The following is a 57,671-nucleotide window of genomic DNA, read 5'->3' as shown; positions in this document are numbered from 1 at the left end:
CGCGGATCAGCTTGTTGATCGTCTCGACCATATGTACCGGAATCCGGATCGTTCTGGCCTGGTCGGCGATGGCACGCGTAATCGCTTGACGAATCCACCATGTTGCATACGTACTGAACTTATATCCTTTGGAATAGTCGAACTTCTCGACCGCTTTAATCAAACCGAGGTTGCCTTCCTGAATCAAATCGAGAAACAGCATCCCGCGCCCGACGTAGCGTCTCGCTATGCTGACGACAAGCCGCAAGTTCGCTTCGGCCAGCTGTCGCTTCGCCTCCTCGTCGCCCTGCTCGATCCGCTTGGCCAATTCGACCTCCGCTTCTCCCGATAGAAGTTGAACGCGTCCGATTTCCTTCAAGTACATCCGAACCGGGTCGTTAATGCCGATACCCGGCGGCAGCGACAAGTCGTCGTGCGCCGAGAACTCGTTCCGTTCTTGATCGTCCTTGTCTAATGAAAGCTTTGTCTCAGATACCGAGCGTTGATCGTTCGCCATAAAACGGCTCCATCCTCCCTGGAAAGTAGAACAAAAGTTTGTATACTGCTTCGTTGGTTGCTCCATCGGTTCTTATATTGACAAAACCTCAAGAATATGGTAGTGTAAAATTTGAATGAACTGAAATTCGTAAATGCTATCCGGCATTATATCATGATTTTTAACAAATTTCAACATGTTATTGCGGTGTCCTCTTCTATTGTGCAAGAGGGCCCTTTCATTTATTCGGACAAGCCCAAATAATGTCCCAATCGACCAAAACGGCAACAACACGGAACTATTTTCGCTCCGGTTGTTGCCGTTTTGGTTGTTCGGATGCCTGTCCCTAGAAATGCTGATTCGGCTGACCGGGATATGCATACCCCGGATAGGCAGCCATTGGTTGTATGACATTCGGTGCCTAAGGTTCGTGATCGGCATGAAATAACATTCCCACTTGACCGGATACCCGGCAAGCCTCCAATTGCATTTTCCGGATGGCGGGCGCATATAGTGAATCATACTTTTTATCATAAAGGAGACTTTTCCATATGCCATCCATCATTTTGGCTCCGATCAATATTACCGGCGCAGACGGCAACGTCACCTTCGGAGATGTCGTTCAAATCTCTCCCAACAGCTCGTCGAAATCGTATTCGGGCTCCGGAGGCGGTAATGTAGGCATTTTCGCCCAGGCGATTTCGCTGCTCAGCTTCACGATTACGTCCGATCCCGATGTCATCGATTCGATCTCGGCCTTAAAAGGCTGACGAACCGCCGGAACGTCAAAAGGGCAGAACCATACGCCGCTAAGCGCGTACTGTTCGGCCCTCTTTTTTTACCGAGCGATCATCAATCATAAAATCGGACATTCACCTCATGCATGCGTTCGCTGATTTTGGCTTTCCTTAATTGCATTTGCAGCACTCCTTTTCTGTAAACGGCTTTACAGCTCTCCGGCAAAATATGCGTAGGCAGCTTGACGGTCTGTTTTATATCGTCCGGCAGTCCTTCCAGCTTGATCCGGTTGACTCCGACATACGTTTTCAGATTTTGAGCCTGCGTTTTGTCCGGAATGTGGATTTTGACGATGACATTATTATGAGTTTCGAAAATTTCCGTACGGAGCTGCTTATTCATCATCTTCAGATCTACCGATTTCGGGAACGCTTTCTTCATGACGTCCTTCACGATATGCTCGACCCATGCCGGATCGTTCATCCCGTCTATCGGCGCAGACGGAAATTTGCCGCCGAAAAATTGTTCCAAGCCTTTCCAATCGAAATTGTTCAAAAACTGGCTTTTCGGATCATCCATCCCTACCCTCTCCTTATATGCTCCATTATATGAGCGGTTTTCCTTCCTCATGATTGCCGTGTCGAAGTATCATACCGCCCCTTTCGTACACATACAATGAAATAACGACATTTGATAAGGGTGTGACTGGATGCCGGCCATTGTCGGGAATATTACCATATTGAGCGTAGGCCCCAGTTCCATCGTACATATCGGAGACGCCATCCAGCTGGCGCCGCAAAGCACGTCCAAAACGTTCGCGGGAGCGGGCTCGTTTAATACAGGCGATGCCGTACAAACGTACAATGCCGTTAGCAGCACCAATACGTACGATGCCGATATTGCCGATACGAACGCCGTTTCGGCCAACGGGGCAGGTGTATTGTAGACTATGAATCTTATCGTTCATCAAAGCATCGTCATTCATCAGTTGCGAGTCGATTCGGTAGCCAATTCCTCCGTCCTTCAAATCGGCAGCGCGGGGATGATCAAAGGCCTTTCCAATCTGTACAATACCGGCGGATTTACCGCAGCCGCGCCTCCTGCTTCCCCTGCGGGCGCGGAAACGCTCGTTCCGCTCCCCTCCCCAAGGTGACGCCGGACCGAAACCGCCGACTTCAATGAGCGCCGGAAAGGGGGAAACCGATTGAATACGCTGCCGCCTCAAGCCTATTTCCAACAGTTGAACGCTTACTTGCAATGGCAGACGCAGAAGCTTCAGGAGCTCGAAGCCAAAGTCGGGCAGCTGCAGCAGGAAATCGACGAACTCAAAAAGCAGCGTACGGTCAATGTGGAAAAAATCGAGTACAAGTTCGACCAATTGAAAATAGAAAAGCTCGATGGCACGCTTCATATCGGTATCTCCCCGGAAATCGGCAAATCGATTGACGATTTCACGGTGAATGGCAGCGATGTCCAGACGACAATGGTACAAACTGACGCACGGTCGAGTATTCGAAGAGAAATCGACCGTTTTTTGGAAGAAGACGGGCGGGCTTCGATCAAGGAGTGGGAACAAAATCACCGGATCGCGCTTGGAGAAGGGTATGCGGACTTTATGATCGAGGACATCAAAGGGCAGATGGACAAGCGCATCGACCATTACTTACGGACAGTCCAGGATGATCCGAGCTCCGGGAGGCTGAAGGCGGACATTATTGTAGACAAAATCAAAACCGATATTATAACCGCGATCGAACAGCATATGGGTCAAAAGAAAAGCAAAGGAGATGGAAGCGCATGAACTTTCATGTTGAAAACAAACAGTTGTCCGTTGGCGCAATCCGAATTATCGGGGTAGCCAGCTCCTCGGTCGTATTGATAGGCGATACGAAAGAAATCGTTCTGTCCTCGATTTTCGACACGCCTCCGGAATCGCTTATTATCGGACCGTTGGTTCCTCTCGCGGCGGAAAGGTGACGGTGCGTCAATGGCCAGAATATCGGCGGTAAAGAACATTTCCATAAATGAAGTAGGACTCGGCTCTATCTTTATAGCAGGAGATTGCGTCGTTGTCACACCCAGAAGCATAGCTTTGGCGATTCAACGCCAAACTTCCAGATATAACGGAAACGAGGGCTCCTTTCAAGCATACCCGATTTACTCCAGACCGATCCCGCTTCCCTCTCCATCCGATGAAGTGCATATTACCGAGACGAATCTCAGCGGATTTATCCACGTAGGAGCGGTAGATATCATTTCCATATCTTCATCCTCCATACTGCAGACGGGCTCCAACGCGATGATCGAAACGGAAAGCCGTACTAAGCATATTCGCCAAATTCAGCGCAGACCCCGGCCGCAATAAGGAACGGAGAAACAAAAAAAGCTTGATCGCTCAAGCTTTTTTTGTCTTTCAAAACGTATTATAAATATTTTCGCACTCTTCTCCTGTCGGCTGATAGAAGCAGTGCAGCTTCCATCGTCCTACCAACGGCTGATTGTACCACGTCGGCGGGCAGTCCCCCTCCGGCCTGAAATACCACAGGCTGAATTTCCCCGGCCAATTCCGTTCTCCGTTAACCGCCCTTCTTGCCAAACGCTTATCCCGCTCTCTCACTTTTTGATAAAAGTAACCGTGCTGGACCGCTTCGAACGCATGCTCCTGGTACACCATTTGCGGGATCGTCCGGATATTTTTGAAATCGGAGCAATTCGCCCTGATCCGGTTAATGCCCACATTTCCGACCAGCATCATCCCTTTCTCGCCTTCTCCCTCCGCTTCGGCCCTCAGCAGCCTTGCCAGCAAATCGATATCGCTCTCCCTGGCTTTGACAACAGCCATAGTGTCACCTCTGGTTGTTCAGATACCTCCAGAATATTACGGTCCGCCCCGATGGGTGACTGCGGATTTCCCATATTTGCCGTCATATAACCAGATCAATCCGAACATCCAGCAGCCGCTGGCCAAATATCCGCCCAGGACGTCGCTCGGGTAATGTACGCCCAAATAAATCCGGCTAATGCCGATCGTCAAAATAAACAGCGAGCTGATCGCGATCAGTACGATTCGCCCCGCTCTGCGAGGAATATGTCTCCACAGCAAATACGCAAGGATGCCGTACAAGCTGAAGGCTACCATCGAATGCCCGCTCGGAAAGCTGTAGCCGTTCGCCTCCGCGATCCGGTATATTTCGGGACGTGCCCGTTTGAACACCAGCTTAAGCAAATAATTGAGCAGCCCCGTACCGCCCACTACCGCTACCAGCAATAAAAGCTCCATGCGATGCTTCAATGCCGCATACAGAAACAGTGCGGCCGATGCCGTAATGATGGCTACGGGAAGTCCGGTCCCGATCCAAGTGAAGAATGACAAAATATACGTAAGCCGATCGTTTTCCATTCCTTGAATCGAGGCGATAACCGACGAATCGAACACGGCAATCCGGTTGGCTCCGATCAATAGAGCTACGCCGGCGAACCCGATCGCGCACAATAAACTTATGGCCATGGCGCGCGTGACCGGATTCGAAAATAGGTTGTACAACACTGAGCGAGCTTCCTCCGATGATCCGAAAATGGTTGTCAAGTTAAAATAAACGCGAAATTCTAATGAAATTCTCATTTTGGCCACGAATTGCCGACGAGATAAGGAGTTGCTCCGAACGGGCCAAATTATGTCTGTTTTTAATATGATAAGGTAGTAGCAAGCCATTAAGCAATCCCGCGACTTAAAACTATACATCAAGCCTAAGGAGGAAACCATGAAAACTACCGCAAATAAACGTATCGGACAAGCCATCCTTACTGTCGGCCTAAGCTTTACCGTCTTTATTGCCGGAAGCGCGTTTCTGGCCTCTCCTTCCGCCCATGCGGCACCGGGGCGGGATAATGGCTGGAATTTCGGATGGAATCAGGATTGGAACAACGATTGGAACTACGATTGGAACGCGGACAAAGGCTCGTCATCGGGCTCGGACAACGAATCAGGAGCGGGCTCGAACGCGGGCTCCGAATCCGGCTCTTCGATCTCTAACGATATTATTTCCAAAGGCAAGCAATATATCGGCGTACCATACAAGTTCGGCGCGAAAACGGGAAACACCAAATCATTCGACTGCTCGTCCTTCACTCAATATTTATACGGGTTAAACGACATTTCGATTCCGCGCGAATCCATTGAACAATCCCGCGCAGGCACCTACGTGCCGCGCAGCCAGTTGAAGCCGGGCGATCTCGTCTTCTTCTACTCCCCGGTCCACCATGTTGCCATTTATATCGGCAACGGCAAAATTTTGCACACGTACGGCGATCCGGGCGTCACGATTACCGATCTCGAATCCGGCTGGTGGGATGAGCATTATACGACTGCACGCCGCGTAATCCAATAGGCTCCTTACGAACCCCGAATCGCTTGATTCGGGGTTCTTTTTTTCCATCGTTTCAGAATGTGATGATTCCATAAAGCGGACTGCAAAATGATGAACCAAGGATAACTACCGCCGAATCGCGGTCGCTCATCCATGAAGTACGTCGATTGACGTTTTTCCTATTTTCCCAAATAATGCGTCCCGTACTTTGTTATACTGGTAGTATTACCTAATGACTTATGATGGAAGGGGCTGACCTCAGCGTGAATTCATTTCAGTACCAGAATCCGACCCGAATCGTATTCGGCCGCGGCTCCGTAGATAAGCTCGGCGAATTGGCCAAACCGTTCGGTACAACTATCCTGCTCGTGTACGGCTCGGGAAGCATCAAGCAAACCGGGCTGTATGACAAAGTGATGGGCCAGCTGAACGAAATCGGTGCCAACGTTCTGGAGCTCCCGGCGGTCGAACCGAACCCCCGGCTCTCGACCGTCAAGAAAGGCATCGAAATCGCAAGAGCCGGTCAAGCCGACCTGATATTGGCGGTAGGCGGAGGAAGCGTGATCGATGCTGCAAAAGCGGTAGCCGTCGGAGTTCCCTATGACGGCGACGTATGGGATTTTTGCATCCGCAAAGCGGTCATACGGGACGCGTTGCCGCTTGCAACCGTGCTGACCTTGTCCGCAACAGGCTCCGAGATGAACGGAAACTCGGTTATTTCCAATTGGGAGGAGCGGCAGAAGCGTTCGTTCGGCAGCCCGTTTGCCTACCCGAAATTTTCCATCCTGGATCCGGCACTTACGTATTCGGTGCCCCGCAACCATACGGTATACGGCTCTATCGACATTATGTCCCACGTATTCGAGCAGTACTTCAGCCTGACCGAGCACACCCCGCTGCAGGAACGGTTTTGCGAATCGATTTTGCATACCGTTATCGAGAATGTCGGAGGCGCTCTGACCGATCCGGGCAATTACGAAGCAAGAGCCAATTTGATGTGGGCCGGCACGATGCAGCAGGATTGGGCGTCTCACGGAATCGAGCATGAAATTAGCGCCATTTACGATATCCCCCATGGCGCAGGATTATCGATCGTGTTCCCGAACTGGATGGAATATGTACATACGGAACGGTTGGACCGATTTGTTCAATATGCGGTCCGGGTATGGGGGATCGATCCTGCCGGCAAGTCGGATCAAGAAACGGCGCTAGCAGGCATCGAAGCGACACGGAATTTCTTTACGCGTATCGGCGCGCAAGCGCGGTTGGCCGATTTCGGCATCGGGGCCGAGCATTTGGACCGTATGGCGGACGAAGCGGTTCGTTTCGGTCCGATCGGCTCGTTCAAGAGACTTGACCGCCAAGACGTCAGGAACATTTTGGAATCGTGTTTGTAAGCAAGCCGACCATGACGGCATGGAGAGCGTTCGTTTGAGGGAATGCTAGTGGATAGAAAATGTACCTGTATGGGAGGTTTATTGGTAAATGGAGTCCGGCAGCAGCTCGTCTTTGGCCAGCATGCTCAAGAAAGGCAACGCTTCGTCGGGTGCGGCCGCGCTCGGCAACTTTTGTATCGCGATCATCAAAGGCATTGCGGCCTATGTGACGGGAAGCGGAACGATGTTCGCATCCACGATGCACTCGATCGCCGACGCGGTCAATCAGGCTTTCGTATACGGAGGCAGCATCCTGTCGGAGCGCAAGCCGACGAAACGGTTTCCGACCGGCTTCGGCCGCCTCATCAACATTTTTTGTATGATTGCGGTCATCGTCGTATCGATTATGGCGTACGAAACGATCAAGGAAGGGTTTCACCTGATCCGGCATCCTGCGGTTTCGCACGGATTTTGGCTCAATTTCGCCGTACTGCTCGTGTCGCTTATCGTTGACGGAGCTATTTTGTTTAAAGCGATGAAAGAGATTTTGCATGAAACCCGCGCGGAAGGCAAAGGAGTCGGCATCGTAAAAACCGCCTTCCAGAACGTAAAACGAGCCGCGCCTCCGACCCGACTCGTCTTCTACGAAGATTTGGTCGCTACGACCGGGGCGCTGCTGGCCATTATTGCGATCGTCGCGACGGCTGTAGCCGACGTAAGCATTTTGGACGGAGTCAGCGCGATTCTGATCGGTATGCTGATGGTAGGGGTCGCATTCCGCGTAGGCTATGACAATATGGTCGGGCTGATCGGAGTGGCCGCCCCGCTCGCCGTGGAGGAGAAAATTGCCGCCATTATTTTGGGAGACCCGGATGTAACCGATATTAATAAAATGCGGATTATTCAAGAAGGACGCTTCTATCACGTGGATGCCTACATCGAGCTTCGGGCGGGCTTGACATTGGCCGTTGCCGATGACATCAAGTTCCGGGTACGCGACAAGCTGCTGGTAGACTCGGATATTGCCGATGTAACGCTGGGCATTATCGAGGACAACGGTATCCGGGACTGGAATCCGACGCCGGAAAAGGAATAGGGCAACTGAATAACCTGCAGACTTTGCCCGACCAAAGCCGCTCCATGGAATGAAATCGGAAAGGTGCTGCAGGTTTTTCTACTGCCTTATCATTTGAAGATGGACCCGTTTTTGCTGTATCGCTTCTGTATTATCGCCTGAAAGCATGGCCGTTTCCTCCCCGATCGTTGCTGCTTGCCCCTAATTTCCCTAGCCTAACCATTCGCATCTGCATTTCCGTATTCCTCTTTTTTCGCGAGAATACATGGCCTTCGACCGGACATCTTGATCATGGCCGTTGAAGCGGCCTCCCCTTCGGATTTCGGATCGAAGTTTGATATGATATGAAACATACCGATAACTATTCGGATCAGAAAAAGGTGCGTGCAAATTGAGAATTCATATGCTCGTTGCGGATGACGACCCTCATATTCGGGAACTGCTCCGTTTTATTTTCAATAAGGAAGGCTATGTCGTATATGAAGCGGAGGACGGCGAGCAAGCTTCGCGCATTATGGAGACCGAGCAGGTTCATTTGGCGGTCGTGGACGTGATGATGCCCGCGAAGGACGGCTTGGAGCTTTGCCGGGAAATCAGAGGCCATTACGACATCCCCGTCATAATGCTGACAGCCAAAGGAGAGCTCGAGGATAAGGAAAAAGGATTCGTTTCCGGAACCGACGATTATTTGGTCAAACCTTTCGAGCCGAAAGAGCTGCTGTTCAGGGTCCGGGCATTGCTGCGAAGGTATCGGCTTGTGTCCTCCGAAGCGATAAAGCTGAACAACACCGTGATCGACCGGAGAAGTTATGAGGTGAACATCCGCGGCGAATCGATCGTTATTCCGCTGAAGGAATTCGAGTTGCTGGCTCAATTAGCCGCCAATCCGGGGCGAATATTCACAAGGGAACAGCTCATTCAGCTTATTTGGGGTGCCGATTACGAAGGGGGCAGCCGTACGATCGACGTTCACATTAAACGTCTTCGGGAGCGGTTCGTCGACAGCGCCGACGATTTCGTCATAACGACCATACGCGGTCTCGGGTACAAGCTCGAGGTGAACGGGTTATGAAAACGCTCTATATACGCATCGTCGTTACATTCATAGCGATCGCATTGGTCAGCAGCCTCTTGGCGCTATTGCTGTCGAACGTTTATTATTCGAACAAATTCCGGGACTATAATGATCGAAAAATAATGAACATCGGCTTGGAAATCCGCAATCTCCAGCAACAAATGCCGACTGTCGATCTAAGCCGATACTTGACCTCGATCGGAAACATGGGCTTTCAGATTTATGCCGTCAACGAACGCCTTGAAGGCACCTATTACGGAGCTCCCTTTAAGCATCGGGATATCGATCCGGAACAGGTGCGCAGCGTTTTGCGGGGAGAAACTTACAACGGGATTTTGGAACAGCGCCACTTTTTGACGGTAATCGGTTTTTTCGAGAACAGCATTCGGAACAGCGTCGGACTTCCGCTTAAAGTGCAGGAACAGCCATACGCGTTGTTCATCCGCCCGAATCTGGAGCAGCAAATCGGAGAAGTGCGTATGTTATTGGCGCTCCTGCTCGGGTTCACCTTCTTGTTCAGCATCGTGCTGATCGTCGTTTTGACCCGTTATATCGTAAAACCCGTCGAGCAGTTGACGGTTGCGACCAACAAAATTGTCGAAGGACAATACGATATCGAAATGGACGTATCGAGACAGGACGAGATCGGAAATTTGGCCAGACACTTTGCACAGATGGCGCGATCGCTCAAGCGGTTGGACGAGATGAGACAAGAGTTCGTCGCCAATGTCTCGCATGAAATCCAATCCCCTCTGACCTCGATTCAAGGATTCGCCCAGTCCATTCTCGATAAAGAAGCTACAGTCGAAGAGCAAGAGCGGTATCTTCGCATAATAGCGGAGGAGAGCGGCCGATTATCGTCGTTGAGCAAGCAGCTCCTGACGCTGGCGGCGCTGGATAAAGAGGCTGCCGCTTTGAAACGGACCAATTATCGATTGGACGAACAGCTCCGGAACTGCTTGATCGTTACGGAATGGCAATGGTCGGAGAAAGGGCTGTCGATCGAGCCGGACTTGCCCGAGATCGTAATCGGCGCCGACCCGCAGCTGTTGACTCAAGTATGGCTCAATGTGATTGCAAACAGCATCAAGTTTTCCCGTCCCGGAGGCACTATTTCGATCCGGGTCGACATCGGAAGCGATATCGCGGTAACGATCGCGGACACGGGCATCGGGATACCCGACTCTGAGCTTCCGCATATATTCGACCGGTTCTACAAAGCGGATAAAGCAAGAAACCGCACCCAGGCCGGAAGCGGACTCGGCTTGTCTATCGCCAAAAAAATCGTCGAGCTTCACGGCGGATCGATTTCCGCGCATAGCGAGCTTGGGAAAGGGACGGCCATTACGGTCCGGTTGCCTTCTTGATTGACAGCCAAAACGGACAGCAAGCGATAATCTGTAATGTTCCGTTCATCGTCCATTCATAATCCTGTCCTACAATCGCATGAGAAACAGGACAGGAGGTAACAAACCGTCATGAGTAGTCCCTTCAGCAAATTGGCCCGAATCATCGCCACTCCAAGGGGAGCCAAGCTGACGTTGATCGTGTGGCTGCTTGTCATCGTCGCTCTAAGCGTCGCTGCGCCTGGCGCCAAAAAGTATGCCGTGAGCAGCGGAGAAGGCAGCATAAAGGACGACACCCCTTCTGCCGTTGCACGGCATATTGCGCAAGAACAGTTCCCTTCCGACGAAGGACTCCCCGTACTGCTCGTTTTTCATGCGCCTACCCCAATCACCGAAGAGGAACGGGCCGGGGTCGAGGAGATCAGCAAGTGGCTCTCATCCGACAGGAAGCCGGAGCATGTGGCCAGCGCCATTCCTTATCATCAGCTTCCACAGTCGGTTCGACAAAAAATGGCGTCGGACGATCAAACGACACTCATCCTGAATGCCGCTCTGGAGAAGGATTTGGCGTCCGATCAAATTTACGATACGCTGCGGCAAATCCGTGCCTACGCGGAGCAAACCGGTTCGAGCCGTTTGCGGCTCGAGATGACCGGGCCGGCCGCGATCGCGGCCGATACGATAGCCTTGTTCAAAAATGCGGATCTCGTATTGATGTTAGCTACGATCGCACTCATTCTAATCATTCTCGTTGTCATTTACCGTTCCCCGCTTCTTGCCGTCATACCGTTAGTCATTTCGGGGGCCGTCTATCAGGTCGTGGACCGCTTGTTGGGATTGTCCGGCAAAAACGGCTGGTTTCTCGTTGACAAGCAAGCTCTCTCGATCATGATGATCCTTCTATTTGCCGTGCTGACCGATTATTGCCTTTTCCTATTGGCGCGCTACAAGGAAGAGCTGGGAAGCAACGCTTCCTCTTATGATGCGATGAAATCGGCGCTTACCCATGTGGCGGAGCCGATCCTATTCAGCGGCGGTACGGTTCTGGCGGCAATGCTGACGTTATTCGCCGCCGCGTTCAAACCATACCATCACTTCGCGCCGGTATTTTCCGTGGCAATGGCCGTTATTGTGCTCGCAGGGCTGACATTGATTCCTGCCCTATTCGCCATACTGGGGAGGAACGTATTCTGGCCTTATGTGCCGAAGCGGCGGGATCGTTCCGTGCAGCCAACCGGATTTTGGAGCGGTGCGGGAACGTTCGTAACGAAGAAGCCCGCTATAACGGCGGGAGTGCTGCTCCTCTTGCTTGCAGCGGGTTCTTTAAACATCGGGTCGATAAAGTACTCTTTCAATTTGTTGAATTCATTTCCGGACAACGTATCGTCCCGGACAGGGTTCGAATTGTTGAAGCAGCGCTTTCCTCCCGGCCAATTGGCTCCCGTATCGGTCATTTTGAAGACAGAATCCGAAATCGTGCTCGATTCTGCCTTTTCCGGAAAATTGACCGCCTTGACCGAGTCTATCCAAAAGCATGGGGGCGTTCATTCGGTCACGCCAGAAATAACGCCTCAGTTGACGGCGGCAAATGCGGCTTTGCCGAGAAATTTTTTGTCAGACCGGAAGCATGCCGTGATGCTTCAAGCGACATTGTCGGATGATCCTTACGCACCGGCATCCTTGAGCTTGATCGGCAAATGGCGGGAAGCAAGCACGTCCATGCTGCAGGAAAGCGGCTTCGATCCTTCGAACGCCTCCCTGCACTTCGCCGGACAGACGGCGGAGCAGTATGATGTGAAAGCGATAAACCGGCGGGACACGATCGTAATCTTCTCGTTGATTGCCATTCTGATCACGATTATGCTCGCTTTCCAAGCCAGGTCGGTCGTGATGGCGATTACGATGATGGCCACGATGCTGCTATCTTATACGGCGACGCTGGGCTTCGGGTGGATGTTGTTTCACGACGGGCTCGGCTTCGATTCCATCAGCTACCGCCTGCCCGTATACACTTTCGTATTCTTGATCGCCTTGGGCGTCGACTACAATATTATGCTGGTATCGCGAATCCGGGAAGAAGCAAGCAAGTATGCGTGGAAGGAAGCGGTCAGCAGGGGCGTCTCGTTAACGGGCGGCGTTATCTCCTCTGCCGGCCTCATACTCGCGGCCACCTTCTGCGTGCTCATCACACAGCCGCTTCAAGAGCTGTATTTGTTCGGTTCCATGATGGCTATCGGGATTATATTGGATACGTTTCTCGTAAGAGGCATGCTGCTCCCGGCGTTAATGGCACTGATCGGCAATCGTTTCGCTAGCGATACACCCAGAGGAGGATGATGATTTTGTTCGGTTTCTTGTTATTTCTGCATCTTGCGGGTTTGATGGTTTGGCTCGGAGCTTTACTGGCTGTAGTCGTTATATTGCCGATGCTGTACAAACAATCCGGGGCGGCAACCGCCCATGCCAATCCATTCGCCAGTCGGATCATCCGCGTCTTCGGCATGCTCGCCCACCCCGCCGCGGCAATCGTTCTTATCAGCGGAGTGTTCATGATAATCGACATGGATTTGGGTCAGGATAAGCCTCTCTGGCTTGAAATCATGGAGAAGGGCGGAGGAACGGTTATACTGCTTGCACTCGCATGGACGGGCATCCTGGGTCGAAAAGCAAGGAAACGTCTGATCGCTGCTGCCGGACAAGCCGTTACGTTGACCGGCTATAGGACCGCGTCCGCAAGCATTATGGTCCTCATCCTCTCTATCGTGCTCATAGTCAGCTTGAAAATATAATCGATTCTCGCCTTTTACGCTCGGATAAGGCGGCGTCGGCCAGGTTCGTTTGCTGGCGCCGCACTTTCCGGCAGTGTAATAAGCGGGTTGCGTGAATCTGCGCGTCCGTGGTAATATATACCTTGTCTTCAGGAACACGGAGCTGTGGTGTAGAGGCCTAACATGCCTGCCTGTCACGCAGGAGACCGCGGGTTCGAATCCCGTCAGCTCCGCCATTCGACCTTTTCTCCATGCATGTAATTAACGGCAACCAACGAGATGCGCAAGCATCTTATTTTTGTATATACCCGAATAAGGCGATGATTGGCATGAGACGAGGACGTTTTGCTCCGACCCCTTCAGGCAGACTGCATATCGGCAATGCCCGTACCGCCCTGCTCGCTTGGCTGCAGATGCGCTCCGCCGGCGGGGCCTTCATCCTGCGCATGGAAGATATCGACAAGCCCCGTTCCAGACCGGGGTTGGCCGAAGCCGTAATCGAGGATCTTCGCTGGCTCGGAATAGACTGGGACGAAGGACCCGATGTAGGGGGAGTATTCGGACCGTACGTACAGAGCAGACGGGAACAACGCTATGAAGAGGCAATAGTACGCTTGATGAGCGAAGGACGGCTATATCCCTGCTATTGCTCTCGTGCCGAGCTGGCCGCAATCGCCAGCGCCCCGCACGGCCTCTCTTCCGAAGGACCGGCCTATCCCGGCACCTGCAGGCATCGTACGGCTCGGGAACTTGCTGACAGAGCCGCCGTGAAATCGCCCTCCTTGCGCTTCGCAATGCCGGACCGGCCGCTTCATTTCGTGGACGCCTTGATGGGGACGCAGTATTTTTCCGCGGGCGCCGGGGGCGATTTCGTAGTCAAGCGCGCAGACGGCATATACGGTTATCAGCTTGCGGTCGTTATTGATGACGCAGCGATGGAAATAACCGACGTTTTACGGGGTTCGGACCTGCTCGACTCGACGCCGCGTCAACTATCGCTGTACGAAGCGCTAGGCTTGCCCGCCCCGAGCTTCGCCCACGTGCCGCTACTATTCGGACCGGACGGACAACGGCTGGCAAAACGGGACGACGTTATTAATGTCGCCGGCATGAGAGCGGCCGGCGTTCGGCCGGAAGCAATCATCGGTTGGCTTGCGTATTGGAGCGGACTTCTCGATCGTCCCGAGCCGGCGAAGGCTTCCGAGCTTATTCCCGAATTCGAACCGGCGAACGTATCAATGGAACCGGTGGTCGTTACGGAAGAAGCGCTTCGCAAGCTCGTCGGCGGTAGCCGGTAATCCGGTGCAGTGAACAGAAAAAACGGCAGGCTGCTCATTCCGGAGCAATCTGCCGTTCGTTCGCTCAGACGTATTCGTCCCTCAGCATCGACATGATTTGCAAAGAGACGAAACGGCCGTCCACGAACTCGCAATCCCTCAGTATGCCTTCCTGACGGAAACCCAGCGACGCATATAATCGTTCCGCTCGTACGTTTTCGGTACGCACGTCCAACCACAGCCGGCGAACGTTCCAATGGGCGAAAGCAAGCTTCTTGACGACTTCCAGAACGTCGGTACCGTATCCTTCTCCTTTGGACACGATAACGAGCCGCTTCAATTCGATCGATTGCGAATGCTTGTTCAATCCGTTCAACATCACATAGCCGATCCGTTCCCCAGTATGCCGATCGGTGACGATAAGATGGGCGAGATCGGGGCTGCCGACAGCGTCCGAATGCTGCTCCGTCGTCCATTGGCCGATGTAGGCTCTGTTTTCTTCGGCGCTCTCGACTTCCAGGACGAAATCCAGATCCGTTTGCTCGGTCAGCCGAAGCCGAATTCGTTCCGATCCGACCATCTCTTCCTTGAACAAAGACTTCCTGTCTTCCCGATCGCGCAAAGCGGCCGGCACCGAACCCGGCTTCGGATTTTCTATCGCCCAATAGCGGTTGCCGAACGGATCTTGAAACTTCATATCCAAGCCGCCGCCGCCCCCCTTGAGCACTTCTCCCGCACGGGCACCGCTGTCGATCAATTTCTCCCGGAGCTTGCGTATGTCCGGCGTAACGAATTGAACCGAGAAACCGGGATGATCCTTCTCGTTGCCAACGAACCAAATGCTCTCGGAATCGTCCTCGGGCGAGAAGATCAACAGCTTCTGTCCGCTCGGAAGCCGGACTTGGGCGATGCCCATTTTCCATACAAGCTCGCAGCCCAATACGTCTACATACCATTCGATCGCACGATCGTAGTCGTCGCCAGGGACCGGAATGCCCAACACTACCGATTGAACCCCGATTCGTTCCACAGCCCTATCCCCCATTCGTTCGGCATTTCCAAATACTAGTCTATACTAGCTGCAGCTGGATCGACAATATGAAAAATCGACGAATGGCGAGTGACATTATCCGTTTAGTGAAATCCCGCCTGGAGAAGGGAAACTAACCAATGAGTTCAAGGATAAAAAACACCGTTTCCGAATTAAAGCTCGGATCACGGTGTATGTCGGCTGCTTTATCAAAAAAACCAACGAATCGCTTCAGGAAGCTGCTTGATGAAGAAGACGGAGTCGTGCGTAGCGCCTGCATCGATGACGAATTTCAGGCTTTGTGCGGGAAGCCCTTGCTCCAGCAATAGGTCGCGGGCTTTTATCGTATTCGGCACCATCCATTTCTGGATATTATCTTTGTATATCCCCTCGCAGTCGCCTACGGACATGAATAGCTTCCGTACCCGAGGAGGCTGAGGCTGTTCTCGCATGTAGTCGAGATAGCCATCGTACCAGTACGAACCGGATAAAGAACCGACCGCTCCGAACACGTCTGGACGCAAGTATGCGGCATGCAACGAGACGAGTCCGCCGAAAGAAGCTCCGACGATTCCGGTATGCTCCGGGGATTGCAGCGTCCGATACCGACTGTCGATATGCGGCTTCAGCCGGTCCGCCAGAAAGGCGATGTACTCCGGGCTTTTCCCGCCGAAATCCGGCCTGCCTTCCACGAGAGCTTTGGCCGGCCATGGCGTATACTCTTCGTTGCGATTGTCCGTCTCGACCCCCACATAAACGACTTCGGGAATGCTGCCGATCGCAATGAGATGCTGCAGCCAGTTCGCACAGTCTTCGAACAAATAGCCTCCGTCATGGACGTAAAGTACCGGATAGCGGTTCTCCCCCTTCGCATAGGAGGGTGGCAAGTAAATGAGGATGCCGCGTCCCTCGAACGTCTCTTTTCTTGCCAGATTCATACTCGTCCGTTTCACCCGATTCGCCGTTATTTGGACAGGTTTGTTACTGCCGCCTTAAGGAAATTGATTTTGCTCCATGCCGTACCGCCCTGTGCGAGAGGATCGACGACATTGACGAACACTTTGCCGTTTTTGAACGCGTTCGTGCTTTTAATAATCGGATTGTTCTGCAAATCCTGGAGTGCGGTAGGCTTATCCGTATTTTCGTCCTCGGAAAACTGAATGAACAAGTAGTCGGGATTCATCTGTGCAAATTTCTCGACCGATAGCGTCTCTTGCGCCTTGGCAGCCTTCACTTCCTCCGGCACGGCCAAGCCGAGATCGGTATAAAGCGACGGGTTGAAAAATACGTCTGCCGGATATATCGCGATATTTCCCGAACGGACGCGGATGGCGACTACTTTTTTGTCTTTTAATTTCTCTCCGAGCTGTTTTTTGGCCGCTTCCGTATCCGCTTTATACTGCTTTAGCACTTCTTCGGCTTTCGCCTGCTTGCCGGTCAGCTCGCCCAGCAGACGCAAATTCGCCTCCCAATGGGTCGAGATGTGGCTGACCGGGAATGTCGTAGCGATCTTCGTCAGCTTTTCGGCCGTTTCGGCCGGAAATTTGGATGTGCCGAGGATGACGTCCGGCTTCAGCTTGACGATCGTCTCCAGGTTCGGCTGCGTTTTCTCGCCGATCGATTGCGATTGTCCCGTAATGGCCGCGAACATCGGAGGGAATTTGCCGCCGACGGAAATCGCGCCCTTCGGCTTCACGTCCAGAACGATCGCGTCCTCCATTGCTTCCAAAGCGCCGGTAATGACAATATTCTCGGCCTTCGCCGGAACTTTGTATTCCTTGTCCAAGTATTTGATCGTGCGGGGCTCGTTCGCGGCCGGAGCGGCGACCGGCGCCGTGGCCGCCGGCTGTGCCGGGGTCGCGGCGCCTTGGGTCGTGTCGGCTTGCTTGCCTCCGCAGGCGCTCAGGACGACCGCGAGTAATGTTAGGGCTCCTATGCTTGCCAGCTTTGTTCTCATGATTCGTTTCTCCTTTTGGTTCAATTTTTTTGGGTCATCGCCTTTTTGCCGCGATACAGCAAATAAATGAAATAAGGGACGCCGATAATCGAGATGACGATGCCGACGGGAATTTCCACAGGCGAAAATACCGTTTTGGCGATAAAATCGGAGCCGACGACGAGCATCATGCCGATCAACCCGCAAGTGGGTACGATTCGCTTATGCCGCAGGCCCACAAGCCGCTTGGCGATATGCGGAGCCATAAGGCCGATGAAACCGATTCCGCCGGACACGGATACGCAGGCGCTGACGATGCCGATGCTGCTCAGCAGCAGCAGCGCTTTTTCCTTCTCGGCTGCAACGCCCAAGCTTCGGACGCTGTCTTCCTCCAATTGGAACAGATCGAGATAATAGCTCTTTTTCCATATGACCGGAATAAGGACGATGAGCCACGGCAGCATGGTCGCGATAAATTTCCAGTTCGCGTTATAAATGCTTCCGTTCAGCCATACGGTCGCCATTTCGAAATCGGAGGCTTTCATCTTCAAGGACAAATAAAGCGTGATGGCGCCAAGTCCCGAAGCGATCCCGATCCCCACCAGAATGAGCCGCTGGGGGTCCAGCCTCCCGTCCTTCCAGGCAAATGCATAAATCAATGCCGCTGCGCCCAATCCGCCGACCAGTCCGAATAGGGGCATCATCATGATGGCCGTCCATCCCGTCCCTCGTACCGCGCCTTGAAAGAAAAACAAGAAAATGACGATGGCGGCACCCGCCCCCGCATTAATGCCGAGAATGCCGGGATCGGCCAGCGCGTTCCGCGAAACGCCTTGGATGACCGCTCCCGCTACCCCCAACCCCAATCCGACCAAGGCGGAAATGACGATGCGGGGAAGCCGGAACTCCAGAATAACCAGATCGTGTTCCGGCTTCGGATCGATCCGAAGCAGAGTGCGAACCGTATCTCCGATCGAGATGTCGAACTCTCCGTTCGTCAAGCTTACGTACATCGCGATTACGATGATGGCGGAGCATCCGAGCAGTACGGCGGCATAGCGGCGGGAAGAGACGTTATGCATGCTTCCGTCCTCCTCTCGTGCGGGCCAAGTAAAGGAAGAACGGTACGCCGACCAATGCGGTAACGACGCCTACCGGCGTCTCGAACGGAAAGTTGATAAACCGGCTCAGCACGTCGGACAACGCGAGAAACACGCCGCCCAGCACCGCCGCGCACGGAACGATCCATTTGTAGTCGACGCCGATCAGAAACCGGGTGATATGCGGAATGATGAGTCCGATAAAGCCGATCTTCCCCGCCATCGCCACCGACGCCCCCGTCATGATGACGACGGCACCGAGCGCAGCCGCCTTGACGAGTACGGTCCTTTGCCCGAGTCCTGCGGATACTTCATCCCCCAAAGAAAGGATCGTGACCGATCTGGAGATATACAGCGAGATGGCGATTCCGATAACCGCGAACGGAACGGCAAGCTTGATCAGATCCGGGTTCATCTGATGTAGCCTGGCATTGTACCAGAAGCTCACATTAAGCGAGGTTTGGAAATAGGTCGCCATCGCCGCCGATACGCTGCTCAGAAACGTGCCGATAATCGTCCCCAGAATAGCCATCCTCACTGGCGACATGCCTCCCGGAAGCAGCGACGCCATCCCGAATACGAGTACGACTCCAAGCGCCGAGCCGATGAAGGAAAACATCATCATTTCGAGCGACGAAGCTCCGGGAGACAAAATCATGCAAAGCGTTATGACGAATGCCGACCCGTCGGATACCCCCATAATCGATGGAGAAGCCAAATAGTTCCGCGTCATCCCTTGCATGAGTGCCCCCGATACGGCCAGGAAAGCGCCGATCAGAAGCGCGCCGAGCGCTCTCGGCAGCCGGGAGCTTACAATAATCTGATGGTTGACGTTCCCGGGATCGAAATGAAAGACTGCCTCCCACACCGTTCTCGCATCGATATTGACGGCCCCGTACAAGATGGAGATCAGTACCGTCAAGACGATCAACAGCGGGGAAACCGACAGCAACGCCACAGGTACTACCGTTCTTGCCCGCATAACGGTCCCCTGCCTGTCTGTCTGTTCCTACGCGGCTTCTTCACGCCGTATCATCTCCGATATTTCCTGGCGGTACCAGAGCGAAGGGTGTGTTGTGCAAATGCATCCGTTCCATTACCCCTTTCCGATTTCGAGCTTGCTTTTATGTAGGTAATGATTATCATTATCACTATAGTGATAACGTTTCTCATTATAAAGACTTCACTAGCATTTGGCAACAATAAAATACGGAGGAAAAGATGTAGTAAACCCCCACCTGCTTCATTGGCGGGAAGGGGCCTATTTTAACCTGAGTTGCACTCTTCGATTCCTCGCCAATGACCGCGACACGCCTGTAGCGTTGTATTACACGGAGTGGCCGATTTGACGTGCACTCATGACCGCATTCAACCAATCCAGCTCCGTTTGCGTCATTACGCCCGTATACGCTTTCTCTGCCCATTTGTAGTCGCTGATCAATCCTTTGCGGTATAATCCGTCCAGCGAATCTGCGAGCATCTTCCACTGCCACTGCTCCAGTTGCATCGCTTCGTTTTCTTTGGCATTAGCTGCAGCAGCAGCCGAGTCGTATTTCGCAAGACCGTTTGTCTCGATAATGCCGATCAATTTGGCCGCATAGTCCGGATCGGTTGCGTACCCGGCCGCTTGAAGCGCCAACGCCGCGCCGAAGTAATCCAGCCTTGCGCTTCGCTCAAAAAATCCGGCCGCTGCAAACCGCTTGTTTGCGATCAAAAAATCGCTATGGTCGATTACGCTTCCTTCCCAGCTGTCGTAAACCCGAAATCCGTTTACAACGCCGATGAAATGGCCGTTTACGAATTCCCGCGTGACCAGATCCTGTCCGGTCCCTTTTATGCCAAATAAGTTGTTGCCGGGCGCTGACGCCCCCCACCCGCTTTCGAGTGCGGCCTGAGCTATTGTAATCGACGCCAATACGCCGGTACGGATTTGTTCGGCGATGGCGAATGGGGCGATTGCAGCAATAAATGTTGCCTTATCCATTCGTCCCGTCCCCTTTTGTTCCGCCGCTTCTCTTGGCGGATTTATCGATCGGTTTCCAAGTGCGCGGTGACTGCTGCAGCTGCGCTAGTCCAGCATATGCGAGCATTCAGCGATCTGCGCGGTCAGCAGCACAATTCGAGAGTCAAACAAGGCGTATGTCCGGATGTAGTGCACAAAGCGCCGTGAAATGGTCGACGAGCGTCATGGTGCCAACGAATGCGGGATAGCTGATGCGAAGAAAAAAGGAAGAAGATGTGGATGATAATGAGGTTGAGGAGGAGCAGGAGACGTTGAAAAAGCCCCCTTCTGGAGCAAGGGAGCGTCAACCTATACCTTATACTATATAGTATCGTCAGTAATATAAGCATCCGAAATTGAGCCGTTGACTGCGCCTTAAACGGATGGCTCAAATTCCCTTTCCGTTCATTGTGCTGACTGATAGTGCTTTAGTGCCAATTTCAACCTGCTTCTGTCTTCCCGCTTTATCGGCGGACCAAGCCGGCCTAAGCAGTAACAATTAGATTCACTAAAAGTACCGAAGCTTTTGAGAATACAATCGTTGAGATTTCGAATCGGTTGCTAATCCAATTGCTTCACGATACAAGCATCCTGCCTGCCACGTTCCAACAGTCGAATAATTCCCTCTGCCGTCTGTTCCGGCGTCGCCAATACTCCCTCGTCGTACGCCTGCTGAAAAAAATGCGCCGTCGGCAGCTGATCGGCTTTACTGTTTCTTGCGACCGATTGCATGCCCGTATCGATCATACCCGGATAAACTACTAGTAGTCGCACCGGATACGCCGCGTTCTGCTGTTCCATATTCACACACTCGGTAAACATATTCAACCCGGCCTTGGAGCTGCAATACGAACTCATTCCGGCGAACGGGGTTTCTGCACAGCTGTTTGGCAACCAGCCTCAAATCCTCGTTCTCGCTCCGGGCTATGCATATTACTTCACTGTCCGGTCCGAGTAGCAGCTTGGCCAAAGCCGCGCCAATCCCCCGCGACGTTCCGGTAACGATCCAATAACGGTGGCTCATAGCCGGCTCCCCTATCATCGGACGACCGCGTCCAACGCTTGCAGCGGCCGGTCCAGCTTCGGATAGCCGGTAATCTTGTCCCGCATCGAAAGGGGCAAATACCAGACGGCATGATAAGCCCGCATCGCGACGCCGTTTGCGCCGTTCAACTCGTCAGATCCGCCGTCCCCAATAAATACGCATTGCTCCGCCGTCACGCCCAGACGGTCGCAGGCGAGACGATAAATGGACGGGTCCGGTTTGGCGTAACCGGCTTGATAGGAGAAAATGACCTCATCGAAATAAGGGGCAAGCTCGCAGTCCGGCCAGGCGTGCACCTCTTCCTCCGTGCAGTTGCTTATAAGTCCGAGCTTCAACCCTTCTTGCTTGAAGGCGCCCAGCAGCTCGAATACTTCGGGATCGATGCCCTTAAAGGCGGCTCTCTTCTCCAAAACCCGCTCTTCGTACAATTCCTTTACCGTCCGCTCGTCCGCTTCCACCTGTTGACCTTCCAGAATATGTCTCATGACGGCAAAATAATCGGCGAATTGTCCCGTCATCCGTTTATTGTGAGCGGCTCCCCACTCTTGGCGGTATACGTCGTGCGCAAGGCCGAGCCTCTCGGCATGATTCCGGTTCGCCCGGCTCACCTTCCGGATGCCGTCGGCATATTCGGAAATGAGCGTTTCGAATAGATCGAAAAGCACCGCTCTCGTCCTGATCATGGAACACCTCCTGTATTTGTCAATTCCATTATCCCAATCCGGCGGCCGGCACACAATTGTACAATCTGTGTCATTAGCGATTCTGCCGGAAAGAGTCGCGAAACATCGCCACTGAAACGGTGAAAAGCGGCACTTCGTTCGTCCGTGACGAAAGAAATGCCGCTCGCATTTATACTAATTAGAACCTGTTCATTGGCAGATGTAAAGAAGGACTAATGCTCCATAGCTCCAAGCACGACCCCATCGGGCAGCAAGGCGGCAATCTGCTCCCGCAGGCCGTCCCGCTGCTGCAGCCGCTCGCATAACAGCATCACGATCCCCGAATCGTCGCGGCTGCGTATCAATCGACCTATTCCTTGGCGCAGGCGAAGGAGCATATAGGGCAGTTCGACCTCCTCGAACGGAGCCTCCGCCTGTTGGCGCTTTGCCGTGAAAACGGGATCATGAGGAGGAAATGGCAGCGACCAGATGATGACGTTCGACAAAGAAGGTCCGGGAATGTCGAGGCCTTCCCACAAGCTGGACGAGCAAAGGATGCTTTCCTCGTCGTTTTGGAAAGCTTGAATCAATGTGCTGATTTCTCCGTCGCCTTCGAACCGGAACCGATAGCCGGCCAGTTCCGGATACCGGGCCAGTTCCCGCTTGAACTGCTGCAGTTGTTCGCCCGCCGGAAACAAGAGCAGGGCTCTACCGCCGGTTTGCTTAATGCCTTGCACGGCGATCTTCATTTTCTCCGCGAATGCTTCCCCCTTATATGGTTCCGGCGCGACAACCTTCATCTGATTCCCGTAATCGTAAGGAGATGCGACCGAAAAAGACAGGTAAGATCCGATTCCGAGACTTTCCGCCATATAATCGAACCCGCCGTCCACCGATAAAGTCGCCGAAGAGAAAATAATCGGCTTGCTCGAGCCGAATACGCGCTCCCGCATCACTTCCTTGACGGTTCTCGGCATGATCGCGAGCGAGAAACCGCTCTCGTTCTCTTCCGCCCAGCATAGCAGCGTAGCGGGGCTTTCAAACAACGACAGTGCCTTCTGCGCCATTTCCAGATGCTCCTCGACGATCCGGAGGTTGTATTCGTTCAACGTGTACAGGCCGCTTTCAAAAACGAGCTCCTCGTCAATCGCCTCTAGCAGCATCCGGAATCGCCGTACCTCTTCCAGAACATGCTCGTTCAACCGGATTTCCTTCCGGTCCGACCCGGGGACGGCCACGCTTTCCCGCTTCAGCGTGTCGAACATATTCTCGCTTTGGGCAATCGCCTGATCGATGCGCTCGGCCAACGATTCCCGGATTTGGCCTTGAAGCAGCCGGGTAATCAACTCTTCAAATACGGGATGCTTAAGCTTGTATGCCAACGCCTTCTGGGCGGCGAACTCCAGCAAATGCCCTTCGTCGAAAATGACCGCGCTATGGTCGGGGAGCAGCGGCAGCTGCCCTTCCCGTTTTCTTCCTTCGTACGTCCATACGTGCTCCATATAAAAGTCGTGGGAGCAAACGATGATGTCGGAGGATTTCCGGTAATGGTCGCGGGAGAGCGTCATGCCGCAGCGGTGCCGCTTATCGCATGCGAAGCAATCCTGATAAACGTCCCAGCCGATCTTCTTCCATTGCTCGTCGTTGAATTGCGGATAATGCCTTCTGTCCCCGTACGCGTGAAACGATTGCAGCGCTTCGCGATTGCGGACGAATCCCGGCAAGCTCTCATACAGCTCTTCGAATTGCTCCGCTTCTTCCTCTCTGAATCTCGCTTCGTTCAGCTTCACTAGACAAACATATTGTTCGGGCGATTTTCCGAGTCGCGCATCTATATCCAATTGCAAATAACGGGACAGCTTCGCGATATCCCCTTCCGGCTTGACAAGCTGTTCGATCAGCGATTCGTTCGCACAGGCGACTACGACCGGCTTACGCGTATGGCGGGCGTAGCAGAGCGAGTACAGCAAATACACGAGCGTCTTCCCCGTGCCTACTCCCGCTTCCGCAAAAAGCGTACGTTTCTCTTGAAATGCCTTCTCCAGCTGAAACGCCATATAAATTTGCTCGTCCCGGACTTCGAAGCCGTGTTCGGGCAGCAATTCGTAAAACACATCCGCAACCCAATTGCCGACTTGCTTCATAAAAGGCTGAGAAGGATCATAATCAAAAGGGTACCTCTTCATTCAAGCTATTCCTCCAATCGAATCGACAGCGACTCTGAACAGTCTACACTGAAATCGGTCCGACCGCCAGTCTGTTATAACCTTCCACGGTATGGTATAATATAGACACAGAAAGACAAGAGCGCGGATTACACCGCATCTCTTGTCTTTTTCGTTTCGTATTGGTTGGCGCAGCGGCACGCTATTCCGGCGCGACCACGATTTGCAAGCCTTCGTTCTCGGCGGCACTCCTTATCGGCTCTGGCGGCTCCCGGTCCGTAACGATCCGATGAACGTCCTTGAACCCCGCAAACGAATGCAGAAACCGCTCCCCGAACTTGCTCGCGTCGGCGACGACGTTCACTTGACCGGCCCGGCGCATCGCGTGCCGCTTCAGCTCCGCTTCGAACGAGTTGGAGTTGCTGAAGCCGTGCTCCGCCGTCATCCCGGTCGTTCCGAGAAACACTTGATCGAACGCCATCGTGCTCAGTGCTTCGATCGCGATTGGCCCGACCATCGATCCGGTCTTCTCGAGCAGCATACCGCCCGCCACGATCGTATGAATTCCTTTCTCCATCAAAACCGCGGCCACATTCAATGCGTTCGTAATGACCGTAACCGAGCTGTCGGGACTTATATGCTTGGCGACCTGCAGCGTCGTCGTGCCTCCGTCGATGAAGATCGCCTGATTCGGCATGACCAGTCCGGCAGCCGACTTGCCGATCCGCATTTTCTCATCCGTAAGCATCGCATCGCGGTCCTTTAACGAGACGTCGAGCGTAACGGGAATGGCGCCGCCGAACGTCCGTCTTACCAGACCCAGCGCTTCCAGCTTTTCCAGATCGCGACGGATCGTCATATCCGTGACCGCGTAACGATCCTTCAGCTCGCTGATTTTCACTTCGCCTTCCCGCTGAATCTCGTTCCATATTTCATTTTGCCGTTCGTTCAAGTTCGAGCGCATTCCCGATTCTTCACTCCGTCAACCGATCCGCTTCGGACGGCACAAATTCGTTTCTACCCATTATACCGGATTAGTGCGGCTTTTGTCATATGGGCCTATCCAAGCGACGCCGTCCGTCCCCGGAGTCCACCCTTCAAGCGGCAATCCGGGAGCTCTCCTGCGCCAGCCTTTCTCGATCCGGCGCACGACGGAAGTCCACGGGACGATTCCGCTGGTGGCATCCAACGTTTCCACACTGCAGGCTCCTACGGCGACTGCGGCCGTCATCGTTTCTTCAAGCGGCAAGCCGTGCAGAAGCCCGCACAAAAACCCGGCAATCGTGCAATCTCCCGCCCCCGTCGTCCCGACGACCGTCGTCTCGAAGCACGGAGCGAGCAATTCTCTCTCACGCCAATCCGCAATTGTCGAGGGCATGGCCGCGCCGATCCGACTCATTCGATCGGCATCGCCGGTCGTGCGCACGTACAACCCTTCTTCCCCGAGCTTAATGCCGACTACTGCGGCCCCCATCTCCACAAGCTGTCCGGATATACTCGCCAGATCATGGGCGCTGACGGATGCTTGCGCCCCGCCGTTTGCTCCCGAACCGGAGCGGTCCGAACCCAACATGAATACCGTTTCTTCCCAGCTGGGCAAATAAAGGTCTACGTAAGGCAGGATGCGTTTCAGGATGGAACGCCAGTCGACCTTCCCGGAGGGCGAGTCCGGATCGGGACGGGACATGTCGAGCGAAACGGTAAGCCCCTTCGCCTTCGCTTTGGCCAGGAGCTTCTCCAGCTCCCGTCCGTCGTTCTCATACATTTCCTTCATAAGCGGCGGATATCCGAAATGAAGCAGCTTTGCCCCATCGAGCGACTCTTCGGATACGTCATCCGCCTTAAATGTATCGTTCGTGCCCGGACAATGGAGGAAAATACGGTCCGAGCCCGATGGGCTGATCACGATACTGTACGAGCTCTGCTCGCCGCCGCTTACGATCATCCCGTCGGCCATGCGCGGGCTATGCTTACCCAAGGCTTCCATAATAAGACGGCCAAATGCGTCGTCCCCGACCTTGCCCATCAGCTTCACGGCAACTCCGAGCCGATGGAGCGCCAAGCCGGAATTGGCGACCGTACCGCCAGTCGAGAGGACCGCCCCGCCTACATGTACCAACGCCCCCGGCTCGGCAAGAGCCGCCAAGCCCGCTTGACCCATATCCGGGATAAGGTCAAGGCATATATGCCCGGCGACGATTACGTCCGTCTGTTTGTCCGGAGCGATATCCGGCTGATAGTCATGCTCCGGTCGGTCTTGCGGATGCCGCAAACGAATCCCTCCCGCCGATATGCACCGTTTGTCCGGTACGATCCGATTCCAGCGCGGCCGTAAACAGTTTATGGCTGCCGGCGGCTTCCTCCGGCGTAGCGCAATGCAGAGGCTGCTTCATATGATCGCGATTGACAAGCTCGTCGCAAAACGCCGCCCACATTTGCAGAATCGAATCGGAGAAACCGAACTCGAATATGCCCCCGGTAATCGTGGAATATGCCGATTGGTAGGGCACGTCCAACGTGTGCCACGCCTGCTCTCCGCCCGGCTTGTAAGGCAAGGAACGGATTTCCTTCGGATTTTTCGTCGTATACTCGGCCGATAGCTCGGTACCGTTAATCCGGATAAACCAAGTATTGGCATGACCGGGCGCGATCCGCTTCATCGACAGCACCATCGGGAACTTGCCGAGATCATTATTCACGTCGCATGCGAGAATGGCGTTGTCCCACGTCTCGCAAGGAACGTTTCCGCCTTTGCCGTCCGGCCGCTCGTCCACCGTTTTCTGAAGCAGCGCGCGCACGCTGTTCGGCTGCCAGCCGAAACGAAGCGGCAGGTGCAGCACATGCATGCCCAAATCTCCCATACAGCCGTATTCGCCGTTCGTGGCAATGCGCCGCTTCCAGTTGATCGGCTTCAGCGGATCGAGATCGCTGCTGTGCCAGAAGCCTGCCTCCACTTCGATGATTTTGCCGAACCGTCCTTCCCTGACCCATTCGCCGATCCGATACGCTCCCGGAAAAAACGGGAATTCCGACGAGCAGCGAACGAGCACATCCGGAAATTTCGCCATTTCGGCCATGATCCGATCGTTCGCCGATCGGTCGATTCCGAACGGTTTCTCGCCAAGCAGATGCTTCCCTGCCCGGATAATGTCGATATACAAGTCCGCATGCAGGTTGTGAGGAACCGCGCAATATACCGCATCGATATCCGGATCGGCGAGCAGCTCGCGATAATCGGTAGTCGTCTTCGTCACGCTCGGTACGTATGCCTTGAACCATTCGGCCGCAGCCGGGTTTGCGTCGCAAACCGCCGTAATCCGCGGCTCGAAATCGACTCCCGTCAAGTGGCACCAGCGTGCGGCGGCGCTTGCAAATTCTTTGCCCATCAAACCGCAGCCGATGACGCCGAAGCGTATTGTCTTTCTCGTCATGAACGTCACTCCCCCTTAAGTACAGCCATAGCCTGCACGACCGTGGCCCCGTCATGCACGATCGTCATAAATGCCCTCGTCATGCGGTCCGGGTGAGCGTGCTGGATGACATTGCGGCCGTATACGATGCCGGATGCGCCTTGCTGCATCAGCTCGTACGTGCGGGACAGAATCGTCTCGTCCGGAGCCCGTCCGCCTCCGCGCGGCAAGACCGGTTTGCCCGAAGCCGCCTCCACGACTTTATGGTATTCCTCGAGATGATCGCACGGGTCGGCTTTGATAATATCCGCTCCGAGCTCGACGGCCTGACGGACGAGCGGCACGATTTTGCCCAAATCGCCGTCTACCATATACCCTCCATGCGTTTCGTTCGGCAGCATCACAAGCGGTTCAACCATAAGCGGCATGCCGTACCGCTCGCACTCGGGCTTCAGCCTGCATACGTTCTCCACGCACTGATGGTACAATTCCGGCTGGTTAGGCAGCAGCAGCAGATTGACTACGACACAAGCCGCATCCAGCGATACGGCCTGCTCAACGGGATTGTGGATCAAGTGACTGAACAGATGGCTCGGGAGTGTCTTGCCGTAAATATTCGCGACATCGGTACGCAGTACGAGCGATGGCTTCTTCTTGCCCGGAATGCTTTGGAGCAAGGTCGCCTGTCCGGGGCTAAGCTGTATCGCATCCGGATCGGCCGCGACGATCGTCTCGATCGCCTGCTTCATGTTCTCGATACCGCTCAGGAAAGAAACCTCATTAAAAAAGCCGTGGTCGATCGCCACATCGAAACATTTGCCGTCCTCGCCGAACAGGCGATTCATTCTTGGAATAATAGACACGGGAATACCTCCTAAGAGTTCATCAATAGAAAAAAATTAATGTTCGTTTGTAACATTTATAATGTTATATTCAAACAACTATTTTGTCTACATAAAAAAACAAACCTTTTCCGGCGACCCGCAGTCGACCGGAAAAGGTTGTTGTCGTACAATCCGTATTTGTAGAACTCCTAATCCGGCTGGATATTCCGGTTCGATCGGCTTCCTCGATCAATCGGCGAACAAGCACCCTTCCGATCACACGGCTGTCGCAATCCTGAATATAATATCGGTTACGTCAGACTCCGAAAACAATGTTCCAGCCTGATCCTATCGTCTTTCGTTCCACAGGAAGACATATATACGATATCGGGCGGGCTTGCATTTGCCGAATCTTCCTCGAGCTCGAGCTCAAGCACGCGCATCATCTGTTTGACGGTTCCGGCATTGCCGTCCATGACGAGGACGTGAGGGGGCAGCAGTTCCCGAATCGCTTCTTGGAAAAATACGAAATGGGTGCATCCGAGAACGATCGCCCCGTATCGCTCCAGTTCGAACGGAGCGAACTGCTCCCGCAAATAGGCTAGAACATCCGGACCGTCGAACGTTCCTTCTTCGGCAAACCGAACGAGTCCGGGCAGTCCCAGCGTGTCTACTTGACTGGGCGCCTCCAGCTTGCCGAGCAGACGGCGGAATTTGTCTTCCTTCAGCGTGAGAGGAGTGGCCGTCACCAACACCCTTCTGCCGGATTCCCGCACCGACTGGAGTGCCGGCTTGACTGCCGGCTCCATCCCGATGATCGGGAACGAATACCGTTTGCGCAGCCCGTCTACCGCTACGCTGGTCGCGGTATTGCAAGCGATAATGATCGCACTTACCTCGTGGCTTCGCAAAATGTCTTCGATGCATTCTTCCACGAAGCCGTAAACTTCTTCCTTCGTATGGGTGCCATACGGCACATTCAACGTATCCGCGTAATAAAGATATGATTCGGACGGAAGCTTGCGGCTTGCCTCGCGCAAAACCGTAAGGCCCCCGACGCCCGAATCGAAGAAAACGATTCTCATAAGGGCTCCTCGTTTCGAAGATGAACAAGGGGACCGGTCGATTACGATTCCCCCCGGTCCTCCCTGTTTTTCCAGCTGCTGTCCGGCATCGGGTCGGAACCCAACGTCGTCTCGAACACTTCCGCCCGCCAAGCTTTGCGGGCCGGCTTTTTCGGACGTTCCTGCCGAATGTTTACCGTCTGGGCGTACGCCAAGCTCTCGAGCAGCGATCTGCCGACGGCGGCGTTGGACGTCTGAGGCAACTTGTCGTTATCCGGCATGCCCTTCGTCCCCGGCCCATCCCCCGACGAGGCCGCTCTGCGCATGTCGCGGAGACGGGCTTGCAGCAGCTCTACCTCTTTGCTCCAGTCTGCCGGGGCCTGTTGCTCTCTGGCAGCCGTCTGTTCGGCTCCGACCGGTTTGATTCGCTCGTTCAATGGATCACCGCCACCCGAGGTACAAGTCGATTGCGCACATCAACCTTCATCCTTCTTATCATAGCATGATTTGCCTGATCGTGTTCGCGGATTTATACGCGTTTCAGTCCGTTTTCCGTCCCGATTTCCGGAGGTCCTATCCTTTTCCCCTACCCGGGTCCAGATTCGTTTCCCGTCGCTGGTCCGTTCAGGAAAATGCGTCGCTCTTTTACAATAAAAGCAACAACGAAACCAAAGGGTGTTCGAACGATGAAAGAAAAGAAAAAAATATATATTTTGCTGACCGATACCGGGACCTTATTCACCAGAATGATCAAAGCCTATACGAAAGAGCCGTTCAACCACGCTTCGCTGGCTTTTGACGAAGACCTACACGAGGTATACAGCTTCGGCCGGAAATACGAATCGAATCCGTTTCTCGGCGGCTTCGTCAAAGAAAATATGCTCAGTCCGCTGTTTCTGGACGAGAGGCGCGACACGAAGTGCGCCGTATACTGCTGCGAAGTCGGCCATGCCGCCTACGAGCGTATTCGCCAAACGGTGAACGAGATGGAGCGCAACGAGAGCAAATACAAATATAACATGCTCGGCCTGCTCGCATTCGTTTTCAATATGAAGCTGAAACGGAAGCACGCCTACTTCTGCTCGCAGTTCGTATCGGAGATGCTGCTCTCCGGCGGAGTATCGCTTGCCGACAAATGCCCGGAATTCACGACCCCCGGCGATTTGGGCAGATCCGAGCAGTCGAAGCTGCTCTATACGGGCAGCTTGCGGGAATATCCCCCGCTATCCCTGCGGTTCGACGAGCCGATAGCGGCGGACGCCGATCCGATTACTGTCCAGACCTCATAAAGGCGTATCGACAGGCGCGTTCAAGCTCTCGGCTTAACCCGATTGGTCGGGATGGCGGACATCGGATCATCCGGCCAATAATGCTTCGGGTACCGCCTTTTCAAATCTTTCTTGACGTCGAAATACGTTTCCCTCCAAAAGTTGGCCAAATCCCGCGTCACCTGGACGGGGCGGCTTGCGGGTGACAGCAAATGCATCGTAACCGCCACCCGGCCGCCGGCGATAAAGGGCGTTTCGGTCATGCCGAACAGCTCTTGCAGCCTGACCGACAACGATGGCGCGGTCGGATCGCCATAGTCGACCGGAATCCGGGAGCCGCTCGGCACCGCAATATGCGTAGGCGCCCAGTCGTCCAATCGTCTGCGCTGCTCCCAAGTAAGCGTCCCCTCCAATATGGAGGCGAGGTTCAGCTTCTGCAAATCGCTGCGGGACCGCATACCGTGAACATGCGGCGCCAGCCAGTAATCCAATGTCCCGGTTAACGCCTGATCCGTCATGTCGGGCCATTCCGGATCGAGCCGCCTCAAGAACAGCACACGTTCCTGCATCCTTCTCGCCGTGTTCGTCCATGGCAATATGCCGATACCTTCCGTTGCGATCCCGTGCAGCAGCGCACGCACGGTTGCTTCCGAGGCCGGCTGCGGAAGCGGATTGTCCTGCAAAACGATCGCTCCGAGACGTTTTCTCCGGCGAGCGCGCACCGCCTGGACGGTCGACTCCCATTCCACGATCGCTTCTTCGCTTATCCGCTCGGCGCATATCGTTTCCAGCTCGCGCAGCGTTATAGGCGCCGCCAGCATGATTCGGCTGTCCGTTCCATAATCGTCCAGTTCGGCCGCCACGAGATAAGGGGATCCGGCCATATATTGCTGGTCGGCGAAAGCCGCACCTCTTCCGTTGCTGAGCAAAAACTTGCCGTCTCCGCGCCCTTGCGCGATCCGGTCCGGGTAAGCAAGCGCCAGAAGCTGCCCGCACGCATCGCCGGCAATCGCGCCGTCACCGTTAATGCGCAACGCCCGCCTCCAATTGTCGGCTTCCGTCCGTACCCGCTTGACGGCCGCTTCATCCATTTGTCCGAGCTGCCCCTGACCGCTGACCGCCCTATTCCCTAACGCCTCGAGTCTCAGACGCAAATCGGCCGAAACCGGATTGGACGAGCCTCTGCGATAAATATCCCGTTCGTTCAACAAGGCGCCCAGCAAGCAGGCGGTTTCTCCCAGACCAAGCGGTATGGAGCGCAATACCATATGAGCCAAGCGCGGATGCAGCCCGATATCGCTCAGCCTTCGGCCATAGGCCGTGATCGATCCGTTTGCAGCCAAAGCGCCAATCCAGGTCAGAAGCTCCCTAGCTTGCCGGTAGGCGGGAGCCGGAGGAACATCCAGCCATTGCAGCTCTTCGGGATCGTCCGTCCCCCAAGCGGCAAGCTCGAGAGCCAGCGAAGCGAGATCGGCTTGGGCAAGCTCGGGGATTCCATGCGCATCGAAGCCGGACTGTTCCTGCTCCGTCCATAACCGATAGCATACGCCGGGGCCGAGACGTCCCGCCCTTCCTCTCCGTTGGTCCGCCGAGGCGACGGAGACGCGCACGGTCTCCAGCCGGGACATGCCCGTCTGCGGCGAAAACTTGGGTACCCGCATCCAACCGCTGTCGATAACGATTCGGGTGCCTTCGATCGTGAGGCTGGTTTCCGCAATCGAGGTGGCCAGTACGACCTTTCGCGTACCGGGCGCGGCTGGCGCAATAGCCCGGTCCTGAGCGTCCTGCGGCAAGTTGCCATGGAGCGGCAATATCCGGATCGAACCGTCCGCCGCGAGCTGCTCGGACAGAAGAGACGCCGTTCGCCGTATTTCGCCCGTTCCCGGCAAGAAGACGAGGATGTCCCCCGACTCCTCCGTCAAAGCCCGCATTACAGCGCGAGCAGTCGTCTCCTCCATTCTGCTCTCCGGCCTTCGGTCCATATAGCGGGTTTGAACCGGGTACATGCGTCCCTCGCTATGGATAACCCGGGCATCGCCCAATAACTCGGCCACCGGCGAAGCATCAAGCGTGGCCGACATGACGGCAATTCGCAGATCTTCCCGGAACAACGCCCGCGACTGCAGGCAGAGTGCCAGTCCGAGATCCGCATGAAGGCTTCGTTCATGGAATTCGTCAAAGATGACGAGACCGATCCCTTCCAAGGCCGGATCGGCCTGCAGCATTCTCGTCAATACACCTTCGGTTATAACTTCGATGCGGGTAGAGGAACTTACCCGCGTATCCATTCGGATCCGGTACCCGATCGTGCGTCCGACTTCCTCGCCGATCGAGGCAGCCATATAGGCCGCGGCCGAGCGGGCGGCCAGCCGCCTGGGCTCCAGCATGACAATCCGTCGTCCGGCGAGCCATGGCTCCTCCAAGAGAGCCAGAGGTACGCGCGTCGTTTTACCGGCTCCGGGCTGAGCGACGAGCACCGCACTTCGGTGCTGGTGCAGATGATGCTTCAATTCCGGCAGTGCGGAATCGATCGGAAATACGGTCACATCGTTTCTCCCCCAATACGGCATCCTGCCAACGCAGGCAAACCATTCTTCTATACAAAAGTATACATAAGCCGATCCGGTTCGTTCAAGCTTTCCCGGGACGTGCCCGTTTATTGTATAATGGAGCTATACCGAAGAAAGGGAAAGATTACGATGACGCCCGATAATAAACGCAACTTTTACCGCCTATCGCTGTCCGCCCCATTGACCGGTACACTGAAGATCGTCGGCTTGAACGAGAAGAAGCTCGATTCCAAGCTTGCTCTGGTGTTCATGCTCGATCTCGGGGCGGGCGGGATGCGAATTCATGCCCATCACAATTTCCCGGTGACGCCTGACCTGCTGCTGGAATTCCGGTTCACCCTGTTCCATTCGGAGCATAGATGCTTGGGGACGCTCGTCAGAAAATCATCCCATTCCGATACAGTGTATGAGTATGGCGTCGTGTTTTCTTTGGACGAAAACGAACGCCAAGCTCTTCTGCAAAATATCAACATGCTTAATATCAAGCTGCGACACGCAACCAAGCTAACCAGCTGCAGTTTCAGTACCGACGAAGAGATCGAGAGCTTCTATAAAGTTTCCGCGGCAAGCGGGATTCCCGCCCTACAGGCATGATCCTGCATTTCCTATATGCTCCGACTTAAGTTTCATTGACAGTCTCCGGCCCTTCCAAGGGCTTTTTTTGCTTCTCAGGACATAAATTGAACCTTACTGGGTACACGGTATGATGCCGCAGCGGGATTGCTTACACCCCGGACGCGCTTGGCGCAACGGTTACAGCCGTGCGCGAATACTGCAGAGCAGTTGGCCGAGCGGGTTGAGAAGTATTTAATCAGTTTCGTTAGCGACGCCGCCATAGATTAAGTTGTCAGAGGAGATTGCAACTTATGAAGATTAGTCAATTGTCGGGGCTTCGTCTTAGGAAAACAAGGAGAAATGCTGTTGAAAATTCGTGAAGGTTCTGCAATACTATCAATAAAATTATGAATTAAGGGGGATTCGATTATGGAAACCGTTGCGGCCAAAAGATGCGACACACTGGTGCCGAGGCGTTGAAGTTTGAGGAAAGGCCAGAAACCGCACCCGGGTTGCAGCCCCTTCAACCAACCGCGCCGCAGGCGGCGTTAACGGTGAAACGGTGGCCTAAAGATACCATAGCGGCAGGTTATCGTCATACCGTCGGTCTTAAATCGGACGGCACGGTGACGGCTATGGGTGATAATAAATATGGCCAATGTGATGTAAGCAGCTGGCGCGATATGGTGGCGGTTGCGGCGGGTAATGCTCATACGGGCAATGCTCATACAATCGGGCTTAAATCGGACGGCACGGTGGCGGCTGTGGGTTGGAATAAGCATGACCAATGCGATGTAAGCGGCTGGCGCGATATGGTGGCGGTGGCGGCAGGTTGGCGTCGTACCGTCGGGCTTAAATCGGATGGCACGGTGGCGGCTATGGGTCGAAATCATGAAGGCCAATGCAATGTAAGCGGTTGGCGTGATATTGTGGCGGTTGCGGCGGGTGACTGGCATACCGTCGGGCTTAAATCGGACGGCACGGTGGCGGCTGTGGGTTGGAATAAGCGCGACCAATGTGATGTTAGCGACTGGCGCGGTATTGTGGCGATAGCGGCGGGTAGTAATCATACCATCGGCCTTAAATCGGACGGTACTGTGGCGGCTGCGGGTTGGAATGAGCATGGCCAATGCAATATAAGTGGCTGGCGCGATATTGTGGCGGTTGTGGCGGGTTGCTCTCATTCCGTCGGTCTTAAATCGGACGGCACGGTGGTTGCTGTGGGTCGAAATCATGAAGGCCAATGCAATGTAAGCGGCTGGCGCGGCATCCAACTGCCCGGCAATTAGTTTTCAATCTTAATAATACATATAATATTGAAAGCCATGCGCCGATTTCTCTCGCATGGCTTATGTTTTGTATTAATATCCTGTTTTACAGTCCTTTGTAACATAATGAGCATCGCAGCACGCTGACATTGTAAGCCCACTTGCTTTGTAGTCCGCGATACGGGCTGTCCATTCTTGGCGACGCTGTTCTATAGTGGTCACAGGGCACCTCCGATTGGATTAGGCTGCTCTCGTTCTCTCACGTAAATTTGAATTCTTGAAGGTGTGTAGGGTATTACGCTTACCCCGAGCACGGTTGAATCCACGATAATACGATACTGCAACGCTAAATAGTTAATGCCATTAATAAATTTAAAATACGCCTCCCATATTCATAATTTCCCATAAAGATGGGCAACCCAGTACTAGACGGCAACGGAATGGAGGTTGATACGGATGAGCGATTTAATCAGAAAAGCGATGTCGCTGGGGATCGGCATTACGATCATGGGCAAAGAAAAGATCGAGCAGGTCGTAGACGAGTTGGTGAGAAAGGGCGAAATAGCGCCATCGGAATCGAAAGAGCTGGTTACGCGCTTAATCGAGAAAGGCGAAGATCAGAAAGAAGAAATGAAACGGGTCGTCAAAGAAAATATGCTCAAGCTGCTTGACGAGCTCCATGTGGCGACCAAGCAGGACATCGAGAGACTGGAGCGGCGTTTGGACCAATTGGAAGCCCGGCAGTCGGATAGCCAATAATGCCCGGAAAGGAGTGCTGCGTTTGTGATCGGCCGAAGGCTTCGTCATATCAATCGGTACAGGGACATCGCTATGGCCCTCACGCGCCACGGATTCGGCTTCGTTGTCGAGGAAATGGACATTTTCCATTTGTTATCCATACCGGAACGAATGGGCTGGACCTCCGCCAAAGCCGATCGAAAAACGGTCGGGGAACGCATCCGCCACGTCATCGAAGAGCTCGGTCCGACCTTCGTGAAGCTCGGGCAAATCGCCAGTACCCGCTCCGATCTGATTCCCCCTTCCATCTTGAAGGAATTGGAGAAGTTGCAGGACAACGTCCTCCCCTTCTCCTTCCATGAAGTCCGCGCTATTGCCCAAGCCGAGCTTGGCATCGAGCTGGAGCAGGCCTTCACTTCATTCGATACCGAGCCGGTAGCCGCGGCGTCGATCGGTCAGGTCCATATCGGAACGCTGCATTCCGGCGAACGGGTGGCGGTTAAAATCCAGCGTCCCGGAATCGACTATACGGTCCGTACCGATTTGGCCATACTGCAAAACTTGGCTGTTTTGGCCGAAGCACGCTTCGAATGGGCAAAACGATTTCAACTGAGGAACATGATCGACAGCTTCGGCAAATCGTTGATCGAAGAGCTGGACTATACCGTCGAAGCGAGAAATACGGAAACGCTGTATAAACAAACCCTCCCGCATACGCGCATCCGCATCCCCCGAATATATGGGGAGTACAGCTCAAAAAAGCTGATGACGATGGAGTTTTTGGATGGAACGAAATTAAATCAGCCCGAGCAATTGCGAGCAAGAGGCTATGATCCGAAAAGCATAGCGGAGAAATTGATGCAGGCCATCCTTCAGCAAATCTTTATCGACGGCTTCTTTCATGCGGACCCTCACCCGGGCAATCTGATGGTGCTGCCCGGCGAAATAATCGCCTTTCTCGATTTCGGCATGGTCGGCCGGCTGACGCCGGAGATGAAACAGCATTTTGCCGCTCTCATTATTGCATTAATGCGCCAAAGCACTGCGGGGGTCATCAAATCCGTCTTGCGAATGGGTCTGGTTACGGAACAGGTCGATATGCAGCACTTGCGGCGCGATGTCGATCGGCTGCGGGACAAGTATGTCGGCGTTCCTTTTAGCGACATCAGTCTTGGCGAGGCGGTCAACGATCTGTTTGATGTGGCTTACCGTCACCATATCCGGATCCCGACCGATTTTATACTCGTAGGCAAAACATTGATAACGATCGAAGGCTTGGTGGAGCAGTTGGACCCCGATATCAGCATCCTGCGAATTGCCGAGCCGTTCGGCAAACGTCTGCTGTTGGAACAGCTGCGGCCTGGCAAGGTAGCCGACTGGGTCAAGGAACAGATTGCCGATTATGGAGAATTGCTGGTCCATTTGCCGAAGCAGCTGAGCGAAATCGTAACCGTGCTCAAAAGAGGGCGGCTGGAAATCGCCGTACCGGATTTCGATAAATTTTTAAGAAAGCTGGACCGGATCATTAATCGGATTTCGTTCAGCATCGTACTGCTGTCGTTCAGCATTATTATGACCGGGCTGATCATCGGCTCGTCGTTAAACCGGCAGGCCAGCATGCTGTGGCACATTCCCGCCCTGGAGATCGGATTCGTCATCGCGATATTTCTCGTCGTATGGCTGATTCATTCCATTTTTAAGTCGGGAAGATTCTAATTAAGATCTATACGACAAAATATCCCCACAAAGTCGGGCTTTTGCTCCGATGCTAGTCCAGGTGATTTGCGGGGACCCCGAAACTTGTAAATCTATACGACAAAAAAGACCGCCGGGGACGGTCCATGCCAAATAGTTAATGGCATTAATGATTAACCCTCATAACAAAACCTTCATAAATTTGTCGGGAGTCGTACCCGGCTCCATCGCAAACGAGACATGCACCGATCTTCCGTCGGCATGCTCGAAATATTGCCCCGCCAAACGGAACCCTCTTTGCTGAGCCGTCCGGTACAGCTTCGGGAATGTCTGCGCTGCTGCAATCGCATCATCCTTATTCGGATAGGCGTGCAGCACAATAGGTTCTGCTTCCGAGTAAATATTAATGATGACATGATATCTTCGTGCCGCGGTTTCCTCGACATACAGCTCATATTGGTGATCAAAAGCGTGAAATACGTTTCCCATCGCCGTCATTCATTCCTTTCTTCGTGTACAAGGAAAAGTTCGACGCGTCACCCGCCTACTCCTTCCCCGGCACATCGCGATGTCACAAATAATACATCAATCCGTACGGTCGAGTGACGGAAAGAAAAAATAATAGGAACATATGAGCCGGCAGTCGCTGACCGGTTTTGTCAGGGAACCGATAGTAAGATGGGCTCGTGTCCTAAACATGCCCCAGCATTATGGAGAGGAGCCCGTCCATGCCAAAGCTAGACTTGACCAAAACGTACAAAGCGTATTACAACGCTCCGACAAGACCGGAGTCCGTCGAGCTTGCGTACAAATGATGCATATCGGGCCCTCTGAGACCGAACCCGATACCGTCAAACGAATCGAAGCGTTCATGGATAACCAAGGGCTCGTCTATAACGGATTGCACCATGAGATTTATATATGCGACCCGCGAAAAGCCGATCCGTCCGTTATGAAAACGATACTGCGTTTCCCGGTCGCGAACCGTGAATGAAGATTCTCACTTTTTTTGAATCCTCCGGACTGCTCATGCTCCCTGCATTTCGCAGCAGCCATTCCTTGGTTACCTTCGTTGCGGTCCGGAGCTCGTTTCCTTAACTTTAAACAAAAAGGCCCCTTGGCGGCATTTATCCGCACGAAGAAGGCCTTCTTTTCACTTGTGCCCGATACAGTCGAGCCGATTACAATTGTTTCGATTCCGCCTGATGTTCCCTCTTAAGCAGCTCCTCGAGCGAATAAGGAAACAATGGCCTGCCCAGCTCCAAAATCGCTTTGGCGTACAGGCGGATTTCCTGCTGGGCGTCATGCTCCAGACGCTGATTCAAGAAATGGCAGACGGCTTGCAGCGAAGACGTCCAATACCACCGGACATACATGCCGTATGCCGGCAAAAAGAGCCTTGCCTGCTCGGCACATACGCCGTCCGCCAGCGCAGCTTCGTATTTTTCGATTCCTGCGTCGATGTACCGCATCAGCTCGTCGGTATGTTTCCGGCCGAGCTCCGACTCCAGCGGCTCCCCGCTCCCTTGCTTGGAGTTTTCCGGCTTGCTTCTCCACTCGCCGGGCTCGGGTACATAGAAAGTCGGTTCTTCGGTGATGTAGCGGCGGCTCGACTCGTTCCATGCATCCAAACTATCCCCCGTCGCCTCGAGCTGAGCGGAGCCGATTACGTATTTCCCTCTTGTGTTACGGTTTACCCGGGTCCGGTAAGCCTCTTATGGTTTCCCATAAGGACAGACTATATCATCATCCGCGTGGGATGCCGTGCGCTTCGAGTTCCCTTGAACCCTACTCCCTCTCGGGATAGTCGTTGCACCTTCCCCAATTTCGGCAGTACCTGCTTCTATAGGGCTTGGCTCAGGATTATCCTAGCTCTCGACGGCCTTAGACGTCCCCTGAATTCACACGGTTCCATACGATTATCGCTAATCGAAGGGGCTATTTTGTAGGTTTCTACAATAATCACCATTGTCTGGCCACCATCAGCGGAGCATACACCTCGAACTGAAGCATGACATGGCGAAAGGGCGACGTATGCCCTTCCCGAGCGAGGAACTTGATCAGCTTGACGTCTTTGTCGCTCAGCTCCTTGGATTCCTTCGCGTACGACACCCGGGCCGCGTTGACAACGCTCAAATCCGATCCCATATGGTTCACAAGCCTGACATAGCCTTTATCCAACACCTTCAGCATGGACACGCCGATCTCTCCTTTAATTCTGATAAGGGTTGCAACTATCGATTGACAGCGGGTCGCGGAAAGGATTATGTTACTTTGTACATCATTCCATCTTCCCATCAGGAGGTCCGAATTATGACTCTATACTCCGACACGCGATATACCGATACCGACTTGTCCGATATCGCACTCTCTGCCGATAATGACGTATGGCGGGGCTCTCAGTTTCACAGATGCCGATTTCGCGGTTCGTCGCTGACCGAATGGCATACGGAATCGTGCACATTCGACAGCTGCGATTTCACCGGCGCATTGATGAACGGATCGTTGCATCTCGGGTCGGCTTTCACCAATTGCAGCTTCCAGCATGCAAACCTGTTCGCCTCGAAGTTCGACGAATGCAAAATGACCGGCTCCGACTTCGCCGAAGCCACGTTGGACGGCATCACCGTCAACGGTGGCGATTGGTCGTACGTCAATCTGCGCGGCGCTAGGCTGGATAAGCAAAAGCTGCGGGGAGTGAGGTTCCGGGAAGCCGACTTGTACGAATGCAATCTGGAGAAGAGCGATTTGCGGGAAGCGGATCTGACCCGCGCCATATTGGCCAAGTGCCGGTTAACCGGAACGGATTTGCGGGGCGCGATATTGGACGGCCTCGACTTCAAATCGATCGATTTCAAGGGAGCGAAGCTGGACGCCTCCCAAGCCGTTCAATTCGCCCGCTCGTACGGAGCTATCATCGATACATAGTCGCCTTGAAGCTTTCCACGGCCGACACCCCATCTCCTGCTCGTTATACGAACATTTTTTCGGGACCGTTGTATGGTCTGGCGCAATAATGCATTCGAACAAAGAGGCCGCTTGCCGTCGATCCGGAAGCAGCCTCTTTAAGTACAACCTTATTTATAGCGATTAATGTAATCTACCGCTTTGCGGATATCGATCTCCGGCTGGTCGCCGACTTCGCGTTCGATCGTCAAGTAGCCATTGTAGCCGATGTCGACTAGCGCTTGGAAATACGCATCAAAGTCAACCTTGCCTTCTCCGAGCGGAACTTCCTTGAATATCTCTCCGGAACGGACCATTTCGGCGATTTTGCCGTGATCCATCGGCTCGTAGCCGAGGGCTCCGTATATCTCGCGGGGATCGACCTCTTTATAACGGATACCGTCCTTCACATGCGTATGAACGATATATTCCTTCAAAATATGTACGCCTTGTACCGGATCGTCCCCCGTGACCATGACCATATTGGCCGGATCGAAGTTGACCGATACCCCTCTGCTCGACAACGTGTCGAGAAAGCTTTTCAAATGCGCGGACGTTTCCGGACCGGTCTCGATAGCGAAAAATCCTTCCATGCTGCTGGCGTATTGGCTCAGCTCCTCGCAAGCCTGCTGCATCGTTGCGAACACTTCGCCGTTCCGGTCGTGCGGTACGATGCCGATATGCGTCGTCACGATATTGGTGCCCAAATCTTTGGCCAAATCGAGAATACGCTTCGATTTTTCCACCTTTGCGGCATTTGCCGATTTATCCTGGAAGCCGTGACCGCCCAGATCGCCGCAAAGCGCGGAAATTTCCAGGCCGAGCGACTCGATATAAGCTTTCAGCTCGCGGCGTGCGGCCGGAGACAAGTTCTCGGGATCCATTTCACCTTTAACCGCATAAATTTGGACGCCTTGCGCCCCTACTTCCTTCGCTTTCTTCAGTCCTTCGCGGACGCCGATGCCGAAGCTGTCGACGATGACGCCGATTTTGTTATCCAGTTTCAACCGAAATCTCTCCTTCATCATGTGATTTGCCGTCCAGCAGGCCCTGTTCTCTAGTTCGGCAAAAGCTTCCACAATCCATCCGGATGTAGAACCTAATCTCCATTGTACTAGATTTTGCATAGGGAATACTAGCCCTTCCGATAAGCGGTACAGAATGTCGCTATGCCAGGATGTTGCCGTTCACGCGGATTTCCACGAAGGCGCGCTGCCGCAATAGAGGCTTTATAGGTGTCAGTGTCATCACCTGATCGATATGAAATACTCCCCGAGGCAAATCGGTGACTACATATAACATTTCCGCAACGAACGCGGCCACTTTGCCGGTCATGTCAGCTTCGTTGCTTCCGTTCAGAAAGCATTCCACATAAACATCGCGCTCGTCCTTTTTCCCCATGCATCAACCTTAAGCGCGTAGCTGTCTTGTCCCCAGCGGATCAAACCCGCGACTCGAATCGCGGCTCTGCGAACCGGCTTCGTCTCCAGGAAGGACAGCATGTTGACCGCCTTTAGTCCGGCCAGCAGCATGGTCGCCGCTCCGGAATCGAAGCAAAGCCTCGTGGATACGGACGGTACGCGAAGCGTGCGCGGCAGCGTGTGCTGATCGGGAAAGTTGAACCGGTACGCTTTCTTTCGTCCGAAGCCTGTTCCGAAGTCCACCAGCTTGCCGTCCGTAAAAGCTGAAACGGAAACCTTTCCCCCGTTCTCTGTCACCTCGAAGCTCTTATTCACATTTTGCAAAGTCCATTCCATCGCAGCATCGCCATGCGAGTCGCCCAAGCCGAGCATGACGGATATATCGAGGGTGGCCGTCGCGTCCATTCGATTGACCGCCTCGAGCGCCAACAAGTTCGTCAAGCCGGGCGCAAGTCCTACGCTCAACACGACTGCAGCGCCGTTCGCCCGCGCATCCTCATGCAGCCCCTCCGCCTTCGACAAAAAGGAGTTATTGGCGGTCACGTCCGCGTAATGGGTTCCGCTGCGGATGCATGCCCGCAAGAAATCGGTATTCTCCTGATCGAGACACATAACGACCGCCCTGAACCGTGCGAAGAAATGCTCCCCGATCGGTTCCCGGATATCCAGCCGCAAAGGCAAAACACTCCCTGCGGTCGTTCTGCAAAACCGCTCCGCGCGCTCCAAATTTCTTCCAGCCGCAAATACTCGGCCGGGAGCCTTTCGGCCCAATTCTCTGCATATCGTTTGTCCCGCTACTCCATAGCCGCCGATTACCAATATGTCGTTTTTCATCGTTTTCTCTCCCCGCGTATGTTTGCATCCCTTATCCTTGCACAAATTGAAAACTGTAATAATAATTATTTTCAATCATACGCCTGGAAAAAGAATTCGCCATCCCACAAATCTGGGATTTTCATTATCAAACGCGGGGTGACATTGCGAAAGGCCGCTTCCTTATGAAAAACGAACAGACCAGTCTTTCTCCTCGCGGAGGATAGACTGGTTAGCCGGGCTTAATAGGATTGCGCAACCTTTTGCAAGCCGTGGGCAACTTCGCGAATCGCTTGCTCGTCGGACAGCAAAATATGCTGCGTCAGCCATACCGCTTCCTTCTCGCACAGACGCTCGCACACCGGACAATCGTATACCCGCTCTTCGCCGGTCCACATTTTGGTCGTCTCGATAATCGATTGGTTGCGGTTGAGCGGAATATACCCTGCGGCGAGCGGTACGCCTTCGGCATTCGCTTTGCGGATGAAGTCGTTTTTCTCCGCCTGCTCCAGATCCAGCTTGAACATGTACAAATGGTAGGCGTGCCGCGTAATTCTCGGATCCTGCTTCAATAACCGGATGCCTTTCGTCCCGGATAGCAGTTCGTCGAGCAGCTTTGCATTTTGCTCGCGCTTGCTCATTTGCTCTTCGAGCCGCGTCATTTGCCCCATAACGACGGCGGCCTGAAATTCGGACATCCTGTAGTTTTGTCCAAACCGGTCGTGCTGATACCAGCCGCCGTTCGGAACCCGGCCGACGTTGCAGATCGACCAGGCGTTTTCCCAATAGTCGCGGTTGTTCGTCGTTATGATTCCGCCTTCGCCGGCGTTCAAATTTTTGCTCGATTGCAGGCTGAACGTTCCGAGATCCCCGATCGCGCCTATGCCTTGTCCTTCCCAGGACGCTCCTACCGCTTGCGCCGCGTCTTCGATCAAGGCGAGCCCGTGCTTGGCGGCAATTTCCTTCAATCGCGTCATGTTGGCGGGAGCCCCAGCAATATGGACCGCAATAATCCCTTTGGTCCTGGCTGTGATCAGCGCTTCGACTTTCTCGGGATCGATCAATAACGTATCTTCTTCGATATCGGCAAATACCGGGATAATCCCGTATGCCAACGCTGCGGATGCAGTAGCGATAAACGTATAAGGCGGAACGATCACTTCGTCTCCCGGCTTTAGCCCCGCTGCCTGAAGCGCAACCGTGATGGCAACCGTTCCGTTTACGACGCTGACTGCGTACTGGGCGTTCTGAAGCTCGGCAAACTTCCGCTCCATCTGTGGCAGCTTCGGCTCATAGTTCGATTTGGCTGCACCCCCGGCCCCGCCCCATTTGCCGGATTCCAGCACTTCCTTCAACAGCTGCATCTCCAAGTCGCCGTAGACCGGCCACGTGGCGAACGGCGTAGTTCGAGCCGGACTTCCTCCGTCGATAGCCAATTTTCCCATGCCAAATCCCCTCTCCCGTATTCGCCCGTTCCGGACGATGACAAGATCAGTTTAACGGAATCGGGAGAAGGCCGTATGCCATTTCTTATCCCGGGCAGGACATTTTATGAATTTGCACGGAAAAGAAAACCGCCCGTCGTCGGAAAGGCTGTCCGGCTGCGGGCGGTAATCGCATTATAAGGTACTGCTTCGTTCCACAAGCTGCTGCTGGGCCATCCGGATCATTTCGCGGACCATCGTTCCGCCGATTTGACCGCCTATTCTACCTGCCTGCTCGGTCGTCAATTGACCGTTATTGCCCGGGGACAACGGAATGCCCAGCGATTTTGCCACCGCGAACTTGACATCGTTCGGCTCGGCGGGATCGACCGCATATCCTTGCTGCTGCATAACCGCCGCCTTGAACGAATCGAGACTGCGCCCGGCTCCGGGCACGACCGGCGTGTTTCTGCTTCGTCTTCTGGCCATGTTGGATCACCTCACTCATTAGAATGTCCATCCGCTCGCAACGTATTCGGGTTGTACCAACCCGGATTTTCTCGTCCAATACGAAGGTAGCGCTTTCCCATCCGATGTTGGCAAAACATTGATTGCTGCGCGGGTGAACGGCCGATCGGCCATCGTCATTTGCTGGCGGCTGCTTTCTCTTCCTCTATCGCTTTTTTCACTTTCTCGTCCGTGTTGCGCAATGCCGTATTCACGTCCTGCTTGCCGATAATGACATCATTGAACTCCTTGGCCAAAATGGTCGCCGGGTCCGTCGTAATATCCGGGTTGAACGCGGGTGTCGGGGCAAATTGGTTATAATAGACCGCCCCCGTATTTTTGCCGGCCAGAGCCGGGGTTTGCTGACCGAACGTTTTGCGGACCTCATCGTTTTTGAGACTCGTCAGTTGGCCTTCCTTATTGTTTTTCGTTTGTACTTCATCCGACACCAGATGGGCGACGGCTTGGAATGCCTGTTCCTTGTTTTTGCCGCCCGAAATGAAATACACTCGCGGCTCCGCTTGAAATCCGATTTTCGGAGCATCGGGGAATGTGGGGGCTCCGACCATATCCCAATTCAGCTTCTGAAAGCCTTCCCGATTATAGGACGACAGAGGGGAAACGATCATCGCGAGATTCCGGTCCGTGATGAATGAGACCAACTCCGAGTTGCCGTCGCCGCCCGCTTTGAAGCCGTTCAAGTTGCCCTCGATCTCGTAAAACCGCTTCACGCTGTCAAGCAAACGCTTCCAACCCGCTCCGCCGTTAACCACTGGTTGAGCGCTTACCGGATCGATCAATGGCAGCGACAGCTGATTGCCGTTAAACACGAGACGATAAAACATGCCCATCCCCCGATACGGCGTCCCTCCTTCCGAACGGGTCAGCTTGCGTGCCAATTCGTAGGCGCTGTCCCAAGTCATCCCGTCTGTCGGATAAGGTACGCCGAACCGGTCGAACAAATCCTTGTTGTAAAACAACACCATCGGATTGAAGGAATCGGGCAGTCCGAACATTTTTCCTTCACCGGATACGTTTTTGATCGTTTGCACGGCGGCGGGATCGAACCGCCCCAAGTCGTACTTGTTTTTGGCAATCAGCTCGGTCATATCGTATTGCAGCCGGTACTGCAGCAACACCTTCCGCATTTCCGAGAGAGACAGCCAATAAATGTCGGGCACTTTCCCCGTCGCGATCAGATCCTCCATCTTCGTTCCCGGCGGCGTGTAGGTAAGCGTGTAGTTGGGATATTTCGATTGTACCGGTTTGGCGACCTTCTCTTCGAACAATTCTTTGGTCATGGAGCTGCTGGCCGCATAGAAGACCAGCTCGGCCGGAGCCGTCAGATCGGCTGTCTTCGCATTCTCCTGCTTTTTCCCTGAATCGGCTGCACAGCCTAGAATTGAGATAGCGCTTACCGAAACGGTCAATGCCGCTGCCGCGCTTTTTAGCCAAGACATATAAACTCCCCCATTGCAATCAGTTTCGGCCGAACTTCACAGCGGCTCTATATTCAGTATTGGCGATAACGGGAATGCCGTAAATAGAAAATAGATCGAACAATATGGAAAAATAATCGAACATACCTCCGAGTGTCAAAACTACTTTTTTTCCATATGAATCAACTCATATTCCATTTACTCTTTACTTCCTTGAGCTATAATTAAATCATACGATCAATTAATATTCGATATTTTCTAGGCGGACATGAGGGGGGACGACCTGATGCAGCATGCCTTTTTCGACCGGATTCATATGCGGATTATCGATGTACTGCGGAGGGACCGGACTTATGCCGAATCGATGGATTATGCGATCCGCAGCCGCAACACGCACATGCGGAGTCTCCTGTACGTATACGATGGCAAAGGCACGATGGTGCTGGACGGGGTCAGCTACCCCCTCTTTGCCGGCTGCGTCTTCCATTTTCCGTTGAATCGGGAGCTATTGATCAACTGCTCGCGGGAGCATCCGATTTGCTATTTTACGGTCAGGCACGATTACAAGTTTATCGAGTGGGAAGGAACGTCGATCCGTTGGACCGAGCCCGGCGATCACGTACTCCCGTTCGACTATGTCGTTCCGATGCCCGACAAAGAATCGATGCTCGCCGATTTGCAGCGTCTGCACAACGTATGGCACAACAAGCAGACCGGATACGAGTGGGAATCGAAGCTCGCCTTTCTCAACCTTCTCCAGCGCATTAGCGAACAGCAGCAGCATTTGGAGGAAAACAATGTCGCGGCGCAATCCATCCTGCAGAGCATGGATTATATTCGCAACCATTATCACGAGCCGTTGGAAAGAGAAACGTTGGCAAAGAAAGCTTCTTTGTCAACCAGCTACTTCTCCGTCCTGTTCAAGAAGCAGACCGGCTACTCCCCCGTTCAGTATATTACGAAAATCCGGCTCGACAAGGCGAAGATGCTGCTGCGTCAAAAGCATCTATCCATTTCCGACGTAGCTCGGGAAGTCGGGTTTCAAGACCCGCTGTACTTCGCCAAAGTGTTCTCTCACGAAATCGGAGTGCCTCCGAGAGAATATCGGAATATGTAATGAAATTATTTCAGAAAGAAGGAATGTGCCATGAATCAGCCGCATTATCCCCTTCTCGTGTACGGAGCGACATTCGCCGGACTCGGTATCGCGACGGCGGCGAAAGACCGGACGCTGCTAGTGGAGCGCACTGCCCTTGTTGGAAGCGAATTCATCGCCAGCTATAATCCCGGAGAAGATTGGGAAAGCCCGGTCGGGACATCCGCCGCGCATCAATTGCGCGAAGAGCTGTTGCAACGGAATCTTCTCTCCGGTGACGGCAAAGTCCATCTTCCCGCTATCGCTCCGGTGTTGTTCCACTTTATACGGCAGAACGGACTTAACGTGCGGATGATGACCGAAATCGTCGATGTCGCGGCTCGCGGACAAGGGTATGAGGTAACCTTGTTCAACGCTTCCGGGCTGCAGCGGATAACCGTCGACCATATTATCGATACGACGTCGACTTGCTCGTCTACCCCGAAGCTTCCCGCTCCGCTTATCTCCAAGAGCATCAATGCCATGCTGCACAGCGAGACATCGGCCTCCACTCCGCCTCTTCCGGACGACGATACCGACGTACGCTTGGTCGAGGGACTTATGCCTGGAGAACTCATATTAAAGCTTGCCCTCGACAGCGAGGACGACTGGACAAAGGCGAGAACGACACTGCATAGGTACTGGGAGCGGCATTTCCGGGCATTCGAGCCTTGGACTCTGGCCGCCTTGGCCGACGCGTTCGAAATTCGCACCGACGTCCGGGAGAAGAGCGTTGACAACGACGGTTGGACCTGGTTCCCGTCTTCCACTCCCTCCAACTTGATCCAATCGTTCGATGCAGGTTATCGGAAAGGAAGTCAACTGTATGAAACTATCATATCGGCTTAATCGATCAGTAGCGGTACGGGACGTTCCGAGCGCTCCATTCGAGTCGACTTACGACATTATCGTACTGGGGCTCGGTACCGCCGGCGCGATCGCCGCGATTTCGGCAGCCCGCCGGGGACATAAGGTGCTCGGGCTCGAACGGTTGAACTGTATGGGCGGCACGGGAACGGCCGGCACAGTTCAAGGCTACTACTTCGGGTCCAGAGGCGGGGAATACGAGCAATTGGACGACGAGGTAGCCGCAATGGGCAGCCAAGGGTATACGCGAACGGGAGGCGTCAACGGCGAGCTGAAAAAATATGTGCTGGAGAAAAACGCCATCGAAGCCGGCGTGATGATCTGCTACGAAGCGAATGTCATCGGCATGCTCCTGGAAGGAAATAAAGTCGTAGGCGTTCGTTGGATCGGCCCAGACGGCATCCGTGAAGCGGGCGCCTCCATCATCATCGATTGCACGGGGGACGCCGAAGGCTGCGCGATGGCCGGCGGGGCATTCCGCATGGGAAGGCAGTCGGACGGCCTGCAGCAGCCTTTCTCCAACGTCATCAAGCGAGTTACCGGCAACGGGGCCCATCAGTTTTATACCGACTCCGGCTATGTCGATCCGACCGACGGCGACAGCGTGTCCGACGCTATTATCGATTCCGCTCTGCGGTCGACGCATCTGAAAAACCGCTACGAAGCAAGCGACCGTTTCATCTACGTAGCCCCGCTCCTGGGTATCCGGGAGGGCCGTTTCATCGACGGTGAAAATAACGTAACCTTACCGGACTTTCTCGAGGACCGGATAACCGGCGAGCCGCTGTTTTACGCCTACTCGAACTTGGATAACCACAGCAAGGACGTAGCGCTCGAAAGCGAAGCGTACCAAGACTGGATCGTGGCAGCGAGCTTGTGGGGACTTAACTTTTCCGTTCCGATTCCGCTTGGGGCATTAATACCGAGAGACCTCGACGGCTTGCTCGTAGCCGGCCGCTGCATCGCCTTGGATCACGATATGGCCACTTGCGTCCGAATGAAACGGGATATGCAAAAATGCGGAGAAGCGGCCGCGATCGCCGCCGCATTGTCGATCGAGCTTGGCGTGCCGCTTCGGCAAGTACCGTACCCGGCTCTCGCGGCCATATTGCGCTCCACCGGATGCTTGGATGACCGTAACCATGTAGGCTTCCGCATTCCGAGCGCCAACAAGAACGAGACCCACTCCGAGCATAGCTGGCTTACGGACAAATCCCTGATCCGCCAGCAGCTCGGCGGAAATAAGCCGGGATTTGCCATTTGGTCCGCCAAACGGCTCGGCGATCGAATCAACGGCGATTTGAAGCAGTGGCTGAACGAGTCCGGAGACGATCAACTGGGCCGCAACTGCGCAATCGCTCTCGCCCTTCAGGGAGATCGGGCGGCGTTGCCCTTGCTCAGGCAAATGGCCCGGGAAAGGGATAGCTTCGTGCCTCAAACAAGCCGCAAATATAACCAGGTACGCGGCTACACCGCCATTTATTTGCTCGGTAAGCTGGCAGACAAAGAAATCGTGTCCGATCTGCTCGCATTGATGCGAGATCGCGCCTCGTTCAGCAACGTATCGACCGACGCGGAGTTTATTAACAGCGACGAAGAGTATTATTTCCAATACTTTACATTCTCTCTCATGGCTTTGTTTCGCGTCGGCGATGTGCATGAGGATATCCGCGGGACGATCTCGGACGCGGTTGCCGGTATACTCGGGCAAGCCGACTTCTCGCTATCCGTTACGTTAAAGCCAAGCAAGGACCAGCAATACGCGATGACCGGCACGATACGTCGTCTTGCCGCTTCCAAGCTGCAGCGATGGGGAGTCGAGGCGTTCGCGGTATAGCTCCTAATAAACAATTGGAATTGACCGCAGGGGAATCCCGCCAGCGGTCTTTTTCCGTTAACTTTTGGGTGTTCATTATGCAGGAGCCTTGTTTCCTTGTATAATAGATATGAGACAATAATACGGTAAGGGGTAACCGGATGAATATCGCTTTTTTTCTAGTGCCGAAACATGAGGTCATCTGCTTGACCGAACAGTCGACGCTCCGCCAAGCTTTGGAGCGAATGGAATTTCACCGCTATACCGCCGTTCCGGTGTTATCTGACGAAGGTCACTATATCGGAACGATTACGGAAGGCGATCTGCTCTGGTATTTCAAAAATACGCCGGGCGTTACGTTCGAGAATGCCCACCGCCATCATCTTTCTTCCGTCCCGATGAGAATGCAGAACGCCCCGGTCCATATCGATGCGAACATGAACGACCTGATATCCAAAGCAAAAGCGCAAAACTTCGTGCCGGTTACGGATGACCGGAAGCAATTTATCGGCATCGTGCGCAGAAGCGACATTATCGAATATTGTGCCGCCCAATTATTTAGCGCAGCATCGAAACAATAGGCTTGCGCATTGCCGAGGCCATGGAGACATATGCGGATATGTCTCCTTTTTTATTGCTTCCATCCTCTCAGTTTGCGCAGGCTCATACAACCGTTTTGCACCTTGTTGGACGCATTTGATGCCAAGATCGATTTGCCGGAGCCCTTCAACCCGCCCCTATTTCACTTTTTACTGATTTTTAGCAACGCAACCGCAAGTTCAATCGTATAGTAATCTGACGTCCAGCCCATCTTTTTCGTTTCCAAGTATTACGATCAAAGCGTGCAGCGGTGATTTTGCAAGGGCCCGGGAAATGGTATGGTTGAACCAGTACCGTATTTTCATTCCAAGAAGGAGGAATATAAACGAATGAATTGCCCAGTATGCGACGATGTCAAAATGCGCGAGGTTCAGAAGGCAGATATTCTGATCGACATATGTCCAAACTGCAAAGGGGTTTGGCTCGATCGGGGAGAGCTCGATAAGCTGATGGAGGGCGTTCGCGAAGTCCGGGAACCGTTTAACCAGTGGTATGACGGGCATGAACAGAAGGATTACCGCAAAACGGGCTATGAGGAACGGCCGACGTATCCGAACGAGCATTACGATCGTCACCATCCGAAATATAAGAAGAAGAAAAATGTGATGGACATTTTCGGCGACCTCTTCGATTGATCATTGGCCGCATATAGGGGTATGCAGCAGCTTGTCGCAAGGAGGTGTCCCCTTTGGAAGAAGCTGTAGAGCAGATGTTAGGTAATCTATTGTCCGACCTCGCCCCCGTCCTGCTGTCGTTTCTCCTTGCCAACATCGGGTGGCTGCTGCTCGCACTCGTCGTTATCGTTTTCCTGATCGCGATAGCAGGCTGGGTGATCAAGCATAAGCTCGTATCCGGCTGGTGGCGGCGGGTCGTGAGCAAGCACGACGAGTCGGCCGGGAAATTGAACGCGATCATCACGTCCGACACATTCAAAGGCTTAGAGCAAGGATTCGTTCAAGGAAGAACCGAGCGCACCTTATCACAGCTGGAGGAGCGATTGTATGCGCTGCATCGGCAGTCCGAACAGCTTCGCAATCAATTGACCGATCGGAAAGTTCCGTTCTTCTCGCTCGTAGAGCCGCTGATCCGCATTAACCGGCTCGATCGGAACGTACGCGAGTTTTCGCGGCAGGTCGATCGATTAGCACATGATGTATCCGGCATTGCGAGAGCGGAGAAGGATACGATTCATTCCGTGCGCCAAGCCGGAGCGAGATTTAGTTCCGTATCGCAGACGATTGCGCAATTGATGGAACGGACCGGATATCCGCTGGATGAGCTGAACCGGGAGCTGGGCCGAGTCGAGACCTTGTTCCGGCAGGCCGAGCAAACGTCCGCCTTCGATACCGTCCAGGCGCAATCCGAGCTGACGCCGTTTTATCGTTCCATTGACGTTTTGTCGGGAAAAATCGAAGCGCTGCAAAAGCAGCTGACGATATTCGACGAAATGCGGAACCGCATCCGCGTACAAAGCGAGCCTCTTGTTTCCGCGGACGCCAACGCTGCCGCCGTTCTAAACCGAATCGACCCGATCGTCCAAAGGCTGGAGCAGTCGCTGCGTATGGGCAGAAGTATCGATCTGCGGGCCGCCGCCTCCGAGATCGAGCATCTCGTGCAGGAGGCGACCGATCTCGTGGAAGCGAATCGGAGCGGAGCTTAGCCCGTATGACCGCTCTCTTGCGGTCTCCCGGCACGACTATATGAACAAGAACAAGCCGCGATCCTTAAGGTCGCGGCTTGTCCTTGTTCATTCTTCGCCAGTGGAATCCGGCCAACTATTAAAAACGGAAATCGTCGTCCGTCAACGTCTCCACGTGAATCGTGCGGACGTACCCGTTGCCTTTTTTCGAGAAAAAGTCATGCTGCTTCGTACGCGTGCTGATGCCGTTGAAGACGATCGGGTTGACTTCTTCCTCCGGGAATGCCGGGTCCAATCCAAGGTTCATCAATGCTTTGTTCGCATTATACCTGACAAACTTCTTGACTTCATCCACCAACCCGACAGCCCCATATAGCTCCTCGGTGTATTGCTCCTCGTTCCGGTGCAAGTACTGAAGCAAGCCGTGGAACGTCTCGAGCGCATCCTTGCGCTCGTACTCGTCCAATTCGGCGAACAGCTCCTGCGCCAGCACGCCGACGTATAGGCCGTGGATGCTTTCGTCGCGCAGAATCAGATCGATGATCTCGCCGCTGCTCGTCATCTTGCCTTGACCGGCCAAATATAGCGGATAGAAAAAGCCGCTGTAGAACAAATAGCTTTCCAGCAATACGGACGCGGCCATAGCCAAGTACAAGTCTTTGCGCGTCTCGATGCCGCGGTAATATTGGGATATCGTCTCCGCCTTCGTCTGCAGGCAGCGGTTGCCTTCGACCCATCGGAATACGCCGTCGATTTCTTCGGTCGTCGCCAACGTCGTGAAGATGCTGCTGTACGATTTGGCGTGGATTTGCTCCATCATGCCCATAAACCCGAGCACCGCCTTGCGTTGCAGCCCATCCACATGCTCCATGATTTTCGGCATGCCGACGCCGCCCTGCACCGTATCGAGCAGCGTCAACCCGCCCAGCACCTTCATGTACAGCTCACGTTCGTTATCGGTTAACGTCATCCACGACATTTTGTCGTCGGACAACGGAATTTCCTCGTCGGTCCAAAACTGCATAATGTTTTGATTCCAGAACGTATTCGAGAAGTCGTCGTCCGGGCGGTTCCAGTTGACGGCCTTCATCGGCCCTTTGTTCGTTTTGTCCATGATAGGGTTCTCCTTTTCGTTCGCCGGGCGGGTACATCACACCGAGCAGCTGATGCACTCTTCGACGGACAGCCGATTCGTCCGGGTATAGTAAAGCGACTTCAACCCTTTTTTGGCGGCATATATATAGTAACGGGCAAGCTGCCGGGTAGTCACGTCGCTGTTGACGTGAAGCACGGTCGAGATGCCTTGGTCGACGTGCGTTTGGATTTCCGCGATCAGATCCAGCACTTTGAACTGGTCCATATTGTAGGCCGATTTATAATAGAAGAAATTGTCCCGGCTCAAGTAAGGCATCGGGTAATAAGTCGTCGAATTCGCATACGTGCGTGTCTCGATTTGCTCCACGATCGGCATGACGCTCGAGGTCGCGTTCTGGATATACGAGATGCTCTGGGTCGGCGCGATCGCCAAACGATAAGCGTGATACAGGCCGTGCTGCCGTACAAGCTCTTTCAGCTTCTGCCAGTCTTGCGGAGACGGAAGCTCGATCCCTTCGAACAAAGACTTCGCCTTATCCGAGGTCGGACGGTAATCCGTGTTCTCATAACGATCGAAGTAAGTCCCTTTCGCATACTCCGACTTCTCGAAGCCATCGAAGGTTACGCCGCGCGAACGGGCGATATCCATGCTTTTCTCGATCGAGTAATAGTTCATCGCCATGAAGAAGGCCCGGGCGAACTGGATCGCGTCATCGCTGTCGTACGCGATGCTGTTCTTCGCCAAATAGCCGTGCAAATTCATCGCGCCGAGTCCTACCGAGTGAAGCTCGCGGTTCGCCTTCGCCACGCCGGGCGCGTTGGAAATGTGCGTCATGTCGCTAACCGCGGTTAAGCCGATAATGCCTTCGTGCACCGACTCCTTGATCTTCCTCCGCTCCATCACATTGGCGATGTTGAGGGACGCCAGGTTGCAGCTGATATCCCGTCTGATCGTGTCGGCTTGACCATAGTCGCCGATCTCCGACGTTTCCTGCAGCTGGAATATTTCCGTGCACAGGTTGGACATTTTGATCGTGCCGATATCTTTAAGGGCATGGGCGCTGTTGGCATTGCTGCGGTTCATAATGTACGGATAGCCCGACTCGAGCTGGATCGTAGCGATTTTGACGAGCATGTCGCGCGCGCTCATGACGACTTTTTTGCGAACGTTCTCGTTCGCGATCAGTTGGTCGTACATCTCGTCCATATCCATGTCGTCCATATGTATTCCGTAAGAGCGGTAGACGGAGTAAGGCGCGAACACGTGCAGCGGCTCGTTGCGTTCGGCGAGCTCGTACAGCTTGTTCGGGACGATCAGTCCGATCGACAGCGTCTTCAACCGGCTTTTCTCGTCCGCGTTGATTTTCTTGCTGTCCAGAAATTCCATGACGTCCCAGCCGAAAATATTGTAGTAACCGGCTCCGGAGCCTTTGCGTTGGCCCATTTGATCGGCATAGGAGAACGCATCCTCCATCAGCTTGAGCACCGGCATAATGCCCTTGGCGGCACCCTCGACACCTTTGATCGGCTCGCCCCGGCCGCGAAGCTTGGACAGGTTGACGGCTACGCCGCCGCCGATTTTTGAAAGCTGCATGCAGGTGCCGATGCCGTAATTGATCGAGTTCAGCGAATCGTCCAGCTCCAGCAGGAAGCAGGACACCATCTCGCCTCTTCTGCTCTTGCCCGCATTGAGGAATGTCGGGGTAGCGGGCTGCAGCCGCCGCTCCATCATCGATTCGGCCAAGGCTCGCGCAGCGTTCATGTCGCCCCTTGCCAAGTGCAGGGCTACGATGGCTACCCGGTCGGGAAAATGCTCCAGATAAAAGGAACGGTCGTCGCTTTTTACCGCATAATCGGTATAAAACTTCGACGCGGCCATGTAAGAAGGGAAATCGAAACTATAGGCGTGCGTAATGCCGTATATCTCTTCGACCTGCTCCAGCGAATAAATCTCGAGCACGTTTTCGTAGAAGTCCTCATCGATCATATAGCGGATTTTCTCGGCCGTATTCGCGAAGCGAACGCTCTTGCGGGCGACCTCCTCCATGAAGGCCACTACCGCTTCCCGATCTTTATCCAATTGGAAAAAACCGTCCTCGCTGCGCTGCATCAGCATGTTGTTCAATTCAATATGACGCAACTGCGCTCACCTCCTGCATGAATCGTTCCACGTCTTTCGTCGTTCCGGCCAGCTCGAACTTGCTCAAGATCGGCACTTGGTACAAATCCGCGATCCGGTCGGCGCTGCGCGCGAAGCCTTCTCCCCAGTTGCGGTTGCCGCTGGCGGACACGCCGACCATTTTGCGGTAATTGCGCTTCAGGAACGACATCGTCTTGTCGGGCGCCTGTCCGAAGCCGGTCGTATACGTTACGAGCACGAAAGGCTCGTCTATGGTCATCTCATTCTCGATCGGAATGGCCGGCAAGTTCAGCTTGCCGACGAATCTTTTCACATTTCCGGTTTTGGAATCGTAAACGATCAGCATCTGGTGATGAATCCCCTTCCCCGTGTTCCCCACGCGCATGAAAAAAGCGCATCAGCGACAATAGGGCCGGATGCGCCGAATACGTGCAGGTCAAAAAAAAATGACGGCAGTAATAACGACGTAGCGGACACCCTCCTATCGACCGTAGGGGACTGTGTCGATAACGGGCAGGTCTCCTGACTCGGGGATCATCGATTGTCGCCGCCTTCCCGGCTGAAATCCAGCCAGTGGCCTTCCGTACGCGAATCTACTCCCTTACAGTGGCGGGACCGTGCCGGCTTCGCACCGGACTTCCCTATTAAGCTTGTTCCGCTAGATTGGCGGAAAAGCACCCGTTACAACAATATGTAGTTTGTATTTAATAATTTATATCAATATATTGTGCATGTCAATGCGACTAACCATCTATTTTTCTATCAAAACGGGTTGACATTCGGCGAATCCGCTATGGGCCTGCCTTCCCGGGATTGCATATAAATTATCAGAATAACGGAACAAATCGACACTATCGATACCGGAGGAGCGGCATTTCACAGCATGAAAAATCCTCCTCTGCACGAGGAGGAAGCTTTGGCGGTATCTTTTCTCATATGACGTAATCCAAAACATATTGTTCCGCCCGCTTGTACGTCTTCGCCCCCGATAAAGGCGGGGAGTACAGATGCAAAGATACGGTTCTGCGGGCTCCCGGGTTGCTCATCTGATGAATCTGGCCCTTCGGCGCCAGTATCGTCTGACCTTCCCGCATGCGGAATTCGGCGACGTACGCCGCTTCTCCGCGCTCGTCGACCTGAAACATCGCGTTCTGCATAATGCCCTCCACCACCAGCGCGCAGCCTGCCGAGCTGCCGTGATCGTGGATGTACGTTTCGCTGCGTGCCGGCAAGTGAACGACGATCGCTTCCACCTCATCGGAACGATACAGGACGTTGCGTCCGTACGGCAGCCTTTCCGGCTCCGAGACGTACGGAGCGACAAGTTCCGGCGTGCAGCCTATAGCCGCCAACGCTTCCTTCAGCTCGCGCACGTCAGGACGTTTCAGCGGCGATAGCGTGTCGCACAGTCGTTTGATCAAAATCATGGGACACCCTCCCCCGGTTGTGGGGCGATATTCCGCCTTACTCATCTATATGAGCGAACGTCCCGGTCGGTTCGGCCTATACAAGCTATCCGAACGATTCCGATTATGAACCAAGCAGGCGAATCGGCGTACCGGTCAAAAAGGCGTGAATATTTTGTACGATGTCTCGGTAAAACACCCGATAGCTCTCCTCCGTAACGAATCCGACATGCGGCGTAGCCAGCACATTCGGCAACGAGCGGAACAAATCGTCTGAGGGCAGCGGCTCGATATCGAAAACGTCCAAGCCCGCTCCGGCGATCCGGCCCTCGCTCAAAGCTTCTCTAAGCGCGTCCTGATCCACGATCGGAGCGCGTGACGTATTGATCAAATAAGCTGTCGGCCTCATCAAACCAAGCTCCCTGGCGCCGACAAGCCCTCTGGACCGCTCGCCCAGAACGAGGTGAATCGAGACGAAGTCGCTGCTCTCGAGCAGTTCTTCTTTCGAGGCCGCGAGACGCACCCCTGCAGCCAGCGCTTTCTCCTCCGTCAAGTTGGGACTCCATGCGACAACCTCCATTCCGAAGGCAAGGC

At 54.0% G+C, this 57,671-nt stretch carries 58 protein-coding genes, 1 tRNA gene, 2 pseudogenes and 1 riboswitch (2 of these 62 only partly in view); of the genes and pseudogenes, 27 read left to right on the top strand and 34 right to left on the bottom strand.

Translation table 11 applies throughout. The features are described from left to right. Positions 1-454, bottom strand: a pseudogene (gene rpoD, locus FE784_RS01515) (RNA polymerase sigma factor RpoD) (its annotated part extends 443 nt beyond the left edge of the window); the annotation flags it as partial. Positions 455-1,026: 572 nt separating this feature from the next. Here rpoD and FE784_RS01510 point away from each other — a divergent pair. Beyond that, positions 1,027-1,245: a spore germination protein gene (locus FE784_RS01510; RefSeq protein ID WP_139600336.1), complete on the top strand. Its 219-nt coding sequence runs from the start codon at positions 1,027-1,029 to the stop codon at positions 1,243-1,245. Positions 1,246-1,327: 82 nt separating this feature from the next. On the opposite strand, the gene FE784_RS01505 is transcribed toward FE784_RS01510, so the two are convergent. Beyond that, a complete protein-coding gene (locus FE784_RS01505; RefSeq protein WP_139600335.1) occupies positions 1,328-1,792 on the bottom strand; it encodes an Hsp20/alpha crystallin family protein in 465 nt (154 codons plus the stop codon). Between the two features lie 130 nt (positions 1,793-1,922). Here FE784_RS01505 and FE784_RS01500 point away from each other — a divergent pair, with 130 nt between their 5' ends. Genes FE784_RS01500 through FE784_RS01480 form a run of 5 tightly spaced genes read left to right on the top strand, consistent with a single transcriptional unit; the run spans position 1,923 to position 3,578 of the window. Then, positions 1,923-2,159, top strand: coding sequence for a spore germination protein (locus FE784_RS01500; RefSeq protein ID WP_139600334.1), 237 nt, complete (start codon positions 1,923-1,925; stop codon positions 2,157-2,159). Positions 2,160-2,162: 3 nt separating this feature from the next. After that, positions 2,163-2,366: a spore germination protein GerPB gene (locus FE784_RS01495; RefSeq protein ID WP_139600333.1), complete on the top strand. Its 204-nt coding sequence runs from the start codon at positions 2,163-2,165 to the stop codon at positions 2,364-2,366. 51 nt (positions 2,367-2,417) lie between these two features. After that, positions 2,418-3,014 carry a spore germination protein GerPC gene (gerPC, locus tag FE784_RS01490; protein WP_139600332.1) on the top strand — a complete coding sequence of 199 codons (597 nt, stop codon included), beginning with the start codon at positions 2,418-2,420 and terminating at the stop codon, positions 3,012-3,014. Continuing rightward, on the top strand, positions 3,011-3,190 hold the full coding sequence (locus FE784_RS01485) for a spore gernimation protein GerPD (protein ID WP_139600331.1): 180 nt from the start codon (positions 3,011-3,013) through the stop codon (positions 3,188-3,190). The genes gerPC and FE784_RS01485 overlap by 4 nt, the downstream gene beginning before the upstream one ends. 10 nt (positions 3,191-3,200) lie before the next feature. Further along, a complete protein-coding gene (locus FE784_RS01480; RefSeq protein WP_139600330.1) occupies positions 3,201-3,578 on the top strand; it encodes a spore germination protein GerPE in 378 nt (125 codons plus the stop codon). A 48-nt stretch (positions 3,579-3,626) separates the two neighbouring features. Here the strand turns inward: FE784_RS01480 and FE784_RS01475 are convergent, their stop codons facing one another. Continuing rightward, positions 3,627-4,055: a cell wall hydrolase gene (locus tag FE784_RS01475; RefSeq protein ID WP_139600329.1), complete on the bottom strand. Its 429-nt coding sequence runs from the start codon at positions 4,053-4,055 to the stop codon at positions 3,627-3,629. Between the two features lie 36 nt (positions 4,056-4,091). Continuing rightward, positions 4,092-4,760, bottom strand: a complete 669-nt coding sequence (locus tag FE784_RS01470) for a phosphatase PAP2 family protein (RefSeq protein ID WP_246131847.1) — start codon at positions 4,758-4,760, stop codon at positions 4,092-4,094. Between the two features lie 484 nt (positions 4,761-5,244). On the opposite strand from FE784_RS01470, the pseudogene FE784_RS41770 reads away from it, so the two are divergent. The 9 genes and pseudogenes from FE784_RS41770 to gluQRS all read left to right on the top strand — a co-directional run. Beyond that, a pseudogene (locus FE784_RS41770) lies at positions 5,245-5,601 on the top strand (C40 family peptidase); the annotation flags it as partial. A 242-nt stretch (positions 5,602-5,843) separates the two neighbouring features. Continuing rightward, entirely contained in the window at positions 5,844-6,977 is a 1,134-nt protein-coding gene (locus tag FE784_RS01460; RefSeq protein ID WP_139600327.1) for an iron-containing alcohol dehydrogenase, read from the top strand. 88 nt (positions 6,978-7,065) lie between these two features. Then, entirely contained in the window at positions 7,066-8,052 is a 987-nt protein-coding gene (locus FE784_RS01455; protein ID WP_139600326.1) for a cation diffusion facilitator family transporter, read from the top strand. Between the two features lie 382 nt (positions 8,053-8,434). Then, entirely contained in the window at positions 8,435-9,103 is a 669-nt protein-coding gene (locus tag FE784_RS01450) for a response regulator transcription factor (protein WP_425465521.1), read from the top strand. After that, positions 9,100-10,473 carry a sensor histidine kinase gene (locus FE784_RS01445; protein ID WP_139600324.1) on the top strand — a complete coding sequence of 458 codons (1,374 nt, stop codon included), beginning with the start codon at positions 9,100-9,102 and terminating at the stop codon, positions 10,471-10,473. Before FE784_RS01450 ends, FE784_RS01445 begins: the two co-directional genes overlap by 4 nt. A 111-nt stretch (positions 10,474-10,584) precedes the next feature. Beyond that, the gene (locus FE784_RS01440) at positions 10,585-12,789 is read left to right on the top strand and encodes an MMPL family transporter (RefSeq protein ID WP_139600323.1); all 2,205 of its coding nucleotides are present in this window, start codon (positions 10,585-10,587) and stop codon (positions 12,787-12,789) included. 5 nt (positions 12,790-12,794) lie between these two features. Then, entirely contained in the window at positions 12,795-13,241 is a 447-nt protein-coding gene (locus FE784_RS01435; RefSeq protein ID WP_139600322.1) for a hypothetical protein, read from the top strand. A gap of 138 nt (positions 13,242-13,379) precedes the next feature. Beyond that, positions 13,380-13,456 (top strand) — tRNA-Asp (locus tag FE784_RS01430). A 93-nt stretch (positions 13,457-13,549) separates the two neighbouring features. Beyond that, positions 13,550-14,518, top strand: a complete 969-nt coding sequence (gluQRS, locus tag FE784_RS01425) for a tRNA glutamyl-Q(34) synthetase GluQRS (protein ID WP_139600321.1) — start codon at positions 13,550-13,552, stop codon at positions 14,516-14,518. Positions 14,519-14,582: 64 nt separating this feature from the next. Here gluQRS and FE784_RS01420 read toward each other — a convergent pair whose 3' ends face one another. From FE784_RS01420 to FE784_RS01350, 15 genes are all read right to left on the bottom strand, one after another. Continuing rightward, positions 14,583-15,527 carry a GNAT family N-acetyltransferase gene (locus FE784_RS01420; protein ID WP_176705882.1) on the bottom strand — a complete coding sequence of 315 codons (945 nt, stop codon included), beginning with the start codon at positions 15,525-15,527 and terminating at the stop codon, positions 14,583-14,585. 209 nt (positions 15,528-15,736) lie between these two features. Next, on the bottom strand, positions 15,737-16,465 hold the full coding sequence (locus FE784_RS01415; RefSeq protein WP_139600319.1) for an alpha/beta hydrolase: 729 nt from the start codon (positions 16,463-16,465) through the stop codon (positions 15,737-15,739). A gap of 26 nt (positions 16,466-16,491) precedes the next feature. Next, positions 16,492-17,484 (bottom strand): ABC transporter substrate-binding protein, encoded by a 993-nt coding sequence (locus tag FE784_RS01410; protein WP_139600318.1) that lies wholly within the window; start codon positions 17,482-17,484, stop codon positions 16,492-16,494. A 20-nt stretch (positions 17,485-17,504) separates the two neighbouring features. After that, entirely contained in the window at positions 17,505-18,545 is a 1,041-nt protein-coding gene (locus tag FE784_RS01405) for a FecCD family ABC transporter permease (RefSeq protein ID WP_139600317.1), read from the bottom strand. Continuing rightward, on the bottom strand, positions 18,538-19,545 hold the full coding sequence (locus FE784_RS01400) for a FecCD family ABC transporter permease (protein ID WP_139600316.1): 1,008 nt from the start codon (positions 19,543-19,545) through the stop codon (positions 18,538-18,540). Before FE784_RS01400 ends, FE784_RS01405 begins: the two co-directional genes overlap by 8 nt. Positions 19,546-19,890: 345 nt before the next feature. Next, complete coding sequence (locus FE784_RS01395) at positions 19,891-20,547, bottom strand: glycoside hydrolase family 73 protein (RefSeq protein WP_139600315.1); 657 nt, start codon at positions 20,545-20,547, stop codon at positions 19,891-19,893. A gap of 579 nt (positions 20,548-21,126) precedes the next feature. Beyond that, a complete protein-coding gene (locus FE784_RS01390; RefSeq protein ID WP_139600314.1) occupies positions 21,127-21,459 on the bottom strand; it encodes an SDR family NAD(P)-dependent oxidoreductase in 333 nt (110 codons plus the stop codon). Between the two features lie 144 nt (positions 21,460-21,603). Next, positions 21,604-22,293: an HAD family hydrolase gene (locus tag FE784_RS01385; protein WP_139600313.1), complete on the bottom strand. Its 690-nt coding sequence runs from the start codon at positions 22,291-22,293 to the stop codon at positions 21,604-21,606. Positions 22,294-22,505: 212 nt separating this feature from the next. Next, positions 22,506-24,458, bottom strand: a complete 1,953-nt coding sequence (locus FE784_RS01380) for an ATP-dependent DNA helicase (RefSeq protein WP_139600312.1) — start codon at positions 24,456-24,458, stop codon at positions 22,506-22,508. A gap of 181 nt (positions 24,459-24,639) precedes the next feature. After that, positions 24,640-25,389 (bottom strand): DeoR/GlpR family DNA-binding transcription regulator, encoded by a 750-nt coding sequence (locus FE784_RS01375; RefSeq protein WP_246131845.1) that lies wholly within the window; start codon positions 25,387-25,389, stop codon positions 24,640-24,642. 72 nt (positions 25,390-25,461) lie between these two features. Beyond that, positions 25,462-26,709 (bottom strand): carbohydrate kinase family protein, encoded by a 1,248-nt coding sequence (locus FE784_RS01370; protein ID WP_246131844.1) that lies wholly within the window; start codon positions 26,707-26,709, stop codon positions 25,462-25,464. Continuing rightward, complete coding sequence (locus FE784_RS01365) at positions 26,678-27,868, bottom strand: Gfo/Idh/MocA family protein (protein ID WP_139600310.1); 1,191 nt, start codon at positions 27,866-27,868, stop codon at positions 26,678-26,680. The genes FE784_RS01370 and FE784_RS01365 overlap by 32 nt, the downstream gene beginning before the upstream one ends. Before the next feature lie 5 nt (positions 27,869-27,873). Then, on the bottom strand, positions 27,874-28,710 hold the full coding sequence (locus FE784_RS01360; protein ID WP_218103732.1) for a class I fructose-bisphosphate aldolase: 837 nt from the start codon (positions 28,708-28,710) through the stop codon (positions 27,874-27,876). A 272-nt stretch (positions 28,711-28,982) separates the two neighbouring features. Then, complete coding sequence (gene murI, locus FE784_RS01355; protein ID WP_139600309.1) at positions 28,983-29,756, bottom strand: glutamate racemase; 774 nt, start codon at positions 29,754-29,756, stop codon at positions 28,983-28,985. 41 nt (positions 29,757-29,797) lie between these two features. Next, positions 29,798-30,172, bottom strand: coding sequence for a hypothetical protein (locus FE784_RS01350; protein ID WP_139600308.1), 375 nt, complete (start codon positions 30,170-30,172; stop codon positions 29,798-29,800). A 249-nt stretch (positions 30,173-30,421) separates the two neighbouring features. On the opposite strand from FE784_RS01350, the gene FE784_RS01345 reads away from it, so the two are divergent. Next, the gene (locus tag FE784_RS01345; RefSeq protein WP_176705881.1) at positions 30,422-31,024 is read left to right on the top strand and encodes a C40 family peptidase; all 603 of its coding nucleotides are present in this window, start codon (positions 30,422-30,424) and stop codon (positions 31,022-31,024) included. A gap of 20 nt (positions 31,025-31,044) precedes the next feature. Here FE784_RS01345 and hrpB read toward each other — a convergent pair whose 3' ends face one another. Further along, positions 31,045-33,549 carry an ATP-dependent helicase HrpB gene (gene hrpB / locus FE784_RS01340; RefSeq protein ID WP_139600307.1) on the bottom strand — a complete coding sequence of 835 codons (2,505 nt, stop codon included), beginning with the start codon at positions 33,547-33,549 and terminating at the stop codon, positions 31,045-31,047. 153 nt (positions 33,550-33,702) lie between these two features. On the opposite strand from hrpB, the gene FE784_RS01335 reads away from it, so the two are divergent. The 4 genes from FE784_RS01335 (at position 33,703) to FE784_RS01320 (ending at position 37,850) form a co-directional block, all read left to right on the top strand. Further along, positions 33,703-34,167 (top strand): PilZ domain-containing protein, encoded by a 465-nt coding sequence (locus tag FE784_RS01335; protein WP_176705880.1) that lies wholly within the window; start codon positions 33,703-33,705, stop codon positions 34,165-34,167. A gap of 515 nt (positions 34,168-34,682) precedes the next feature. Beyond that, the gene (locus FE784_RS01330; protein WP_246131843.1) at positions 34,683-35,417 is read left to right on the top strand and encodes an RCC1 domain-containing protein; all 735 of its coding nucleotides are present in this window, start codon (positions 34,683-34,685) and stop codon (positions 35,415-35,417) included. Positions 35,418-35,852: 435 nt separating this feature from the next. Further along, a complete protein-coding gene (locus FE784_RS01325; protein ID WP_139600304.1) occupies positions 35,853-36,155 on the top strand; it encodes a phasin family protein in 303 nt (100 codons plus the stop codon). A gap of 24 nt (positions 36,156-36,179) precedes the next feature. Then, on the top strand, positions 36,180-37,850 hold the full coding sequence (locus tag FE784_RS01320) for an ABC1 kinase family protein (RefSeq protein ID WP_139600303.1): 1,671 nt from the start codon (positions 36,180-36,182) through the stop codon (positions 37,848-37,850). Positions 37,851-38,009: 159 nt separating this feature from the next. Here the strand turns inward: FE784_RS01320 and FE784_RS01315 are convergent, their stop codons facing one another. The 3 genes from FE784_RS01315 to FE784_RS01300 form a co-directional block, all read right to left on the bottom strand. Beyond that, positions 38,010-38,327, bottom strand: coding sequence for a hypothetical protein (locus FE784_RS01315; RefSeq protein ID WP_139600302.1), 318 nt, complete (start codon positions 38,325-38,327; stop codon positions 38,010-38,012). Positions 38,328-39,010: 683 nt separating this feature from the next. Next, positions 39,011-39,460 (bottom strand): FAD-dependent thymidylate synthase, encoded by a 450-nt coding sequence (locus FE784_RS01305; protein ID WP_342779065.1) that lies wholly within the window; start codon positions 39,458-39,460, stop codon positions 39,011-39,013. A 331-nt stretch (positions 39,461-39,791) separates the two neighbouring features. Next, positions 39,792-40,022, bottom strand: a complete 231-nt coding sequence (locus FE784_RS01300) for an FAD-dependent thymidylate synthase (RefSeq protein ID WP_425465520.1) — start codon at positions 40,020-40,022, stop codon at positions 39,792-39,794. A gap of 120 nt (positions 40,023-40,142) precedes the next feature. On the opposite strand from FE784_RS01300, the gene FE784_RS01295 reads away from it, so the two are divergent. Then, entirely contained in the window at positions 40,143-40,757 is a 615-nt protein-coding gene (locus tag FE784_RS01295) for a pentapeptide repeat-containing protein (RefSeq protein ID WP_139600299.1), read from the top strand. A 149-nt stretch (positions 40,758-40,906) separates the two neighbouring features. Here FE784_RS01295 and FE784_RS01290 read toward each other — a convergent pair whose 3' ends face one another. The 6 genes from FE784_RS01290 to FE784_RS01270 form a co-directional block, all read right to left on the bottom strand. Further along, positions 40,907-41,800 (bottom strand): sugar phosphate isomerase/epimerase family protein, encoded by an 894-nt coding sequence (locus tag FE784_RS01290; RefSeq protein ID WP_139600376.1) that lies wholly within the window; start codon positions 41,798-41,800, stop codon positions 40,907-40,909. A gap of 142 nt (positions 41,801-41,942) precedes the next feature. After that, the gene (locus tag FE784_RS41760) at positions 41,943-42,110 is read right to left on the bottom strand and encodes a hypothetical protein (protein WP_246131842.1); all 168 of its coding nucleotides are present in this window, start codon (positions 42,108-42,110) and stop codon (positions 41,943-41,945) included. A gap of 20 nt (positions 42,111-42,130) precedes the next feature. Further along, a complete protein-coding gene (locus FE784_RS01285; RefSeq protein ID WP_246131841.1) occupies positions 42,131-43,030 on the bottom strand; it encodes a saccharopine dehydrogenase family protein in 900 nt (299 codons plus the stop codon). Positions 43,031-43,251: 221 nt separating this feature from the next. After that, positions 43,252-44,454: a DegT/DnrJ/EryC1/StrS family aminotransferase gene (locus FE784_RS01280; protein WP_139600298.1), complete on the bottom strand. Its 1,203-nt coding sequence runs from the start codon at positions 44,452-44,454 to the stop codon at positions 43,252-43,254. Between the two features lie 174 nt (positions 44,455-44,628). Then, complete coding sequence (locus FE784_RS01275) at positions 44,629-44,922, bottom strand: alpha/beta-type small acid-soluble spore protein (protein ID WP_139600297.1); 294 nt, start codon at positions 44,920-44,922, stop codon at positions 44,629-44,631. A 155-nt stretch (positions 44,923-45,077) separates the two neighbouring features. Further along, entirely contained in the window at positions 45,078-46,400 is a 1,323-nt protein-coding gene (locus FE784_RS01270) for an ABC transporter substrate-binding protein (RefSeq protein ID WP_139600296.1), read from the bottom strand. A 265-nt stretch (positions 46,401-46,665) separates the two neighbouring features. Between FE784_RS01270 and FE784_RS01265 the strand changes: the two genes are divergently transcribed. The 6 genes from FE784_RS01265 (at position 46,666) to FE784_RS01240 (ending at position 52,457) form a co-directional block, all read left to right on the top strand. After that, positions 46,666-47,496 (top strand): helix-turn-helix domain-containing protein, encoded by an 831-nt coding sequence (locus FE784_RS01265; protein ID WP_176705879.1) that lies wholly within the window; start codon positions 46,666-46,668, stop codon positions 47,494-47,496. Positions 47,497-47,526: 30 nt separating this feature from the next. Then, the gene (locus FE784_RS01260) at positions 47,527-48,363 is read left to right on the top strand and encodes an FAD-dependent oxidoreductase (protein WP_139600294.1); all 837 of its coding nucleotides are present in this window, start codon (positions 47,527-47,529) and stop codon (positions 48,361-48,363) included. After that, complete coding sequence (locus FE784_RS01255; RefSeq protein ID WP_176705878.1) at positions 48,341-50,218, top strand: FAD-dependent oxidoreductase; 1,878 nt, start codon at positions 48,341-48,343, stop codon at positions 50,216-50,218. The genes FE784_RS01260 and FE784_RS01255 overlap by 23 nt, the downstream gene beginning before the upstream one ends. Before the next feature lie 140 nt (positions 50,219-50,358). Continuing rightward, positions 50,359-50,778 (top strand): CBS domain-containing protein, encoded by a 420-nt coding sequence (locus FE784_RS01250; protein WP_139600292.1) that lies wholly within the window; start codon positions 50,359-50,361, stop codon positions 50,776-50,778. 348 nt (positions 50,779-51,126) lie between these two features. After that, positions 51,127-51,432: a TFIIB-type zinc ribbon-containing protein gene (locus FE784_RS01245; RefSeq protein ID WP_139600291.1), complete on the top strand. Its 306-nt coding sequence runs from the start codon at positions 51,127-51,129 to the stop codon at positions 51,430-51,432. 53 nt (positions 51,433-51,485) lie between these two features. Next, a complete protein-coding gene (locus tag FE784_RS01240) occupies positions 51,486-52,457 on the top strand; it encodes a hypothetical protein (protein WP_139600290.1) in 972 nt (323 codons plus the stop codon). Positions 52,458-52,575: 118 nt separating this feature from the next. Here the strand turns inward: FE784_RS01240 and nrdF are convergent, their stop codons facing one another. From nrdF to FE784_RS01215, 5 genes are all read right to left on the bottom strand, one after another. Next, complete coding sequence (gene nrdF, locus FE784_RS01235) at positions 52,576-53,526, bottom strand: class 1b ribonucleoside-diphosphate reductase subunit beta (RefSeq protein ID WP_139600375.1); 951 nt, start codon at positions 53,524-53,526, stop codon at positions 52,576-52,578. Between the two features lie 60 nt (positions 53,527-53,586). After that, positions 53,587-55,671 (bottom strand): class 1b ribonucleoside-diphosphate reductase subunit alpha, encoded by a 2,085-nt coding sequence (gene nrdE, locus FE784_RS01230; RefSeq protein ID WP_139600289.1) that lies wholly within the window; start codon positions 55,669-55,671, stop codon positions 53,587-53,589. Next, entirely contained in the window at positions 55,658-56,017 is a 360-nt protein-coding gene (gene nrdI / locus FE784_RS01225; protein WP_139600288.1) for a class Ib ribonucleoside-diphosphate reductase assembly flavoprotein NrdI, read from the bottom strand. The genes nrdE and nrdI overlap by 14 nt, the downstream gene beginning before the upstream one ends. A 149-nt stretch (positions 56,018-56,166) precedes the next feature. Next, positions 56,167-56,367, bottom strand: a riboswitch (cobalamin riboswitch). 236 nt (positions 56,368-56,603) lie between these two features. Then, entirely contained in the window at positions 56,604-57,098 is a 495-nt protein-coding gene (locus tag FE784_RS01220) for a cysteine dioxygenase (protein WP_176705877.1), read from the bottom strand. A gap of 103 nt (positions 57,099-57,201) precedes the next feature. Continuing rightward, positions 57,202-57,671, bottom strand: partial view of a D-2-hydroxyacid dehydrogenase family protein gene (locus tag FE784_RS01215; RefSeq protein ID WP_139600286.1) — the 3' end only. Its footprint extends 493 nt past the window's final position; 470 of the gene's 963 nt are visible here — the last part of the coding sequence; the start codon falls outside the window, past its right edge — the gene reads right to left on this strand; it ends in the stop codon at positions 57,202-57,204.

The organism is Paenibacillus hemerocallicola (assembly GCF_006265175.1).
GTDB lineage: Bacteria > Bacillota > Bacilli > Paenibacillales > NBRC-103111 > Paenibacillus_AB > Paenibacillus_AB hemerocallicola.
This window is presented reverse-complemented; position numbering and strand designations above follow the sequence as displayed.

Excerpts from the sequence above, each read along its gene's own strand:
- FE784_RS01510 (WP_139600336.1), top strand. The coding sequence starts at position 1,027 with ATGCCATCCATCATTTTGGCTCCGATCAATATTACCGGCGCAGACGGC.
- FE784_RS01505 (WP_139600335.1), bottom strand. The coding sequence starts at position 1,792 with ATGGATGATCCGAAAAGCCAGTTTTTGAACAATTTCGATTGGAAAGGC.
- FE784_RS01500 (WP_139600334.1), top strand. The coding sequence starts at position 1,923 with ATGCCGGCCATTGTCGGGAATATTACCATATTGAGCGTAGGCCCCAGT.
- FE784_RS01495 (WP_139600333.1), top strand. The coding sequence starts at position 2,163 with ATGAATCTTATCGTTCATCAAAGCATCGTCATTCATCAGTTGCGAGTC.
- FE784_RS01485 (WP_139600331.1), top strand. The coding sequence starts at position 3,011 with ATGAACTTTCATGTTGAAAACAAACAGTTGTCCGTTGGCGCAATCCGA.
- FE784_RS01480 (WP_139600330.1), top strand. The coding sequence starts at position 3,201 with ATGGCCAGAATATCGGCGGTAAAGAACATTTCCATAAATGAAGTAGGA.
- FE784_RS01475 (WP_139600329.1), bottom strand. The coding sequence starts at position 4,055 with ATGGCTGTTGTCAAAGCCAGGGAGAGCGATATCGATTTGCTGGCAAGG.
- FE784_RS01455 (WP_139600326.1), top strand. The coding sequence starts at position 7,066 with ATGGAGTCCGGCAGCAGCTCGTCTTTGGCCAGCATGCTCAAGAAAGGC.
- FE784_RS01450 (WP_425465521.1), top strand. The coding sequence starts at position 8,435 with ATGCTCGTTGCGGATGACGACCCTCATATTCGGGAACTGCTCCGTTTT.
- FE784_RS01445 (WP_139600324.1), top strand. The coding sequence starts at position 9,100 with ATGAAAACGCTCTATATACGCATCGTCGTTACATTCATAGCGATCGCA.
- FE784_RS01440 (WP_139600323.1), top strand. The coding sequence starts at position 10,585 with ATGAGTAGTCCCTTCAGCAAATTGGCCCGAATCATCGCCACTCCAAGG.
- gluQRS (WP_139600321.1), top strand. The coding sequence starts at position 13,550 with ATGAGACGAGGACGTTTTGCTCCGACCCCTTCAGGCAGACTGCATATC.
- FE784_RS01415 (WP_139600319.1), bottom strand. The coding sequence starts at position 16,465 with ATGAATCTGGCAAGAAAAGAGACGTTCGAGGGACGCGGCATCCTCATT.
- FE784_RS01410 (WP_139600318.1), bottom strand. The coding sequence starts at position 17,484 with ATGAGAACAAAGCTGGCAAGCATAGGAGCCCTAACATTACTCGCGGTC.
- FE784_RS01405 (WP_139600317.1), bottom strand. The coding sequence starts at position 18,545 with ATGCATAACGTCTCTTCCCGCCGCTATGCCGCCGTACTGCTCGGATGC.
- FE784_RS01400 (WP_139600316.1), bottom strand. The coding sequence starts at position 19,545 with ATGCGGGCAAGAACGGTAGTACCTGTGGCGTTGCTGTCGGTTTCCCCG.
- FE784_RS01395 (WP_139600315.1), bottom strand. The coding sequence starts at position 20,547 with ATGGATAAGGCAACATTTATTGCTGCAATCGCCCCATTCGCCATCGCC.
- FE784_RS01385 (WP_139600313.1), bottom strand. The coding sequence starts at position 22,293 with ATGATCAGGACGAGAGCGGTGCTTTTCGATCTATTCGAAACGCTCATT.
- FE784_RS01380 (WP_139600312.1), bottom strand. The coding sequence starts at position 24,458 with ATGAAGAGGTACCCTTTTGATTATGATCCTTCTCAGCCTTTTATGAAG.
- FE784_RS01365 (WP_139600310.1), bottom strand. The coding sequence starts at position 27,868 with ATGACGAGAAAGACAATACGCTTCGGCGTCATCGGCTGCGGTTTGATG.
- murI (WP_139600309.1), bottom strand. The coding sequence starts at position 29,756 with ATGAGAATCGTTTTCTTCGATTCGGGCGTCGGGGGCCTTACGGTTTTG.
- FE784_RS01345 (WP_176705881.1), top strand. The coding sequence starts at position 30,422 with ATGAAAGAAAAGAAAAAAATATATATTTTGCTGACCGATACCGGGACC.
- FE784_RS01335 (WP_176705880.1), top strand. The coding sequence starts at position 33,703 with ATGACGCCCGATAATAAACGCAACTTTTACCGCCTATCGCTGTCCGCC.
- FE784_RS01325 (WP_139600304.1), top strand. The coding sequence starts at position 35,853 with ATGAGCGATTTAATCAGAAAAGCGATGTCGCTGGGGATCGGCATTACG.
- FE784_RS01315 (WP_139600302.1), bottom strand. The coding sequence starts at position 38,327 with ATGACGGCGATGGGAAACGTATTTCACGCTTTTGATCACCAATATGAG.
- FE784_RS01300 (WP_425465520.1), bottom strand. The coding sequence starts at position 40,022 with ATGCTGAAGGTGTTGGATAAAGGCTATGTCAGGCTTGTGAACCATATG.
- FE784_RS01295 (WP_139600299.1), top strand. The coding sequence starts at position 40,143 with ATGACTCTATACTCCGACACGCGATATACCGATACCGACTTGTCCGAT.
- FE784_RS01290 (WP_139600376.1), bottom strand. The coding sequence starts at position 41,800 with ATGAAGGAGAGATTTCGGTTGAAACTGGATAACAAAATCGGCGTCATC.
- FE784_RS41760 (WP_246131842.1), bottom strand. The coding sequence starts at position 42,110 with ATGACCGGCAAAGTGGCCGCGTTCGTTGCGGAAATGTTATATGTAGTC.
- FE784_RS01285 (WP_246131841.1), bottom strand. The coding sequence starts at position 43,030 with ATGAAAAACGACATATTGGTAATCGGCGGCTATGGAGTAGCGGGACAA.
- FE784_RS01280 (WP_139600298.1), bottom strand. The coding sequence starts at position 44,454 with ATGGGAAAATTGGCTATCGACGGAGGAAGTCCGGCTCGAACTACGCCG.
- FE784_RS01275 (WP_139600297.1), bottom strand. The coding sequence starts at position 44,922 with ATGGCCAGAAGACGAAGCAGAAACACGCCGGTCGTGCCCGGAGCCGGG.
- FE784_RS01270 (WP_139600296.1), bottom strand. The coding sequence starts at position 46,400 with ATGTCTTGGCTAAAAAGCGCGGCAGCGGCATTGACCGTTTCGGTAAGC.
- FE784_RS01265 (WP_176705879.1), top strand. The coding sequence starts at position 46,666 with ATGCAGCATGCCTTTTTCGACCGGATTCATATGCGGATTATCGATGTA.
- FE784_RS01260 (WP_139600294.1), top strand. The coding sequence starts at position 47,527 with ATGAATCAGCCGCATTATCCCCTTCTCGTGTACGGAGCGACATTCGCC.
- FE784_RS01255 (WP_176705878.1), top strand. The coding sequence starts at position 48,341 with ATGAAACTATCATATCGGCTTAATCGATCAGTAGCGGTACGGGACGTT.
- FE784_RS01250 (WP_139600292.1), top strand. The coding sequence starts at position 50,359 with ATGAATATCGCTTTTTTTCTAGTGCCGAAACATGAGGTCATCTGCTTG.
- FE784_RS01245 (WP_139600291.1), top strand. The coding sequence starts at position 51,127 with ATGAATTGCCCAGTATGCGACGATGTCAAAATGCGCGAGGTTCAGAAG.
- nrdF (WP_139600375.1), bottom strand. The coding sequence starts at position 53,526 with ATGAAGGCCGTCAACTGGAACCGCCCGGACGACGACTTCTCGAATACG.
- nrdI (WP_139600288.1), bottom strand. The coding sequence starts at position 56,017 with ATGCTGATCGTTTACGATTCCAAAACCGGAAATGTGAAAAGATTCGTC.
- FE784_RS01220 (WP_176705877.1), bottom strand. The coding sequence starts at position 57,098 with ATGATTTTGATCAAACGACTGTGCGACACGCTATCGCCGCTGAAACGT.